Origin of the sequence: Bacillus sp. PDNC022 (assembly GCF_016919285.1) — a bacterium.
GTDB classification, from domain to species: domain Bacteria; phylum Bacillota; class Bacilli; order Bacillales; family Bacillaceae; genus Bacillus; species Bacillus safensis.
This window is the reverse complement of record NZ_CP070345.1, coordinates 2,014,296-2,071,966: the sequence shown is the minus strand read 5'-3', so window position 1 is coordinate 2,071,966 and position 57,671 is coordinate 2,014,296. Positions and strand designations below refer to the sequence as shown.

At 40.8% G+C, this 57,671-nt stretch carries 54 protein-coding genes and 2 other annotated features (2 of these 56 cut by a window edge); of the genes, 38 read left to right on the top strand and 16 right to left on the bottom strand.

Annotation, left to right across the window (positions count from 1 at the left end):
• The 7 genes from JVX94_RS10795 to JVX94_RS10765 all read left to right on the top strand — a co-directional run.
• Positions 1-3: the final stretch of a pyridoxal phosphate-dependent decarboxylase family protein gene (locus JVX94_RS10795; RefSeq protein ID WP_144485748.1), read on the top strand. It extends 1,656 nt beyond the left edge of the window; the window shows 3 of its 1,659 coding nt (coding positions 1,657-1,659); its start codon lies beyond the left edge, outside the window; it ends in the stop codon at positions 1-3.
• 31 nt (positions 4-34) lie between these two features.
• Positions 35-1,762, top strand: coding sequence for a methyl-accepting chemotaxis protein (locus JVX94_RS10790; protein ID WP_095407967.1), 1,728 nt, complete (start codon positions 35-37; stop codon positions 1,760-1,762).
• A gap of 185 nt (positions 1,763-1,947) precedes the next feature.
• Positions 1,948-2,334 carry a DnaJ family domain-containing protein gene (locus JVX94_RS10785; RefSeq protein ID WP_024425857.1) on the top strand — a complete coding sequence of 129 codons (387 nt, stop codon included), beginning with the start codon at positions 1,948-1,950 and terminating at the stop codon, positions 2,332-2,334.
• 168 nt (positions 2,335-2,502) lie between these two features.
• Positions 2,503-3,939: a PTS system trehalose-specific EIIBC component gene (treP, locus tag JVX94_RS10780; protein WP_205183041.1), complete on the top strand. Its 1,437-nt coding sequence runs from the start codon at positions 2,503-2,505 to the stop codon at positions 3,937-3,939.
• Between the two features lie 15 nt (positions 3,940-3,954).
• Positions 3,955-5,655, top strand: coding sequence for an alpha,alpha-phosphotrehalase (gene treC / locus JVX94_RS10775; RefSeq protein WP_205183039.1), 1,701 nt, complete (start codon positions 3,955-3,957; stop codon positions 5,653-5,655).
• Between the two features lie 19 nt (positions 5,656-5,674).
• Entirely contained in the window at positions 5,675-6,403 is a 729-nt protein-coding gene (treR, locus tag JVX94_RS10770; RefSeq protein WP_095407970.1) for a trehalose operon repressor, read from the top strand.
• A 71-nt stretch (positions 6,404-6,474) separates the two neighbouring features.
• Entirely contained in the window at positions 6,475-6,909 is a 435-nt protein-coding gene (locus JVX94_RS10765; protein ID WP_095407971.1) for a terpene synthase, read from the top strand.
• Between the two features lie 39 nt (positions 6,910-6,948).
• Here JVX94_RS10765 and JVX94_RS10760 read toward each other — a convergent pair whose 3' ends face one another.
• On the bottom strand, positions 6,949-11,241 hold the full coding sequence (locus JVX94_RS10760) for a multifunctional 2',3'-cyclic-nucleotide 2'-phosphodiesterase/3'-nucleotidase/5'-nucleotidase (protein WP_205183036.1): 4,293 nt from the start codon (positions 11,239-11,241) through the stop codon (positions 6,949-6,951).
• Positions 11,242-11,495: 254 nt separating this feature from the next.
• On the opposite strand from JVX94_RS10760, the gene JVX94_RS10755 reads away from it, so the two are divergent.
• On the top strand, positions 11,496-12,014 hold the full coding sequence (locus JVX94_RS10755; RefSeq protein WP_095407973.1) for a type 1 glutamine amidotransferase domain-containing protein: 519 nt from the start codon (positions 11,496-11,498) through the stop codon (positions 12,012-12,014).
• A gap of 108 nt (positions 12,015-12,122) precedes the next feature.
• Here JVX94_RS10755 and JVX94_RS10750 read toward each other — a convergent pair whose 3' ends face one another.
• Positions 12,123-12,338, bottom strand: a complete 216-nt coding sequence (locus JVX94_RS10750; protein ID WP_003214000.1) for a DUF1128 domain-containing protein — start codon at positions 12,336-12,338, stop codon at positions 12,123-12,125.
• 77 nt (positions 12,339-12,415) lie between these two features.
• The gene (locus tag JVX94_RS10745) at positions 12,416-13,771 is read right to left on the bottom strand and encodes an alanine/glycine:cation symporter family protein (protein ID WP_073204292.1); all 1,356 of its coding nucleotides are present in this window, start codon (positions 13,769-13,771) and stop codon (positions 12,416-12,418) included.
• 174 nt (positions 13,772-13,945) lie between these two features.
• On the opposite strand from JVX94_RS10745, the gene JVX94_RS10740 reads away from it, so the two are divergent.
• From JVX94_RS10740 to JVX94_RS10730, 3 genes are read left to right on the top strand one after another with little or no spacing between them, the layout of a single operon-like run.
• The gene (locus JVX94_RS10740) at positions 13,946-14,416 is read left to right on the top strand and encodes a low molecular weight protein-tyrosine-phosphatase (RefSeq protein ID WP_024425850.1); all 471 of its coding nucleotides are present in this window, start codon (positions 13,946-13,948) and stop codon (positions 14,414-14,416) included.
• A 20-nt stretch (positions 14,417-14,436) separates the two neighbouring features.
• On the top strand, positions 14,437-14,760 hold the full coding sequence (locus tag JVX94_RS10735) for a YtxH domain-containing protein (RefSeq protein WP_039177147.1): 324 nt from the start codon (positions 14,437-14,439) through the stop codon (positions 14,758-14,760).
• Between the two features lie 27 nt (positions 14,761-14,787).
• Positions 14,788-15,606, top strand: coding sequence for a YihY/virulence factor BrkB family protein (locus JVX94_RS10730; protein WP_095407974.1), 819 nt, complete (start codon positions 14,788-14,790; stop codon positions 15,604-15,606).
• A gap of 208 nt (positions 15,607-15,814) precedes the next feature.
• On the opposite strand, the gene JVX94_RS10725 is transcribed toward JVX94_RS10730, so the two are convergent.
• Positions 15,815-16,321, bottom strand: coding sequence for a GNAT family N-acetyltransferase (locus JVX94_RS10725; protein WP_205183033.1), 507 nt, complete (start codon positions 16,319-16,321; stop codon positions 15,815-15,817).
• Positions 16,322-16,337: 16 nt separating this feature from the next.
• On the bottom strand, positions 16,338-17,501 hold the full coding sequence (locus JVX94_RS10720) for an MFS transporter (RefSeq protein ID WP_041087254.1): 1,164 nt from the start codon (positions 17,499-17,501) through the stop codon (positions 16,338-16,340).
• Between the two features lie 75 nt (positions 17,502-17,576).
• On the opposite strand from JVX94_RS10720, the gene JVX94_RS10715 reads away from it, so the two are divergent.
• The 3 genes from JVX94_RS10715 to JVX94_RS10705 all read left to right on the top strand — a co-directional run bounded on the left by JVX94_RS10715 (position 17,577) and on the right by JVX94_RS10705 (position 19,937).
• Entirely contained in the window at positions 17,577-17,954 is a 378-nt protein-coding gene (locus JVX94_RS10715; protein WP_056767703.1) for an OsmC family protein, read from the top strand.
• Positions 17,955-18,019: 65 nt separating this feature from the next.
• Positions 18,020-19,087 (top strand): calcium/proton exchanger, encoded by a 1,068-nt coding sequence (cax, locus tag JVX94_RS10710; protein ID WP_087977867.1) that lies wholly within the window; start codon positions 18,020-18,022, stop codon positions 19,085-19,087.
• Positions 19,088-19,154: 67 nt separating this feature from the next.
• The gene (locus JVX94_RS10705) at positions 19,155-19,937 is read left to right on the top strand and encodes a YfkD famly protein (protein WP_087977868.1); all 783 of its coding nucleotides are present in this window, start codon (positions 19,155-19,157) and stop codon (positions 19,935-19,937) included.
• 355 nt (positions 19,938-20,292) lie between these two features.
• Here the strand turns inward: JVX94_RS10705 and JVX94_RS10700 are convergent, their stop codons facing one another.
• The 3 genes from JVX94_RS10700 to yfkAB form a co-directional block, all read right to left on the bottom strand.
• Positions 20,293-21,012, bottom strand: a complete 720-nt coding sequence (locus JVX94_RS10700) for a YebC/PmpR family DNA-binding transcriptional regulator (protein ID WP_024425262.1) — start codon at positions 21,010-21,012, stop codon at positions 20,293-20,295.
• Between the two features lie 221 nt (positions 21,013-21,233).
• Positions 21,234-22,070, bottom strand: coding sequence for a mechanosensitive ion channel family protein (locus JVX94_RS10695; RefSeq protein WP_205183031.1), 837 nt, complete (start codon positions 22,068-22,070; stop codon positions 21,234-21,236).
• 7 nt (positions 22,071-22,077) lie between these two features.
• On the bottom strand, positions 22,078-23,199 hold the full coding sequence (gene yfkAB, locus JVX94_RS10690; RefSeq protein ID WP_203129441.1) for a radical SAM/CxCxxxxC motif protein YfkAB: 1,122 nt from the start codon (positions 23,197-23,199) through the stop codon (positions 22,078-22,080).
• A 146-nt stretch (positions 23,200-23,345) separates the two neighbouring features.
• Between yfkAB and JVX94_RS10685 the strand changes: the two genes are divergently transcribed.
• Together JVX94_RS10685 and pdaA are read left to right on the top strand one after the other, a co-directional pair.
• Positions 23,346-23,537 (top strand): SE1561 family protein, encoded by a 192-nt coding sequence (locus tag JVX94_RS10685; RefSeq protein WP_003218031.1) that lies wholly within the window; start codon positions 23,346-23,348, stop codon positions 23,535-23,537.
• Positions 23,538-23,638: 101 nt separating this feature from the next.
• The gene (gene pdaA / locus JVX94_RS10680; protein ID WP_095407981.1) at positions 23,639-24,430 is read left to right on the top strand and encodes a delta-lactam-biosynthetic de-N-acetylase; all 792 of its coding nucleotides are present in this window, start codon (positions 23,639-23,641) and stop codon (positions 24,428-24,430) included.
• A 34-nt stretch (positions 24,431-24,464) separates the two neighbouring features.
• On the opposite strand, the gene JVX94_RS10675 is transcribed toward pdaA, so the two are convergent.
• The 3 genes from JVX94_RS10675 to JVX94_RS10665 form a co-directional block, all read right to left on the bottom strand.
• The gene (locus tag JVX94_RS10675; protein WP_205183029.1) at positions 24,465-24,959 is read right to left on the bottom strand and encodes a DUF2716 domain-containing protein; all 495 of its coding nucleotides are present in this window, start codon (positions 24,957-24,959) and stop codon (positions 24,465-24,467) included.
• Positions 24,960-24,992: 33 nt separating this feature from the next.
• Positions 24,993-25,952, bottom strand: a complete 960-nt coding sequence (gene corA / locus JVX94_RS10670; RefSeq protein ID WP_144472456.1) for a magnesium/cobalt transporter CorA — start codon at positions 25,950-25,952, stop codon at positions 24,993-24,995.
• A gap of 133 nt (positions 25,953-26,085) precedes the next feature.
• Complete coding sequence (locus JVX94_RS10665) at positions 26,086-26,598, bottom strand: stress protein (RefSeq protein WP_111291933.1); 513 nt, start codon at positions 26,596-26,598, stop codon at positions 26,086-26,088.
• A 434-nt stretch (positions 26,599-27,032) separates the two neighbouring features.
• Between JVX94_RS10665 and JVX94_RS10660 the strand changes: the two genes are divergently transcribed.
• The 4 genes from JVX94_RS10660 (at position 27,033) to JVX94_RS10645 (ending at position 31,120) form a co-directional block, all read left to right on the top strand.
• The gene (locus tag JVX94_RS10660; RefSeq protein WP_205183027.1) at positions 27,033-27,902 is read left to right on the top strand and encodes a DNA-3-methyladenine glycosylase family protein; all 870 of its coding nucleotides are present in this window, start codon (positions 27,033-27,035) and stop codon (positions 27,900-27,902) included.
• Between the two features lie 102 nt (positions 27,903-28,004).
• Entirely contained in the window at positions 28,005-29,390 is a 1,386-nt protein-coding gene (rlmD, locus tag JVX94_RS10655) for a 23S rRNA (uracil(1939)-C(5))-methyltransferase RlmD (RefSeq protein WP_205183025.1), read from the top strand.
• A gap of 386 nt (positions 29,391-29,776) precedes the next feature.
• Positions 29,777-30,538 (top strand): methyltransferase domain-containing protein, encoded by a 762-nt coding sequence (locus JVX94_RS10650; RefSeq protein WP_425389257.1) that lies wholly within the window; start codon positions 29,777-29,779, stop codon positions 30,536-30,538.
• Between the two features lie 168 nt (positions 30,539-30,706).
• Positions 30,707-31,120 (top strand): DUF6508 domain-containing protein, encoded by a 414-nt coding sequence (locus JVX94_RS10645; RefSeq protein WP_205183021.1) that lies wholly within the window; start codon positions 30,707-30,709, stop codon positions 31,118-31,120.
• 29 nt (positions 31,121-31,149) lie between these two features.
• On the opposite strand, the gene JVX94_RS10640 is transcribed toward JVX94_RS10645, so the two are convergent.
• Entirely contained in the window at positions 31,150-32,034 is an 885-nt protein-coding gene (locus tag JVX94_RS10640; RefSeq protein WP_205183019.1) for a LysR family transcriptional regulator, read from the bottom strand.
• Positions 32,035-32,145: 111 nt separating this feature from the next.
• On the opposite strand from JVX94_RS10640, the gene JVX94_RS10635 reads away from it, so the two are divergent.
• The 9 genes from JVX94_RS10635 (at position 32,146) to JVX94_RS10595 (ending at position 41,676) form a co-directional block, all read left to right on the top strand.
• Positions 32,146-32,535, top strand: a complete 390-nt coding sequence (locus JVX94_RS10635; RefSeq protein ID WP_095407989.1) for a tautomerase family protein — start codon at positions 32,146-32,148, stop codon at positions 32,533-32,535.
• Positions 32,536-32,561: 26 nt separating this feature from the next.
• On the top strand, positions 32,562-32,909 hold the full coding sequence (locus JVX94_RS10630) for a carboxymuconolactone decarboxylase family protein (RefSeq protein ID WP_205183017.1): 348 nt from the start codon (positions 32,562-32,564) through the stop codon (positions 32,907-32,909).
• 105 nt (positions 32,910-33,014) lie between these two features.
• Positions 33,015-33,830 (top strand): MerR family transcriptional regulator, encoded by an 816-nt coding sequence (locus tag JVX94_RS10625; protein WP_205183014.1) that lies wholly within the window; start codon positions 33,015-33,017, stop codon positions 33,828-33,830.
• 48 nt (positions 33,831-33,878) lie between these two features.
• The gene (locus tag JVX94_RS10620; protein ID WP_205183012.1) at positions 33,879-35,066 is read left to right on the top strand and encodes an MFS transporter; all 1,188 of its coding nucleotides are present in this window, start codon (positions 33,879-33,881) and stop codon (positions 35,064-35,066) included.
• Between the two features lie 229 nt (positions 35,067-35,295).
• Entirely contained in the window at positions 35,296-36,477 is a 1,182-nt protein-coding gene (locus tag JVX94_RS10615; protein WP_205183010.1) for a DUF1835 domain-containing protein, read from the top strand.
• Between the two features lie 74 nt (positions 36,478-36,551).
• Positions 36,552-36,775 (top strand) — a binding site (T-box leader).
• 37 nt (positions 36,776-36,812) lie between these two features.
• Positions 36,813-37,036: a binding site (T-box leader), on the top strand.
• 52 nt (positions 37,037-37,088) lie between these two features.
• Positions 37,089-39,017 carry a threonine--tRNA ligase gene (gene thrS, locus JVX94_RS10610; RefSeq protein WP_205183008.1) on the top strand — a complete coding sequence of 643 codons (1,929 nt, stop codon included), beginning with the start codon at positions 37,089-37,091 and terminating at the stop codon, positions 39,015-39,017.
• A 158-nt stretch (positions 39,018-39,175) separates the two neighbouring features.
• Positions 39,176-39,742 (top strand): hypothetical protein, encoded by a 567-nt coding sequence (locus JVX94_RS10605; protein WP_197198067.1) that lies wholly within the window; start codon positions 39,176-39,178, stop codon positions 39,740-39,742.
• Between the two features lie 26 nt (positions 39,743-39,768).
• Positions 39,769-41,052 (top strand): hypothetical protein, encoded by a 1,284-nt coding sequence (locus JVX94_RS10600; RefSeq protein ID WP_205183006.1) that lies wholly within the window; start codon positions 39,769-39,771, stop codon positions 41,050-41,052.
• Positions 41,053-41,394: 342 nt separating this feature from the next.
• Complete coding sequence (locus JVX94_RS10595; RefSeq protein WP_024425245.1) at positions 41,395-41,676, top strand: hypothetical protein; 282 nt, start codon at positions 41,395-41,397, stop codon at positions 41,674-41,676.
• A 53-nt stretch (positions 41,677-41,729) separates the two neighbouring features.
• Here the strand turns inward: JVX94_RS10595 and JVX94_RS10590 are convergent, their stop codons facing one another.
• A complete protein-coding gene (locus JVX94_RS10590; protein ID WP_205183004.1) occupies positions 41,730-43,238 on the bottom strand; it encodes an AcpB/EbpR/MafR family transcriptional regulator in 1,509 nt (502 codons plus the stop codon).
• 720 nt (positions 43,239-43,958) lie between these two features.
• On the opposite strand from JVX94_RS10590, the gene JVX94_RS10585 reads away from it, so the two are divergent.
• The 3 genes from JVX94_RS10585 to JVX94_RS10575 are packed head-to-tail and all read left to right on the top strand — an operon-like array spanning position 43,959 to position 51,045.
• Positions 43,959-50,102, top strand: coding sequence for a SpaA isopeptide-forming pilin-related protein (locus JVX94_RS10585; protein WP_205183002.1), 6,144 nt, complete (start codon positions 43,959-43,961; stop codon positions 50,100-50,102).
• A 21-nt stretch (positions 50,103-50,123) separates the two neighbouring features.
• Complete coding sequence (locus JVX94_RS10580) at positions 50,124-50,726, top strand: class D sortase (RefSeq protein ID WP_205183000.1); 603 nt, start codon at positions 50,124-50,126, stop codon at positions 50,724-50,726.
• Positions 50,719-51,045: a hypothetical protein gene (locus tag JVX94_RS10575; protein WP_205185547.1), complete on the top strand. Its 327-nt coding sequence runs from the start codon at positions 50,719-50,721 to the stop codon at positions 51,043-51,045. The genes JVX94_RS10580 and JVX94_RS10575 overlap by 8 nt, the downstream gene beginning before the upstream one ends.
• 52 nt (positions 51,046-51,097) lie before the next feature.
• Here JVX94_RS10575 and JVX94_RS10570 read toward each other — a convergent pair whose 3' ends face one another.
• The 3 genes from JVX94_RS10570 to JVX94_RS10560 form a co-directional block, all read right to left on the bottom strand.
• Positions 51,098-51,412: a DMT family transporter gene (locus JVX94_RS10570; RefSeq protein ID WP_003217878.1), complete on the bottom strand. Its 315-nt coding sequence runs from the start codon at positions 51,410-51,412 to the stop codon at positions 51,098-51,100.
• The gene (locus tag JVX94_RS10565) at positions 51,413-51,757 is read right to left on the bottom strand and encodes a DMT family transporter (protein ID WP_003217798.1); all 345 of its coding nucleotides are present in this window, start codon (positions 51,755-51,757) and stop codon (positions 51,413-51,415) included.
• 273 nt (positions 51,758-52,030) lie between these two features.
• Entirely contained in the window at positions 52,031-52,609 is a 579-nt protein-coding gene (locus JVX94_RS10560; RefSeq protein ID WP_024425822.1) for a TetR/AcrR family transcriptional regulator, read from the bottom strand.
• A gap of 176 nt (positions 52,610-52,785) precedes the next feature.
• On the opposite strand from JVX94_RS10560, the gene JVX94_RS10555 reads away from it, so the two are divergent.
• From JVX94_RS10555 to JVX94_RS10530, 6 genes are all read left to right on the top strand, one after another.
• The gene (locus JVX94_RS10555) at positions 52,786-53,331 is read left to right on the top strand and encodes a VanZ family protein (protein ID WP_205182998.1); all 546 of its coding nucleotides are present in this window, start codon (positions 52,786-52,788) and stop codon (positions 53,329-53,331) included.
• On the top strand, positions 53,332-53,796 hold the full coding sequence (locus JVX94_RS10550) for a DUF6884 domain-containing protein (protein ID WP_144472419.1): 465 nt from the start codon (positions 53,332-53,334) through the stop codon (positions 53,794-53,796). It begins immediately after the preceding gene.
• Between the two features lie 151 nt (positions 53,797-53,947).
• Positions 53,948-54,577, top strand: a complete 630-nt coding sequence (locus JVX94_RS10545; protein WP_144472417.1) for a rhamnogalacturonan acetylesterase — start codon at positions 53,948-53,950, stop codon at positions 54,575-54,577.
• Between the two features lie 153 nt (positions 54,578-54,730).
• The gene (locus tag JVX94_RS10540; RefSeq protein WP_111291953.1) at positions 54,731-55,771 is read left to right on the top strand and encodes an NAD(P)/FAD-dependent oxidoreductase; all 1,041 of its coding nucleotides are present in this window, start codon (positions 54,731-54,733) and stop codon (positions 55,769-55,771) included.
• Positions 55,772-55,840: 69 nt separating this feature from the next.
• Positions 55,841-57,445 (top strand): helix-turn-helix domain-containing protein, encoded by a 1,605-nt coding sequence (locus tag JVX94_RS10535; protein WP_111291954.1) that lies wholly within the window; start codon positions 55,841-55,843, stop codon positions 57,443-57,445.
• 110 nt (positions 57,446-57,555) lie between these two features.
• On the top strand, positions 57,556-57,671 hold the 5' end (the start) of the coding sequence (locus JVX94_RS10530; RefSeq protein WP_095408007.1) for an ABC transporter substrate-binding protein. It continues 811 nt past the right edge of the window; the window shows 116 of its 927 coding nt (coding positions 1-116); it begins with the start codon at positions 57,556-57,558; its stop codon lies off the right edge, out of view.

Genomic DNA, 57,671 nt, shown 5'->3' with positions numbered 1-57,671 from the left:
TAAATCAAATCTGAGAGTGGAGATGTAGGAAAAAATGGCGAAACAAAGGAAATTTGGAGGATACACGATATCCTCTAAAATCATGTCAGTCGTTACCGTAACATTACTCGCAACCGTTGCATTATTCGTTTTAACTTTTTATCTAGTGAGCCAGGATTTATCATCCCAGTTATTAAAGCAATTTGATTATCGATTAACAACAGATATTGATACAGCGAAGAAAGAGATCGATAATATGGATGGAAACGTCCTTGGTATTAGCGGGAAAGATGATCCCCTTTATGTGGAGGTCAAAAAGAAATTCACAGAGCTTCAAGAAGATCATACGCTTGAGAACTTATACGTGCTATCTAATAAAGGCGGAAAAGAAAGAATTATTATACTAACCGGTGAAGAAAATGACTTTGATCAAGATTATGTTTTTTCAGAAGAGATGAAACAAGCGCTCTCTGAAGATAAAATGGTCAAAAGTGATATTTACAAAGATTCATTTGGTACACATAAATCAGTCTTTTTGCCAATCAAGGATTCAGGCGGTGAGCTGACAGGGATTCTAGGAATTGATTTAGATGCATCAATTGTTCCAGCTACAACGAAGAAGCTGACAATCTACATTACGGTTGCATCTGCTATTGTGCTCATCGGTGGATTGCTCTTCTCCTTTATCATGGGAAGAAGGATTGCAAAACCAGCACGTTCCTTAATGGAATCAGCGAACCGAATTGCTGACGGTGATTTAACTGGAATGGTAGAGGTTCAAAGTAAAGACGAGATCGGCCAGCTTGCCGCATCCTTCCAAAAGATGCAGGGACGGATTAAAGAGCTCATTTCGAAAATCTCAAACTCATCTAGTGAAGTGTCGAAAATGTCTTCACAGCTTCGTACGGTGACGACCGAATCAAGTCAAAGTGCGCAGCAAGTGTCAGAAGCCATGACGAATATGAGTGAAGGAATCAATGATTCTGTCGCAAATATTACGGATTGTACGACATCCGTTGCAGAGATCGATACTCAAATCGAAGGCGTCACAAAAGAAGTCGACGAAATGAAATCTGTTTCATCTGACGTACAAGAGCAATCAGAATCTGGTCAAAAATTAGTGAACCATGTGCTTGATCATCTGAATATGCTACATGACAAGATGACCAACTCAAAGCAGGCAGCAGAAGAATTACAATCTCATTCAACGGAGATTGAAAGTGTCATCTCAATTATTACGGACATTTCAGCCCAAACGAATCTGCTTGCACTGAATGCTTCAATTGAAGCGGCACGTGTTGGAGAAGAAGGAAAAGGGTTTGCTGTTGTGGCAGATGAGGTGCGCAAGTTAGCTGAGCAATCAGCGGATGCGGCTAAAACCGTTTCAGACCTTGTCATCGGCACACAGGAAAACAGTCAGCGCGTTCTTGAAAGTGTAGAGGAAAGTAGTAAAGCAGTGGAAGAAGGACGTGAGCAAATGGAAGGCACGTCACAAAATTTCGCTTTGATTTACGACGGTGTATCTCAGTTTTCAAGAAGAACGAACAATTTGCTTGCTTCTATTAAGCAAGTTGAGCAAGCATATCAAACGATTTCTACATCGATTGAGCAAATTTCTGTTGTATCGGAAGAACATGCAGCCAGCTCTCAAGAAGTAGCGGCAGCAACAGAACAGCAAAGTGCTGGCATGCAGCAAATTTCAAGTGCGATTGAACAGCTCTCTGACATGTCAGAGGACTTAGCACAAATGGTCTCAACCTTCAAAGTCGACGACAATAAATAACGAAAAAGGGCTAAAATATTTTAGCCCTTTTTCTCTTTTCAGAGAAGGAGGGACGAGTACCGAAGCGCAGGACTGATACCGATTGCGAAGGCGAAGGCTTGTCTAGACGCTGAAGCTGGCTCTTGTGAGAGAGCCAGCTTTTTTGCTATGCTTAATCAAATACTTGCTGCGAAAGGAGAAACGCTATGGATTTCGCGCAGAGATTATCAGAAGAACGGATCAAAAAAGCGATGGATAACGGGGCTTTTGAAGGATTATCTGGCTTTGGGAAGCCTCTGCCAAAAGATGACGCTGCTCATGTACCAGAAGAACTTAGAATGGGCTACCGCATCATGAAAAATGCCGGATTTGCTGGGGAAGAAACAGCGCTGAAAAAAGAACTCATGACTGTCAAAGAATTACTTCAATCAAGCATAGATGGAGAGGAAAGAAAGAAACTGTCTCTCATCTGTGAAGAAAAACAAAAACGTTTGGATGAACTTACATCTAAGCGCCAAACTTTTGCCCGCCCAGCCTCCTCCTTTTACAAAAACAAGGTATACGAGAAATTAACAGAGCATAAAAAAAGATGATGACACACTGACTCTCCCTGAGCACATTGAGGGAGCTTTTTTTATGTAAGCGCTGCAATTTGTTGTTGACTACATGTATATACAAATATAAAATATGAAGTAACATGTATATACAAGTTTTTTTGGTTCTTTTTTCTTATATAAAAAAACGATCTCGGAGGGGATAGTATGGCTGATTATCAGGCAGCAGCAGATCAGATTGTGAAAGCCATCGGCGGCAAAGAAAATATTGATCAAGCGACACATTGTGTAACAAGGCTGCGCTTTGTGCTGAAAGATGAAGACAAGGTTGATGAGAAAGCACTTGAACAAATTGAAGAAGTGAAGGGATCTTTCTCAGCGAACGGTCAATACCAAGTTGTCATCGGTCAAGGGGTCGTCAATCGAGTATATGCCGAAATGGTCAAAAGGACAGGAATTGGGGAAGCCACAAAAGAGGATGTCAAGCGTGCCTCTGATCAGAAATTGAATCCATTGCAGCGTTCTGTGAAAACGCTTGCGGACATCTTTATACCGATTCTTCCTGCCATCGTCACAGCCGGTTTATTAATGGGCATTAATAATATTTTAACAGCTCCTGATATTTTCTTCGATCAAAAGTCGATTGTGGATGTGTATCCGGCATGGGCTGACTTAGCGAATATGATCAATTTAATTGCAGGCACTGCCTTCACGTTCCTGCCAGCATTAATTGGCTGGTCAGCTGTGAAGCGATTTGGGGGAAATCCGCTTTTAGGGATGGTCCTTGGTCTAATGCTCGTACACCCGGACTTGTTAAACGCATGGGGCTATGGAGCGGCTGAGAAGACCGGTGACATTCCTGTTTGGAACTTGTTTGGACTTGAAGTGCAGAAGGTAGGCTATCAAGGACAGGTTCTTCCGATACTCGTTGCTTCCTATTTACTTGCAAAACTCGAATTATTTATCACAAAACGGACACCTGAAAGTATTCAGCTGTTAGTTGTTGCACCGATTACGTTATTAGTCATTGGATTTTTATCATTTATCGTCATTGGACCTGTTACATTTGCAATCGGTAACGTTCTAACATCTGGACTTGTAGCTGTATTCCAGCAATTCGCAGCACTTGGCGGTCTATTATACGGCGGTCTGTATGCAGCATTAGTCATTACAGGAATGCACCATACGTTCCTCGCTGTGGATATTCAATTGATTAACTCAAAGCTGCACGGCACGTTCCTATGGCCAATGCTTGCACTGTCTAATATCGCTCAAGGATCAGCTGCACTGGCAATGATGTTTGTCTTAAAAGATGAAAAGCAAAAAGGACTTTCACTGACATCAAGCATTTCTGCTTATTTAGGAATTACCGAACCGGCCATGTTTGGGGTCAACCTGCGTTATCGATTCCCATTTATTTTTGCACTGATCAGTTCAGGATTAGCCGGCATGTTTATCGCCTCTCAAGGGGTACTGGCAAGTTCAGTTGGTGTTGGAGGCATTCCAGGAATCTTCTCCATTATCCCGAAATATTGGGGTGCATTTGCAATTGGAATGGTGATTGTCCTCATCCTCCCATTCATCGGTACTCTTTTATATGCAAAACTAAAAAAGAAGAAGGATTTTTCAGAAGAACTTAACTAGTGGTGGTGAAGGAAATTGAATCAGCAGACAAATGAACCATGGTGGAAAAAAGCGGTGGTCTATCAAATTTATCCGAAGAGCTTTTTAGATACAACGGGCTCTGGTACAGGTGATATCAATGGCGTGACGAAAAAGCTTGATTACATTAAAGAGCTTGGGGCGGATTGTATTTGGCTCACGCCAATGTATGATTCCCCGCAGCATGACAACGGCTATGATATTAGTGATTATACAAAAATCCATGACATGTACGGCACAATGACAGATTTTGAACGCATGCTGAAAGAAGCGCATGAGAGAGGAATAAGGGTCATTATGGATCTAGCCGTTAACCATACATCCATTTTCCATGAGTGGTTTCAAGCCTCGCGTGAGTCAAAGGATAACCCTTACCGAGATTATTATATTTGGAAGGAGCCAAAAGCGGACGGATCTCCTCCGAATGATTGGCAGTCGAAATTTGGCGGTCCAGCCTGGGAGCTAGACGAAGTAACAGGAGATTATTATCTTCATTTATATGATGTCACTCAGGCAGATCTCAATTGGGAGAAGGAAGAGGTGCGCGGGCAAGTATATGACATCATGCACTTTTGGTTTGAAAAAGGAATTGATGGGTTCAGGCTGGATGTCATCAACAACATCTCAAAGGATCAGCGTTTCTTAGATGACGCCGGACAATCTGTGCAAGGCGACGGCCGCATGTACTATACGGACGGGCCGAGAATTCATGAATTTCTGCATGAAATGAACCAGGAGGTTTTTTCGAAATACGATAGCATGACAGTTGGAGAAATGTCTTCAACGAATATCGCAGACTGCATTCGGTATACAAGACCTGATCGGCAGGAGCTGGATATGACGTTCAATTTCCATCATTTAAAGGTGGATTATCCAAACGGCGAAAAGTGGGCGATCGCACCATTTGATTTTCTAGAATTGAAGTCGATACTGTCTGAATGGCAGACAAAAATGCATGAGGGCGGCGGCTGGAATGCGCTGTTCTGGTGCAATCATGATCAGCCGCGTATCGTCTCAAGGTATGGTGATGATGACACGTATCATCAGCAGTCAGCGAAGATGCTGGCGACCACGATTCATCTGATGCAGGGAACTCCGTATATTTATCAAGGTGAGGAAATTGGCATGAAGAATCCTCGCTTTGAGGACATTTCGTCTTACCGTGATATCGAATCACTCAATATGTACGAAGTGATGCTAGAAAAGGGAAAATCAAAGGAAGAAGCACTTGCCATTTTACAGGTCAAGTCAAGAGATAATGCGAGAACACCAATGCAGTGGACCTCAGAGAAGAATGCAGGTTTCTCAACAGGAACGCCTTGGATTGAACCAGCCCATAACGACATTTCGGTCGAAGCTTCATTAAAGGACCGGACGTCTATTTTCTATCATTACCAAGCCCTTTGCAGACTGCGTAAAGAACTTGACGTGATCACATATGGCAGCTTCTCCTTACTCTTAGCAGAAGATCCAAAGATTTTTGCTTATGTTAGAGAAAGCAAGGATGAGAAGCTCCTCGTGATTAATCACTTTTATCCAGGGGAGGCGGACTTTACGCTTCCTGATGAGCTTGTGCAGGCTGTAGATGAGATGGAGGGTCAAGTCCTGTTATCCAATTATGAGGATGTGCCGGCACATATCAAGGGATTTACGTTGCGCCCATATGAGTCAATCGTTTATCATTTAACCAAACGCTAGAAAATGGGGCGGAGGGAAAATGAAAGAGAATAAGTTTCGAGTGATTTATGATCAGCTCGCAAGACGAATTGAGCAAGGTGAATGGCAGGATAAAGGCACCCTTCCATCAGAGCATGAGCTTTCTATTATGTACGACACGTCCCGGGAGACGGTGAGAAAGGCATTAAATATTCTTGTGCAAAATGGCTATATCCAAAAAATCCGCGGGAAAGGCTCTGTATTGCTGAATCGGGAGAAAATGCAGTTTCCTGTATCAGGTCTTGTCAGCTTTAAAGAGCTTTCCCAAACGCTTGGCCGAAAGACAGTCACAACGGTTCATGAATTTGGCTTAATTAAACCGGATCAGTATATTCAGTCTCAGCTGAAAATTGATGAACAGACAGACGTTTGGAAAGTCATTCGATCTCGTAATATTAGCGGGGAAGAAGTGATTTTAGACAAGGACTACTTTTTGCAAAAGCATGTCGAAGTATTGTCTAAAGACATATGCGAAGGATCAATCTACGAGTATATTGAGGGAGAACTCGGTGTATCGATCAGCTATGCTCAAAAGGAATTTGTGGTAGAGCCATGTACAGAAGAGGACGCCAAGTACCTTGATTTGAAGGGATTTGACCATGTCGTCGTGGTAAAGAATTATGTGTTCTTAGAGGATACGAGTCTATTTCAATACACAGAAAGCCGTCACCGATTAGACCGCTTCAGATTCGTCGATTTTGCTAGAAGAGAAAAAATGGACAGAGCATAGGCTCTGTCCATTTCAGGTTTTGGAGAAGCGGGGATATACACAACGCAAAATCTTGATTTACAGGAGGAAAAATGATTAGACTGAATCGACCACTAAAATTAAGGGATTTAGAAATTTTTAGCGTGATGAAAGATCACCGAATATTATGTTACGTCATCATTGAAGATACTCGAAAACCGTTTACAGAAGAAGATCGAAAACTAGATCCATTATGTTATATGGATGAAGAAGATATACAATCGATTTTGAATGTGTTTCATATTTCAATTATTAATGATGAAAAGTTAAGTGAAGAGGATTTAACTCTTGTCCAATCGTATTTTGCTGATTTTGTGAATAATACGAACTTAACGAATTTTATTACGAGAGATTATGTTCAAAAGGATTTATATGCCATCGATGATGAAGATGATATCACGTTCTTCAATAGAATGCTGCGTCATATAGGATCAGATGATGTGAAAGAATTTGATAAGCGCAATTGGATTTATTTATCCCAAGATTGAGATGAAAAAAGGACAGAGCATAGGCTCTGTCCTTTTCTTTTAGGATGAAACATTTTTTCTTGTACGCTTGCGCTGGTAGTAATATAGGATAGCTCCTGAGGCAAGCATGAGTACGCCAATCAATACAGCTGTATACATCATCGTTGCTGTATTCGGCAGTGTGCCGCCTGGGAGTTCGGTTCCATCTTGGTTTGGATCTGTACCTGTACCTCCGCCTGGCGCTGAAGTTCCGCCGTCTCCGCCAGTTTGATCTGGCGTTGTTCCAGCTGCCCCGCTTTGGTTGAGCACAGTATATTCGCTGAAATGTTCAGTTTGACCTGATACGACCCCATTTTCGAACGATCCGTTACTTGTTTTGGCATAACGGTTTTTCTTGCGGTCTACATAGTACACACCAGGTTTCTTCGCCTTTTGAGGCTCATCTATTGTAAAGGATAGTGTGACAGGATCTTTAAAGGTAGAAACCTTTTTCTGATCTTGTTTGATTTGGAAATCATACGTATTCGTTAATGCATTTTTCACCTTATCCGTCTTTGTCATCCATATATCTGCGCTTTTCTCGGACAAGTTGGAGAGCGGTAATGCGAGTCCCACTTTGTCATGATAGATGGTGACGTTTGGATCTTGCTCTCTTTTCTTCAGCTCGGCTACCTGCGCTTTTGATAGAGACAATTGAACACTTTTCGCTTCGCTCGCTTTGTCTAAATAGAGCAATGCTTTGTTTGTATGCTGCACATACGTTTGGAATTTCTCATCATCTTGAATGTCATAGGCGCCTTTTCCTTTCGCACGCGGAAGGAACACTTCTTTCACTCGATGATCGATGACAGGAGAAATGTGCCCGCCGTCTGCCTGTTCAATTTGCTCTTTGAAGATTTCATAGTCAACATAGCCTAAGTCTTCACCGTGAGAGGCTTCTGTAAAGACGCTGTAGCCATCGCCGCCTGTCCCGACAAATGCGTTTGTTGCCACGCGGTATGTTTTCTTATCATCAATGTCTGTTAGTTTGCCGTTTTGGTCTTTCAGTTTGACATCAATGAGTCTGCTGCCAGCTGGTTTACTCAGCGTAAACGTATATTCAATGCCGGCTACATGAGGGAATGCGCCTCCGCCTTCCTCAATGCCTGAAAGCCCTTGTTCGAGTGCTTTTTTAATTTGGCTGCCTTTTAGATCTGCGACATATAGTGTGTTTCCGAATGGCATGACCGTTAAAATGTCACCTAAAGTGATATCTCCTTTTTCAATGCTGCCTCGAATACCGCCGCCGTTTGTGATGGCAAGATCAGCACCGGCAGATTCTTGTGCTTTTTTCAGCATGCCGTCAGCAATAAAGTTCCCAAGGTTCGTTTCCTTCGCACGGACATGCTCGCGTTGTCCATCTAAGAGGACATCGGTAGACCCGACTTTTTCCGTTTTTAAATCTTGAATATCTGCCTTGTACTGATCGAGGATCGCTTTTGCATCGGCATCTTCTTTGACAGAGTCATCGATGGTGATGAGGTCAAAAGAAGATTCCTTTGGCTGTACGACTCCCTTTTGATTAAAGGCCACGTCTACTTTTCCTAAGAATTGTCCGTAGTCTTTCACCTGTGCGACAATCGTTGGTTCTTTCTTATTGACGACCTTTAATTTTTCAACAAGGGTGTGCGTGTGACCGCCAATGATTAAATCAATCCCGTCTACTTTTTGAGCAAGCTCAAGATCACGGTTATAGCCAATGTGTGTTAAAGCAATGATTTTGTTGATTTTTTCTTTTGTTTGAATGGTGTTGACTGTTTCTTTTGCTTTCTTGTACGCATCCTTGAATTGAATGTTAGGACCGCTGCTGGACGTAATGGCCGTGTCTTCAGTAGTTAAGCCGAATACAGCCACTTTCTCACCGTTTACATCAAGCAGGATGTATGGGTAAATCCCAGCTTCTTTTTTCTCACCAGCTTTAAATGTGGCTGGCTTTTTCACTAAGCCGCTCAATTGTTTTTCCTTAGAGACATCAACGTTTGATGACACAATCGGGAATGCAGGCTTTTCAAATTGGTGACGATTTTTCGCATCTACATCTGAAGCATCACCTGTCAGGAATTGACGAAGAACAGAAGGTCCTTTGTCAAATTCATGATTACCAAACGTCATGGCATCATATTTCATTAAGTTCATCAGTTTTAGGTCGGCAAGTCCTTGCCATTTTGTAAAATATAGGTCACCAGAGAAGACATCTCCAGCATCTAATAAAATGTTGTTCTTGCTTTCGGCTCGAACTTCTTTAATCTTTGTTGCACGTCTTGCCGCATCATCAAGGTGTGCGTGTGTATCGTTTGTATGCATCACCGTTAAGTTCCAGTTGTCTGATGCAGGCGGTTCTGTTGTGCCATCCTCTTTAAAGGCTAGCTTGTACACGCCAAGACCATCTGTGCTGGCGTTACGAACAAAGTCTACGCTGCTTGATTTTTCAGCAAACGGCTTAGCCAAAAGAGAAGATTCGAATGTGACGGTTGCGCCCTTGACTGGTGCAATGGACCAGTTTTGATCCGCACTTGGGTTGATGGTTTTTTGTTCAATAATATAATCCATCAGCACTTGGCGGTTCTCATCAGCTGAGGCAAGCACCACTTTATCTTGCGTCAGATGCGGGAAGCCACCACCGCCAGAAGCTCGATAGTTGTTCGTTACGACTAAAAATTCTTGATTGTCAGAGACTGGTTTCCCGTTGTAGGACAGATTTTTGATGCGGTTTGCATTCGCATTAACAAGAGTGCCTGTTGTGCTGTACTTAGCAGGCTGTGTCACATCGACTTGATAGGTGACACCATCAATCACATCAAAGTTATACGAGCGGTATTCTTCGTTTAAAATAGGCTGTTCATTTGAATCGTTTGGTTTGATTTGATTAAACTGTCCGGCAGACATCTCGAGCCAGTCTTTTACTTCACTGCCTTTCAGTTTGACAATCTGCACGGTGTTGTCGTAAAGGTAGAGATCGCCGATATTTTTAATCGCTAAATCTCCTTTTGCGATATTCGTATAATAATTCACACCGTTTCGGCCGCCGGCTTTAAACGGAGCGCCTGCAGATAAAATCGGTAAGTTTTTGTATGACGTATCCTTCATTTTTTCTTGTGCATACCATTTTTGTGCATCTGTCACAATTTGAATAGAAGGGTCATCCATCACTTGAGCAAAAAAGCTGTTAATATCTGCTTCTGTTTTACCGACAGGTTTTCTCACATAATCAAGTGTGTTTTGATGCGTCGTTTGAATGGCATCTTTCACAGTGCTGTTTTGAGAGGTGACTCCTGCAACAGATTCAATTTTTCCTGTTCCGTCTGTGACCTTCCATTTGCTGCCGTCAGGCTCTAATGTTAAATCAATGACTCCGAGGTAGCTTCCCCAGTTTTTTGACATGACGACTGGAATGCCGTTGATCGTTCCTTTTGAGACATCGAATTTGTCGACGCCGCTATATTCAGCGCTTGGGAATGTGCCGTGCTGGTGGCCGGACACGATCGCATCGATGCCTTTCGTTTTTGTGGCAAGGTCAAAGATCATATTTTCTGATCCTTTAGGCGAAGCGGTTTTTTCAATTCCTGTATGGGCAAGAGCGACGATGATATCTGCGCCTTTTTCCTTCATTTCAGGAATGGTTTCATTGGCAGATTCGACGATATCCTGCACTTGAACTTGTCCATCTAAATTCTTCTTATCCCACGTCATAATTTGTGGTGGAACGAATCCTATGTAACCGACTTTCACAGTTTGAGAAGCTCCGTTTGCATCTTTAAAGGTCTTATCTTGAATCACATAAGGCGTAAAACGGTGTTCTCCATTTAACTTTTTGACGTTCGCATTGACAATCGGGAAGTTAGCCCCGGCAATGGTACCGTCAAGAAATGATAATCCGTAGTTAAATTCATGATTGCCAAGTGTTCCTGCATCGTACTTTAGTTTGTTGAGTGTATGAATAATGGGGTGAACCTTTGTTTGATTGATGATACTGTCTTTTTCATTTTTGTAAACGTATTCTCCAAGAGGGGTTCCTTGAATCAGGTCTCCGTTATCAACAAGGAGTGTATTTGGATTTTGTGAACGGTGCTTTTCAATCAACTCGGCTGTTTTTGCCAAACCAAATTCATTTGTTTCTTTGTCGCTGTAATAATCGTAATTCATCATGTTCGCATGAACATCCGTTGTGGCTAAGATGCTTACTTTTACGGCATCGCCGTTTTCTATTGCTGCATGAGTAGGTACTGCTGGGAGAATGAGACTAATCATCATAATGGAAGTGAGCAGAATAGACAGGTTTTTCCTTCGTTTAGACCTATGTGCTTGCTTCTTCACCTGATCTCCGCCTTTCTAATTTTTTTGACCACAATACCTATTGTAGAAATGTTTCGTTAACTTTTGTAGTTATTTTTTGCAGATTATTGTAAAGATAACATAAATCATACGAATTACCTTGTTGAGGGAATATAAATAAGTCTAAATGCTTATTTTCATCATAAGGGGTTTTCTGATCGGGATAGGATGTTTGATTTCAATGTACCCGGGTATAGTGTGTAGTGTAAACGATAATCAAGCAGGAGGGTTTCTACATGGGTAAGAAAATTGCAGTTGTATTAACAGATTACTTTGAGGATGTTGAATTCACCGAGCCTGCAAAAGCCTTTAAAGATGCAGGCCATGAGATCACAGTAATTGAAAACGAAAAAGGAAAAACAGTGAAAGGGAAGCAAGGAGAAGCAGAAGTGAGAGTGGATGCGTCCATTGATAACGTGAAGCCTGAAGACTTCGATGCACTGCTGATTCCTGGCGGGTTCTCACCAGACATTCTGCGTGCAGATGATCGCTATGTAAAGTTCACAAGAGCATTTATGGACGAGAAAAAACCAGTATTTGCGATCTGTCATGGACCGCAATTGCTTATTACAGCGAAGACGCTGGAAGGCAGAGGCGCGACTGGCTATACATCCATTCAAGTAGATATGGAAAACGCAGGCGCAAAATTCAAAGATGAAGAAGTTGTCGTTTGTCAGGATCAGCTTGTGACAAGCCGTACACCTGATGACATTCCAGCATTTAACCGTGAATCATTAAAACTGCTCGCAAAATAAGCAGTTTTGACAGGATAAACAAAGCCAGCACCTTGCGGGGTGCTGGCTTTTTCTGTGCATGGATGTAAGAGAGCGGCGAAAACCGCAATCTTAGTTTCCTTTGCACGATTATTTTCTTAAGTTTTTTAACTCGCTTGCGATGGCTTGCATTTCACTTGGGCTGAATGAAGATTTTTTCATCACCATTTGGTGTAGAAATTCAATATCTTCGTACTTGTCTGGACTGAAGTCCTCGGCTTTGATGACTCCAATGTTCAGCATATTTAACTTTTGCGAAATGTCTTCAATCAGCTGATTGACTTCAGCCGCTTTTTGCTCTGACAAGGGCGGCACGTCCTTTCCTGCATATGTGTTGAATAATATGTCTATTTTAACAGAAAAGCAAAAGAATAAAAGGGCTATTAAGACGACACCGAGATGTTTTTCTCTTTTTTCTCCTGTTTAATTTTTTCAATGATTCGTTTTGATTCAAATACGACAACGCCCGATAAACCAATAAGGCCAATTAAGTTTGGAATGGCCATCAGACCATTCAACATATCTGCTACGCCCCATACGAAGTCATTCTTAAACACGGCGCCAAAAAAGACAGCCATCACAAAGACGATGCGATAATACATGACGTACGAATCCTTCGCCAAATATGTAAAGCATTTCTCTCCATAATAGGACCAGCCAATGATGGTTGAATAGGCAAACAAGAGCAGTCCGATTGCCACAATGGTTGAGCCAGCTGGACCGAGGAAGTGAGCAAAGGATAACGAAGTCAGCGCATCGCTTTTCACTGTTAAATACATATCTGCCATGACAATGGTAATGCCAGTGATAGAACAAACAATGATGGTATCAATAAACACTTGCGTCATAGAGACGAGAGCCTGGCGTGCAGGCATATCCGTTTTCGCAGCTGCAGCAGCAATTGGTGCTGACCCAAGACCTGCTTCATTGGAAAAAACTCCTCGTGCGACACCCCAGCGAATGACAGTCCCAATTGCACCCCCTGCTACGGCTTGACCAGTAAAGGCATCTGAGAAAATAAGACTGACTGCGCCTGGAACAAGATCAGCATTCATAACAAGAATGATTAGACCGCAAATGACGTAAAATAAAGCCATGACGGGTACAAAGATAGATGTGACCCGGCCAATGCTTTTGATTCCGCCTAAAATCACAAGTGCTGTAAAAGCCGTAATGATGATACCTGTTACCCATGTTGGAATTTGAAAAGTAGAATTCATGACGCCTGAAATGGAATTAGACTGGACCAGGTTGCCGATCCCAAAGGCAGCACTGGCGCCGAAAACAGCAAATAGCACCCCTAGCCATTTCTGTTTTAATCCATGCTCTAAATAATACATAGGTCCGCCAGACATTTCGCCTTTTTCATTTTTGACCCTGTATTTTACAGCTAGAACAGCTTCTGCAAACTTGGTTGCCATCCCGAAAAATGCAGCAAACCACATCCAGAAAACTGCACCAGGACCACCGGCTATAACAGCGGAGGCCACACCGACGATATTCCCTGTACCGACAGTTGCAGCAAGAGCCGTCATTAACGCTTGGAAATGTGAAATATCTCCTTCTGACATTTTGTCTTGTTTTGAAAAAGCGAGCTTTAAAGAATAAGGAAGTAATCTAATTTGAATGAAGAGAATGCGAAAGGTGAGGTATATTCCAGTACCAACAATTAAAATCAACAGGGGAGGCCCCCACAAAAAATTGTTCATCGTCGTGACAAACTGCTCAATTATTCCCATCTAATATCCCCCTTTGTTTGTGTAATTCTCCTAAAGTTTCTCCTGTTTTTGTGTATTTTGTCAATGGCGATGAGAGCTTTTCTTGCAAAGTTTCCAAAAGAAAAAGGACTTGATATGATAAAGTCAAGGTTTTCAAAAGGGAGTCTTAGGGAAAAGATAGGAGGAGAATGAAGGATGATTCATGTATTATTCGTATGTCTTGGCAATATTTGCAGATCACCGATGGCAGAGGCCATGTTTAGAAAACGAGTAGAAGATGAGGGACTAAGCGAGCACTTTGTCATTGATTCAGCAGGCATTGGCGGCTGGCATCAAGGCAGTCCTCCGCATGAAGGAACACGAAAGCTGCTTGATGAAAAAGGGATCAGCTATGAAGGGATGTCCGCAAGACAAATCATAGATGAGGACATCACAGCATACGACTATATCATTGCGATGGATGCTGAAAATGTAGGGGCACTTCGCAGTATAGCCGGCTATGGGAAACATCACTTTATTGGCCGTCTTCTTGACTTTGTTGAAGACGATGATCGAGATGATGTGCCAGACCCTTATTACACTGGAAACTTCGAGGAAGTACATGATTTAATTGAAACAGGAATTGATCGTTTTTTGACGTATGTAAAGAAAGAGAAACACCTTTAACTGAAAGGAGATCAGACGAGATGGAAGAAAAAAATCAAATCATGCTTCGAGGAGCTGTGATAGGAGCAGCTTGCGGCGCACTGCTGACATTATTTCATCGGCCAACGAGAATCGCGCTCAAAGACAAATGGGATGACTGTCAGGAAAAGCTGGCGGAATACCGTCAGGAGCCAGCCAGAATTTCTGCTTGCGTGAAAGAAAAAATGGAAGAAACGAAGCAGCTGATGCGAACAGTCTCAGATGATTTGTCATTTTTAAATGAACAAGTCAATCAGTTAAAGGAAACTACCCCAAAAGTATTAGAGATTATTGAAGAAACAAAAGATCACTTTCGATCGAAATAGAAAGATTGATCATTGGAGATGAGGCGTATGGGTTTTGTTAAAGCGTTAATTGGACGCTTTTTGCTGCATGAAGGACCGGCAAAATCTGCTGAGCTTGCTTACTTCTTTTTGCTTTCATTATTTCCGTTTCTCATCTTCGTGCTGACGCTCGTTGGATATTTGCCGCTGACGTCGAAGGATGTCCTGAGCGTCATCTCTGGTTATGCGCCAGATGGAGCGCTTTCCATGATTGAATCTATTGCTGAAGAGACACTGAACAGCCGTAACGGCGGATTGCTGTCATTCGGGATTATTGCCGCCCTTTGGTCTGCATCTAACGGCATTAATGCCGTCGTCAGAGCATTTAACCATGCTTACGAAGTTGAGGAAAATCGTTCCTTCGTTCTCGTACGTTTAACATCAATCATCTTAACCATCGCAATGGTTCTTACCATTATTTTTGCCTTAATGCTGCCTGTCTTTGGAAAAGAACTTGGCTTATTTCTCGCTAAATTAGTCGGGCAGTCAGATGCCTTTCTCACCATTTGGACGGCCATGAGGTGGATCATTAGCCCGTTGATTTTATTGATTGTGTTTACATCCTTATACTATTTCGCTCCAAACATCAGGCTGAAATTGAAATTTGTTCTGCCAGGCGCTATTTTTGCATCGATTGGATGGATCTTGGTAAGCATGCTGTTCTCATTTTACGTAGGCGAGTTTGCTAATTACAGCGCGATGTACGGAAGTATTGGGGGAATCATCATTTTAATGATCTGGTTTTACTTAACCGGCATCATGATTATTCTTGGCGGCGAGCTCAATGCGCTTTTACATAAGCGTAAAATCGTACCAGGCAAGGTGTGAAGAAATTCGGGCATCCTAAAGAAGAACGAACATGTTCAATCTTGATGGATGGGGGAATCACATATGTCCAAACAATCGAAAAAAGGCGGAAGCAATACGAAACAAAACAAAGGCCATCAGCCAAAGCACAAAACAAGCGGAAGTGCGAACGGGCAAAATGGTTATCATTAAATGAAAAAACTCCTCTGCATAGGTGCAGGGGAGTTTTTTATTTCGACATTCGTATATATCGCTTAAGGATAAATGCTGTATCAGGTTTTGGCTGGTAGTGAGGATCGAGATGAAACCCTGCGTTTATTGCTACACGTTCACTTCTGACATGGTCAATAGGGCAAAAAATTTCAAATCCATCGACTTTAGGAGCAAAGGTATCTGTCATATATTTCACGATGGTTGTCACAATGCCTTGTCCTTGCGCATCTTCATCAATCCAATAACCGATATTGCCTAATTGTTGATCAAATGTCAGACGGAACACACCGATTAATTGCTCGTTCAGCTGAATGCCAGCTTCCAACCCTTTTTGCTCATTGTAGGTGGTTTGAGTTGATTGAATAAACGTTTTGACAGCTTCTACGCTTTTGCAGTGATGGACCCAAGGGAGCCATTCTCCTAAATGGGTCTTATTTTTTTGAATAAGGCTAAATAGTGTGTCCGCATCATCTAATTGTAGAGATGCCAAAGTCACCTCATTTGTGATGTGATATGTAAACAACGATTGACCCTCCATTTTAGTGACTTTCCACCACTGCCGTCGTTCTCCCAAATCGAACGCAGCAAAACACAAATAATATCACGATGCTGACAAGGTAAAGTAAATTCATTCCTTCAAACGTTTGCACAAAGAATCCTCCGAGTACCGGCCCGAGAATACTGCCTGCACTAAACGCCATTCCGCACATTAAATTCCCGGCGGGAAGCAGATGCTTTGGCAATAAGTCGGTCATATAACTGATGCCAAGTGAGAAGGTAGAGCCTACAGCCATTCCGGCAATAAAGAAACAGATGGCAACAGCCAAAACGGATTGAATGAAAATCCCTGCCAAAAGGAAAAAGAATGATCCAGCGAGTGTCACACATAAAATGATGCGGCGCCTGCCAAACCGGTCACTGAGCATCCCAAGAGGAAGCTGAAAGACAATGCTCCCTATGGCAAACGCAGGTAAAATAAATGCAACCGCATCTACTGTCACACCGCTTCTTAGCGCATATACAGGAAAGTTACTATTGAGCGTTGTTTCTAAAAAGCCATAGCAAAATGGCATCATAAAGGCGACCCAGCCAAATTGAAAGGCCTTTTTAAAGCGCTTTAAACTGTTTGTCTGCTCTGACGTTTGCACTTCGCCTGTATCTGGATATGTATTCTTTAAAACAAACACAAGCAGCCAAATACATAAACTAACGGCACCAGAAACAATAAAAGGCAAGGCTGGATTGATCTCAATGAGCGGTGTTAAAAAAGGGCCGGCGGCAAAACCGAGTCCAAACGATAATCCATACAGTGAAATATTTCGTCCGCGATTTCTCGAGGATGAAGCATAGGTCACCCACGTCTGTGTAGAGAAATGCAGCATATGGTCACCAATCCCGATCATGAGCCGGAGGAAGAACCAGACGACATAAGATTCAAAAAACACAAAGCTAAACAAACTTAAAAAGACAGCAGCGCCTCCAATGACGATTAACGGCTTAAATCCAAACCGGCGAAGCGGTGCTTCCATAAAAGGAGACGCAAGCAGCACACCGAGATATAAGCCTGTGGCATGTAGGCCGTTTAACGTAGGAGAAGTGCCGGCATGTTCAAAAATAATGGAAATAACAGGAAGTAATGCACCCTGTGAAAAACCAGATACAGATACAAGTAAAATTAAAATCATAAAGTGAATTCTCGACATAAGATGCTCCTTACAAGTTCATGCTTTCATCGTACAATGTAACCATAGGGGTTTCAATAGAAAGGTGGAAAAGGAATGACGCTGACATACAAAAAGGATCATTGGATCGCACATATTGAGGACAGGCAGCTGCCTATTTCAGGAACAGAAGAACTGGGGTTCCGCCCATCTCAATTGTTCACCTCAGCCATTGCAGGCTGCTTTGGAGAAATGCTTATTCATGTATGCCGTAAAAAGCGAATATCCTATGAAGGGCTGACGATCACACCTGAAACGACAAGGGCAGGAGCTGTAAACAAAATTTCCTGCATTCATTTACATATCTTATTTGAAGACATCAAGACATCTGATGAACAAATCGATAAAGTGATCACCCTTGCATTGAAGCATTGCTCTATGGTGCAGTCAGTGAAAGGAAGTATTGATATCACCTTCTCACACGCGCGAATCTAAAATGTATATGATGCCGGCACTCACGAAAGAATAACAGTCAGACATATGTAAAGGAGAATGGCTGTATGAATCGTTTGTTTCTTGTAATTGTCGCAATCGGTGTTCCGCTATCGGTGATTGGCAGTTTTCTTCATTTCCCGCAGGTCATCATGTTTGCCGTTTATTGTATCGCCATTATTGGTCTTGCTAGTTTTATGGGAAGAGCCACAGAAAGTCTTGCCATCATTGCGGGACCTAGAATTGGCGGACTTTTAAACGCCACATTCGGAAATGCAGTGGAATTAATCATATCGTTTTTTGCTTTAAAGCAAGGACTGACGGCCATCGTACTTGCTTCATTAACAGGGTCGGTCATCGGAAATTTACTGCTTGTGGCTGGGCTGTCTTTTTTCGTTGGTGGATTAAAATATAAGCGCCAAGTGTTCAATGTCCATGATGCAAGACACAACTCCGGCTTGCTCATGTTTGCCATTATTGTAGCGTTTGTCGTTCCAGAAGTGTTTTCGATGGAGATGGCAGAGAATAAACAGTTTGTTTTAAGCATTGGGATCAGCATTGTCATGATTTTGCTTTATGTCGCGGCGCTCTATTTCAAACTGGTCAGCCACCGCGGTGTCTATGTTGCCAAGCAGGAGAGCATGGAAGGTGAAGCGGAGACGGAAGAAGAAACACCTGAATGGTCTGGGAAGTTTGCCACCGTGATTTTGCTGCTTTCGACGATCGCAGTTGCGTACATTTCAGAGCGCCTTGTTCATACATTTGATACGGTAGGAGAACAGTTTGGCTGGAGTGAGCTGTTTATCGGTGTCATTATTGTGGCCATTGTCGGCAACGCCGCAGAACATGCCTCAGCTGTCATCATGGCGTATAAAAACAAAATGGATGTAGCCGTGGAAATTGCCTTTGGCTCCACACTTCAGGTTGCCATGATGGTCGCACCAATCCTTGTCATCAGCTCGCTATTTTTTGATAAGCAGATGCCGCTCATTTTCTCCTTGCCAGAGCTCATTGCGATGGCATCCTCTGTGCTGCTCACGGTGATTTTATCAAATGATGGGGATACAAACTGGTTTGAAGGCGCCACTTTACTCGCTGCCTATTTTATTATGGCGATTGGATTTTTCCTTTTATAATCTTTTGTGGATAAGGGACGTCTTTGCGGAAAATACTATGGAAAAATGAATGAGAAAGAGTGATGATATGAAAAAGATGCCCCGCATCATGTTTGTTGTTCTCTTATCCTTAAGTTTTCTATACAGCTTTCCAGCAGAGGCGGCAAAGCCATTTAAAGTGCCATCCTCTGTCGCCAGTATCTCGAAGGAGAATACGTATCCGAACGCGTCACAGGATCAGCCGCTGCTCCAGCCGAGCGAGCTGACTGCTGAATTGTTCAAAACAACAAGTGTACCGATTGAGAATACGCATTTGATTAAAATGTTGAATGAATCCAGCATTTCAGGGACGCCATTAGCTGTTGGGTACCGTGCGACCATTTTCCTTGGGAGATGGGCGCTCAGCTACGATTCAAATGAAACGGTCGCCAACTGGGAATACAAAAAAGTGAATACAAACCACATTGATAACAGAGGCGGCAACAAAACAGCCATTGGAAAATACGTTCAAAAGCAGCAAGTAAAAGTAAGCGGCGGGCTCACAGCAAAAGTGCCGAACCCAGAAGATGTGAAAACATTGATGATGCAAAAAGCGATTCAAAAAACAAAGCTGCCCCTCGCTTTTGATACCGTGATTGGTGCAGGAACAAAACGAGATCAGTCATACCACGTCTCACCGAAAAAAGCAGCAGCGCTACATGCCTATGCACCAGCGATTAACGAAAAAGGAAAGGTCACATACGGAGAAGTGTACCTTGTGCTAAAAGGAAATAAACGAAAACTCGTCGTGAAAAACGTAACTTCGCAAGGAATCGGCGCTTGGATTCCTGTTCAGGATCACCTGACGTTTGGGTTTCAAGGGATGAATTAAAACAGTCATCTCCTCTTATCAATAGGGGAGATGACTGTTTTTTTCTAAGAGGTTTTCTCTTTTTTTCTTTTTAGTTCATTTTTGTAAAAGTCAAAGGCGTTATATAAATACCATATGATAAAAAGAAAGAAGATAACTTTAGTCAATATCGGTAAGTTGTTGAAAATAAGACATAGGCCAAGATAAGGGATGATCATAAATCCATAATAAGAAAACCACCATGTTTTAAAAATGAAACTCATCTCCTTGAAAATTGTAGATATTAACACCTTATACATATATTACGTTTTTTAAGGAAAATAAAAAAGCCTTAGTAGAAGTTGAAAGAACTAACGACTACTTTGGCTTAAGTTTTTTATTCCCCTAAATCCACATTATGATAAACCTGCTGCACGTCTTCAAGCTCTTCTAAAACATCGATCAGCTTTTCAAATTGTGCTTTTGATTCATCATCTAATGTCACTTCGTTTTGCGGAAGCATTGTGATTTCAGCGACAGTGAATTCTTCTACGCCGGCTTGTTTGAATGCTTCTTGTACTTGATGGAATTGATCTGGTTCAGCGTACACAATCACCGTTTCATCTTCTTCCATGATGTCACGTACATCAACGTCTGCTTCCATTAAAAGCTCAAGCGTTTCTTCTTCACTTTTTCCTTCGACACCGATGACAGCTGTTTCGTCAAACATGTAGGCAACAGAGCCGCTTACGCCCATGTTCCCGCCGTTTTTCCCAAATGCTGCTCGAACATCTGAAGCTGTACGGTTCACGTTATTGGTGAGGGCATCAACGATCACCATTGAACCGTTTGGACCAAATCCTTCGTAGCGCAGCTCATCGAAGTTCTCTTCCGCACCGCCTTTGGCTTTTTCAATGGCACGGTCCACAATGTGTTTTGGGACACTATATGTTTTTGCACGTTCTAGGACAAAACGAAGTGCTTGGTTTGATTCTGGGTTTGGCTCACCTTGTTTGGCAGCCACATAGATTTCACGCCCGAATTTTGCGTAAATACGACTTGTACTGGCATCCTTTGATGCTTTCTTTTCTTTAATGTTGTTCCACTTACGACCCATCTTATTCACTCTCTTTCACTTAGAAAATACACAGTATGAGGGTCCCCATGCTGCATGAAATCATTCTGCTATCTATTATACATGAATCAGTCAAGAGGATAGAAGTAAGAGGGCTGGAATGAAGAGAATTGTTAGCGAATGTTCAAGTGTTCCATGTTTCTCGCAAGCCCGAGTCAGCCCGGCAACATGTATATAAAAAAATAACCCCATCATAAATGAGGTTATTTTGCAGGCTGGGGATAAGCGAGATCCTCAAGCAATTTGACATCATGCTGATGAAGTTGTTTGATCATTTCTTTTCGCACAGCGAGTGCGGCTTCGAAGTATTTTTCGTCTTCGACCATTCCCTTTACTGTGATTTCAATCCCGCGATTCAGTTTATTCAAGCCCATAATTCCATGAACCTGAAAGGGTTCAATTGCGTTTTGGAATTCATCTTTTTTAAGAAAATCATGATGCATTTGATTTAAATTGTCACATGCTGATTCAAGTGCTTGGAAGGCGATATCTGGGTTTTGATTCGCGCTAATTAACACAGATTCCGTAATCCGCATGTAGTGCATGTTATAGTTTTGGATTTGCCGGATATCTCCGTTAGAAATGGTTAACAGCTTGCCGCTCCATTCTCTAATTTGCAGAGAGCGGAGACCAATCTCTTCAATGGTTCCATTAAAGAGGTTATTCATCGTCACATAATCCCCTTTATGAATCTGACGTTCATAGATGAGAAAAACGCCTGCTAAAATATCACGAATCAGCGTCTGTGCACCAAAACCGATGACGATCCCAGCAACACCAGCACCCGCAAGAATTTTCCCAAAGTCATGAAAGAAAAGAGAAATGACATAGAGCACAAAGCAAATCGAAGCGGTATACTGCGTGACTGATTTGACCAAGCTCTCGATCGTTTTCTTCTTTTTGTCCTCTATAAACTCAGTTCGTTTAAAGAAAATTTGAAGGGCTTTGTTAATCATAAAGACGGCAAGCCAAAGAACGAGTCCAACAAGGAGAATTTCAATATATTTATTTTTGACCACTGTCAGAAATGTATCATCCATCTATCGGTTACCCCCTGGCTGTTCGAGAAGTAAAATCAACATCTTGATAATAGCTGTTTTTCACTAGAACATTCGGACCGAGACATTGCACGCTTGGGCAATGGCAATTCAGTTCTTTTGCTAATTTCGTGTCCATCCAGCGTGTATAGGCTGATTGCAATGTATCAGTTGCAATATTTCCCAGCGGCGGTGTATCGCCAAAGTCTGTCACAATAATATTCCCATCAAAAATATTCACATTCAACCGTGAGCGTCCATCAGGGTCATTTCGTACTGTGACATTTTTCTCCTGGCGCAATCGGTTAAGGAGACGCTGGTCTTCTTTATCTGTACTGCATGAATAAAATGGCAGGGTGCCAAACAGCATCCATGTGTTTTGATCACGAATATCAAGCAGCTGATGAATCGCATCCCTCATTTGCGGAAGCGTCAAAGATTCAAGGGCGCTGGCGAAATCACTTGGATACATCGGGTGAACTTCGTGGCGCTGGCATTTCATTTCTTCGACGATTTGCCGGTGGATGTGTTCGATATATGGAAGCGTGCGCTTATTCAGCATGGTTTCAGCGGATACGGTTACGCCCGCTTTGACAAGTGCCTGACTATTTTCAATCATGCGGTTAAATAATTTCTCGCGCTGCTCAAAGGTTGGTTTTCGATCCATCATGGCAAAACCGACTGTTGCAAACTCTTCGACAGTGCCCCAGTTATGTGAAATGTGAAGGACATCTAAGTATGGAATAATTTCTTCATACCGCGCCAAATTAAGGGTTAAATTTGAATTGATTTGTGTACGGACGCCGCGTTCATGGGCATACTTTAATAAAGGGACGACATATTCCCGTACAGATTTAAGAGAAAGCATGGGCTCTCCGCCTGTAATACTAAGTGAGCGCAGAAGCGGAACTTCATCTAAACGGCGAAGTAACAAATCAATCGGCAGTGCATTCGGGTCTTTAGGCTGTAAGGTATAGCCGACCGCACAATGCTCGCATCTCATGTTACACAATGTTGTTGTCGTAAATTCAATATTTGTCAGCTTCATTTCTCCGTAATCCTGCACATCGAGATAGGCTTCCCAAGGGTCGTATGCAGGTGTGATCGGACGAAGTGCTGTTTTTTGGTTCATGGTATCTATCTCCTTTTCATTCGGGCAAACGTAGACCCGCCAACAGTTAATTTTAAGCCTCATCACGGTTATACGCAAGGGGGACACAATTGATTTGCAATGGAAAAAAAGATAAGCTATAAACAAATGTTAAAGGGAGTGTATCGATGGGTAAGGCAGCAGACAGCAAAGAGCAGCAGGTTGATTATTTAAAGAACCGATTAGATATGTTTATGAATGTGATTGATTCATTAGATCCCGAATCAACAGACGTTGAGGATATAGACAGACTGATCCAGATGATTGATGACCTGGAAGCGAAATATGAACGGTTTAAAACCGATTGGAAGGAAGAATAGCTCGCGCGATGCGGGCTTTTTTCTTTAAATTGGCAGGTGAATCTGTGTATGAGTCTCGGTCTTATTCTGCACAATAGAAGAAAAACCGGGAAGTGACGTAAATGAAAAAATACATGCTGATCTGTTTATGTGCGCTTTTTGTTTCCATGCCTCTCTCAGAAGCAGGAGCCGTGTCCAATAAGCCTATCAACTGGGGATTTGCGAAAAGTAAAGAGCACAGGCCGCCGGATGCAGGCAAAGAATTGACGGCACTCTTAAAAAAGTATGATGCGTTCTATTTAGGCAACACGAAAAAGAAAGAGATTTATTTTACATTCGACAATGGCTATGAAAATGGGTACACGCCCAAGATATTAGACGTGCTGAAAAAACATCAAGTACCAGGCACCTTTTTTGTGACAGGTCACTTTGTAAAGGATCAGCCCGGGCTTGTCAAACGTATGGCACAGGAAGGTCATATCATTGGCAACCATTCCTATCACCATCCTGATTTAACAACAAAAAGTACGAAAGAAATCAAAGAAGAATTGGACCGTGTCAATGAAGCTGTGTACAAAATCACAGGAAAACAAGATAACCTCTATCTTCGTCCGCCGCGCGGTGTGTTCAGTGAACGGGTATTAAAAGAAACAAAACAGCTCGGCTACCAAACCGTTTTCTGGTCAGTGGCGTTTGTGGACTGGCATATCCATCATCAAAAAGGAAAACAGTATGCATACGATCAAATGATGAAACAGGCGCACCCAGGCGCCATTTACTTACTTCATACCGTCTCAAGAGACAATGCCGAAGCGCTGGATGATGCCATCACCGCTCTGAAAAAACAAGGATATTCCTTTAAAAGTCTAGACGATCTCATGCTTGAAAAAGTATGGCATTTGCCTCAGCTATAGTAATAAGCCTGCAGAAAACCTGCAGGCTTTTTGATTATCCCTCTCTGATTTTACGCTGAAACAAAAGAGGATGATGTCGTGAAAAAGAGTCAATCATGCCCTCACCGAAAATGGTGATGCTTTGCTCCCAAGGATGTCCTAGCAGTCCCCAATCCATTTCTTTTGATAAAAAGAAATAATAATCTCCGTTCGGAAGCACAGGCACTGTCCATTCTCCGAATTCATCTTTTTCAAATGAGCCGTATGGTGTGATCCAGTAGCATTCGTGCTGCCAATCAAGTGCCAGCATATATTCGTCCGTGCCGGTGATATTCTCCTGAAAAGAGAGCAGTGCCTTTTTTTCAAGATCTTCATCTGTATGTAGAAGAGAAGAGTCCTCAAAATAAGCAGAGATATCATATGTGATGTAAGGAGAAGGTGCTTGAAAAGCGGGAAAGCTAGAGATGCTTGGTTTAAATTTGAACTCTCGATCAAATGTCTTCCAGGCGAATTTTAATTCTTTGTCTTTCAGTGGAATCCAGTTTTCCATATGATCTTCCTCCCAAGCACTTCTCTCAAAACATTATTTAAAAATCCTAAACCATCCTTTATGTTTAAACCACAAAAGCATACCCGAGACGAGGAGACCCATGAAAATCAACACGCCAAAATAGCCGTACTTCCAGTGTAATTCAGGCATGTTGTCAAAGTTCATTCCGTACACCCCAACAATAAAGGTCAGTGGAATAAAAATGGTCGACACAATGGTCAATGTCATCATGATCGCATTCATCCGGTTGGAATTCAGCGTCTGATAGCTGTCTCGTAAATCGGCTGTCATATCACGGTTTGACTCAACGATCTCTGTGAGCTTCAAAAGATGATCATAAATATCATTAAAATACGCTTGACGGTTTGTATCGCTTTTCATCATATTTGTGTTCACAATACGATATAAAAGGTCCCTCATCGGGATAATCGTTCTTCGCAGTTTGAGTAAATCTGAGCGAATACCAAATACTTCGTTCATCAGCGTGCCATACGTTTTATGCCCTTCTTCATCCTCAATTTCATTCAGCCTGTCTTCAATCTGATAAATAATAGGGAAATAATCATCAACGAGCTGATCAATCAGCATGTAGGCGATATGCTCAGGTCCGCTGTTTTTCGCTTTATCAGATCCTTTGAGCTTTCGAATCACACGTTCAACGTACGGCGCTTCCTTCAAATGAAAGGTCACGATATAGTTTTCACCAACAAACAGATCGACTTCTTCAGAACGAAGCGTTTTTTGATTAAGGGCATGCAGCACGAAAAACAAATACCCTTCATAAAAATCAAGCTTGGGACGCTGTAAATAATGAAAACAATCTTCAATTGCAAGCGGATGGAAATGAAAATATTCCTTCAAAAGCGCCGCTTCCTTCTCCGTTGGCGCATAAAAATCAATCCAATACCAGGCGATATCGGGGCTTGAAAGCTGCTGCAATGTTGCATGTTCAATCAAGTCGCCGTTTTTTGTCACTGCAAGTTTTCTCAGCATGTGCACCCCTCCAGACTTGCATTATATCATGAAGCAGCGCCGGTGAACTTATACGTTTTCTTCATAAAAAAAGCCGATCTCATTTTTGAGATCGGTTCAATGTGCGTGTATGATTGATGGATAAAACCGAAAATTAAGGACGATGGAACGTAACGAATTTATCTTGACGGTCAAACCAGCCTCTAAACGCCCAGTTATCCCAGCCGCCATCGCCGTTGTTTTTAAATGTACCGCTTTCGAATACCCAAATACCGTAAACAACATTACCAAGATTAGCAGTAGCGAAAGTTTTTACGCCGTTAAAACGATCTTCGTAGTTCTGGCTTAGGTTAAAGACCATGACGTTATATCTGCCGCCAGCAGCGTAGAATGTGCTTTCCATGACGCTTTTAACGAATCCAGAGCGGTTCGCATTTGCGTTTACTGCGTTTACAATCGCATTGGCAATCCCAAGAACATCAAAGTTTACGTTAACATTAGGGCTAGCCGTAGTGCCAGCTTTACCTTCAGCAGCTTTGTTTAAGACAGTTTGCTGAAGTGTAGTAGAAACAGGTGCTGAAGTTTTTGGCTCAGCAGCGTCAGCGAATACTGGTAGTGTCGAAGAAACAGCAGTGGCAAGGGCAACAGAAAGAATTGTTTTTTTCATTGGTCGAATCTCCTTTGTTTTTAAATTTTGGGTCTTCTTTTTCGTAAAATGTGAAACTAAGTGAAGCCGGTCATCAATGAGGTAAAAATGTTCCTGCAAGATAAAACAAATGATTGCCTAATCCGCTAATTTCTTTGTTCACCTCCTTGATATGTCATAATTATACAAATATTTTCGGAATGGAAGATATCACCCAGAGGTTCTATTTCTAATTTAAGGAAAATGAGCCTAGAATGTTGAAGGATGCTGTCGAATTTTAGCTGAATTCGACTAAAATCTTTCGTCTATCCAAAAGGAGAATGACCACAAATAAGGAAGATATAACTGATAAATTCTTGTACTCTTTATGTTTAAAAGTATTCAATCTAGAGAATCATTCATGCAAAATGAAACAATCACATCTGCGTATATTTGCAGAAAGGAAGAGGACATGTATGTGGGAAAAACAGCTTGCAGTAGAGCCGCCGTATCATTTCGATCAAGTGCTTAGACGCTTATCAAGTGATCCATTAAAAGCAGTCGATTTAAGTCAAAGAGAAATCAAAGTGCCGATCAGATTAGAGCAAAAACCGTACGTGGTCATCGTTCAAGCTACTGGAACAAAAGATGCGCCTATGTTTCGGGTGCGAGCAAACGGTCCCGAGGAACCCCTTCTTTCTGAGGTGAAACGGATATTTGGCATGGAGCATCAATTACACATGATTCAAGACCATTTTTCTCAAACCAATCTAGCGCCCATTTTTGAGCAGCATATCGGAACGCCGCTCATGCTGGATTTTCATTTATATCATTGTTTAATGAAATGTATCATTCATCAGCAGCTTAATCTTTCGTTTGCTTACGAGCTCACGAAACGATTTGTCCATACGTACGGCGAGCAAATAGAAGGTGTATGGTTTGATCCTTTACCAGAAATGATTGCCTCTCTTGAAACAGATGATTTGAGAAAGCTTCAATTTAGTCAGCGAAAAGCAGAATATGTCATCGATGTATCGAAACGAATTGTGAGCGGCTCACTTTGTTTAGAGGAATTACACGATTTATCTGATTTGGAGGTGGAAGAGCGATTGCTTCCGATTAGAGGGATTGGGCCATGGACGGTTCAAAATGTGCTCATGAATGGGCTTGGAAGACCAAATCTTTTTCCAATGGCAGATATCGGCATTCAAAACGCAATCAAACGGCACTTCGACCTGCCTGAAAAACCGACAAAAGAAGAGATGGCAGCGCTAAGCAAGGAATGGACACCATATTTAAGCTACGCTTCTTTATATTTATGGAGAAGCATTGAGACAGATAAATAACGGAAAGGAATTTTCTCTCTTTGTCTAAGACGTGATATACTAATGAGATGGAATAAAATGAAGACAACCTATCAAGGTTTCAAATAGAACGGAGAGAATAAAGTGAAAGAAAAACAGCAAGGTGCCCTTTTGCAAAAGGGACAGCAGTTCCCGCTTACCATTAAACGCCTTGGCATTAATGGTGAAGGGGTCGGTTATTTTAAAAAGCAAGTGGTCTTTGTCCCAGGCGCACTTCCAGGTGAGGAAGTGGTGGTTGAAGCAACGAATGTCCAAGCAAAATATGCAGAAGGTACAGTGAGGAAAGTGCGAAAGCGCTCCGAGCATCGAGTCAAACCGCCTTGCCCAGTATACGAAGAGTGCGGAGGCTGTCAGCTTCAGCATTTAGCGTATGAGCAGCAGCTAAATGAAAAACGTGATATTGTCATTCAATCAATGGAGCGCCATACAAAGCTAGCGGTTGAAAAGCTTGATATCAGGCCAACGATCGGTATGGAAGATCCGTGGCATTACCGAAACAAAAGTCAGTTCCAAGTAGGTCGTTCTCATAGCGGAGACATTATTGCAGGACTTTACGGACTGAATTCTCATAAGCTTGTTCCGATCAAGGAATGTATCGTGCAGCATCCAAAAGCGAACAAAACAACAGGCGTTGTCCGCAAAATTTTAGAGAAATTCGGCGTATCGGTCTACAATGAACGGACAAGAAAAGGCGACGTACGCTCAATTGTCGTGCGTGTCGGCTTTGAAACAGGTGAAGTACAAGTCGTTCTTGTCACATCAAAACCTGAATTTCCAAAGAAAAAAGAAATCGCAGAAGCCATTCAAAAACGTCTGCCTGAAGTGACGTCCATTATGCACAATATCAATGGAGAAAAAACATCAGTCATCTTCGGCCATAAAACATCTCACCTAGCCGGCAATATGGTCATTCAAGAATTTTTAGGAGACGTCTCCTTTGAATTGAGTGCTCGTGCTTTCTTCCAATTGAATCCAAAGCAGACGCTAAAGCTTTACGATGAAGCGAAAAAAGCGGCCAAACTGACTGGCAAAGAAAAGGTTGTCGATGCGTATTGCGGCGTTGGGACCATTGGGATGTGGCTTTCAGATGGCGCCAAAGAAGTACGAGGAATGGATGTCATCAAAGAATCAATTGATGATGCCAAGAAAAATGCCAAAAAACACGGCATGAAAAACGCGACCTATGTGACAGGAACAGCTGAACATTGGCTGCCAAAATGGGTCAAAGAAGGCTTCCGTCCTGACGTCATCGTCGTCGACCCGCCAAGAACCGGCTGCGAGCGCACCTTCTTAGACACCGTCAAACAAGTCAAACCAAAACGCTTTGTCTACGTCTCTTGCAACCCATCCACACTAGCAAAAGACCTTGAATACATGTCAAAAGACTACAAGATCGAATACATGCAGCCAGTTGATATGTTTCCGCATACGGCGCATGTTGAGTGTGTGGTGTCTTTATCTCTTAAATAAAAAGGAAATGACAGCTATGATGGACCGAAACCAGCAATAGAAAAGGCAGTATCTAAATGATAAAAACCCTTCCAACAGGAGGGGTTTTACTTTAACTAACAATCTATTTTTCCTATTCGGATTCTTATTGTACTTAGTCCTCTATAATGAGACACCCATCATGTACTCTCGATTCTCAAAACAACTCATGTCTCACTCAATTATCAGCTGGATGAATATAAAATCAAGGTCTTCGGCAAGGTGCTCTTTAAATATAATTTTAAGTATTTTTAATGGGAGTGATTCAATATGAGACTGAAAGAACATGAAATATAACAACTTTATACATTCGTAAGAGGCCCGCCAAATATTTAATCATTAAACTCAAAATGATAATTGGAGGGATTATGATGAATGACAAACAGTTTTCTTCATTTATAAAACAAGCAGATGAACCTTTTGTTGGGTGGGATTTCTCATTCATATCTGAAACTGGAAGAATGAAAAGTGAGCTGCTTTCATGGTCATATGGTAGTATAGCTACTTCTCTTGTTCAAAATGCAAAATCAATGCTGGACATGGGAACAGGTGGTGGAGAGTTTTTATCAAAATTAAGACCTTTTCCAACGTCAGTTTATGCTACAGAAGGTTACTTGCCTAATGTACCTATCGCAAAAGAACGATTAACACCCTTAGGAGTGAAGGTAGTTCAAATTTCTAATGATGGAAATCTTCCGTTTGAGACTGGAAAATTTGATCTTATCATCAATCAACATGAGTCATTTTCATCTAAAGAAGTGAGAAGAATTATCTCTAAAGAAGGTATTTTTCTAACTCAACAAGTCGGTGGACTCGATTGCATAGAGATTAATGAGAATCTAAGGGTACCAATAAATAAAGAATTTATTGATTGGAACTTAAAGAAAGCTTTAAACGAAATACAGGAGAATCATTTTGAGGTGTTGAAAAGTGCAGAAGAGTTCCCTATTCAAAGATTTTATGATATCGGAGCATTGGTGTATTATCTGAAAGCAATTTCTTGGCAAGTGCCAGGTTTTGAAATAAGTAATTTCAAGGATGAATTATACACCATTCATAAAATCATTGAACAAAAGGGTTATTTTGACGCAAAACAACACAGATTTATTATTTTAGCTAAAGCAGTTTAGTTGGAAATGGAGCCTTTGATATATTTGAAGGCTCCAGCCTAATTTTGAATAGATGCCACCACGAAACAAAAGATGAAAAATAATAAAACGTACGATTCAGTTGATCATATGTTTCCTTTTATTATTGTCGGGCTTGAAAGCATTCTAAAAAAATAGAGGAGGATAACAATGAGCCAATTTGAGATTCTAACAAAATACATACCGATGCTTCAGGAGGATCGTATAGGAGAATGGGTGATCGATCAAGAGAATGATGGAACAGCTGAACGCCCAATCCAGATGCCTTTTGTGCATTATTCCGAAACAGTCCGTCACTTTATCGAAGATGTCTATTCCTTTGCAGAACAACATCAAGAAATGGAGCTTCTCCGCTACAGAGAGATCCTCAAAGAAAATGGCATTGAAGGTGGATTGAATGATATCGAGAATGTGGACCTCTCAAATTTAAATGCGCAGTGTGTACTTGCTCTCATCATGGGGGTTGTGAGAGCTGAGCGATTTAGTGAGGGAGCCATATTCAATTTCTTTAAAAGTAGAGCGATCTTGAAATGGCTTGAAAGATTAAAAAACCTAGATGTATGAAATCTAGGTTTTTTGTTTTTGATACGAGATTACGAGCATGTGAATTGCTCCGCTTCTTGACGAAATAGATTAAGCAGCAGCTGCTTCGTGTTTTCCAGAGAGAGATGGGGGTCCTTATGAGTTAAGATTCCTATCGGGATAAAAGGGTCCTCCATTTCAATTGGAACTTTCACAAACTCGTCTGACAATGGGGTAGAGGAAAGGACGACGCCGACAGAGGGAAATCCCTTTAGAAATGATGGAATGGCTGAAATTTGGCTGACGGTATAAGTGAAGGGCTCCACATTTATTCTTGAAAGTTCCTTTTGTAACTTCATGTGATATAAACAACTTTCCCCGCCTATGATCAGAGGCTGTTCATAAAGTTCCTTGATCAATGAGATCGTTCCAACTTGATCTGCCTGCTGTTTTGCAATAATAAAAGACATTTCCTCCTTGTACAACTCCTCAAACGGAAGTGTGTTCATCACAGGTTCCCCTGCAATAGCAAAATCGATCTCCCCCTTGAGGAGCTGCTTGTGAAGGAAATCTGTATTACCAATGATAAAGTGGCATGTGATATTCGGTTTTTGCTTTCTGAATGATTGAAGGACGGAAGGAAGAATAGAGACAGCAATTGGTTCTATGACGCCTATATTCAAGGTTCCGATTTCTTCTTTTTGGAGTTTTTGTGATTGCTCTAATACAAAATGCCAATGGAGTATCAACTGATCAATCTCTTTGGCAAACAATTGTCCTGAAGGGGTTAATTCAGCCTCCCATCCTCTTACAAACAATTGAAATCCTAACTCCTTTTCTAATCGTTTGATCTGATTCGTTATGGTCGACTGTGCATAATTCAATTTTTGAGCGGCTTTTGAGAAGGTCCCTTCCTGAATCACGGCTTGAAATGCTTTTAACTCTTTTAGGTCCATTTCTAATATTCTCCATTCTATATATGAATACATTTTTATATATTATTCAATTATATAAAACGAGTATTGGGATGTAAAATGAATGTAGACAGAAAAAAGGAGATGACATTCATGCCATTTGTAAAAGTCAGCTATATGGAAAATGCGTACGATACAGAAAGCTTAGCTTCTGTTAGCCAAACGATCATGAAGGCTCTGATGAAAGAATTTCAAGTTCCTAAAAAAGACTACTTTCAGGTATTCAGTTCACATAAGAAAGAAGAATTTTTTTATGATCCCCATTATCTTCTTCGTCATGAAAGAGATCATCGTCTTTTATATATCCAAATTACATGTGGTGCAGGAAGAACCGAGGAGCAGAAGCAGTCTTTATATAAGGAAATAGCTGACCAGTTGTATTGCCAGCTTCATATCCCGAAAGAAAATGTATTCATTATGCTGATCGAGACAGGCTTGGAGAATTGGTCCTTTGGAGAAGGACTTGCGCAGATGATCAAGTAACAGAACGAATGAAAGGGGAAATAGCTATGCATCAACCAATCAAGCCAACTGTAAAATTCACTCTCGGAGATTTTGCCCCAGCATTTGTTGAGTACTCAGAAAAAGTTCTCTTTGGAGATTTGTGGAGAAGAGAGGAACTTTCTCTTAGAGATCGCAGTATGATTACAGTCTCAGCCTTAGTAAGTACGGGCAGCCTGAATCAGCTGGAATACCATTTACATCTTGCCAAAGAAAATGGTGTCACGAAGAACGAATTGATTGAAGTCATCACTCATCTTAGTTTTTATATCGGATGGCCTAAAGCAGCTTCAGCACTAGAGTCGGCTAAACAAATTCTTGAGGATAAAACAAACAACGAGCCCTATTTGAAATAGGGCTTTTTATATGCAATAAATTGTATTCTAAATTCTTCTGTTGACTTTCCCCTTTACTGAAAGGTTTATACTTTGATCAGATCAACAAAACGGAGGAGATGCAGGATGTTCAAAATCGGTGATTTTTCTATGTTAAGTAAAGTCCCTGTCAAAACCTTAAGGTATTATGACCAGATTGATTTATTAAAGCCTAAGCAGATCGATCAAGATTCCGGATACCGGTATTACTCAGCTGAACAGCTGCTTGAGGTTAATCGAATTTTTCTGTACAAGGAATTAGGTTTTACGTTAAAGCAAATGGGGCAGCTTCTTCGTGAAGATATTTCTGTCGACCAGATTCAGGGCATGTTTCTCTTGAAAGAGAGTGAGATTCAGCAATTGATCGAGAGAGAACAACAGAAATTAGCGCGTATTAAGGAGCGGATGCACCTCATCAAACGAGAGGGGTGTGTTGAAAAAGAGCAGGAGGTCATCATCAAATCGGTTGAAAGCAAACGCATCATGTCTTTTCAATCCCATGGAACTGTTGACGAAATTCCAACATTCTTTCAAACGTTTCATCATTTGTTACATAAACATCCGCAAGAATTGAACTCTGAGCCGCAAATCGTGCTGTGGAGGGAATCACTTGCTCAAGAAAGTGAGTTCGAATTTGAGGTTGGGTATTCCGCGAAAGCGCTAAGGGGCTCTCTGCCTCAGGGTATCACGATGCGTACGTTACCAGCTGAAGAAACCATGGCGACGCTCTTATTTCATTCAGATTCTCCATTTGCACAAACTGCTTGTGTTGATCTGGCGACATGGATCGAAAATAACGGATACCACGTGAAAGAAGATCAGCCGGGCCGAGAGATTTATTACCCGTTGGCTGAAAATGAAGATGGCAGACTCATTGAAATTCAAATTCCCATTCAAGAATAATTTTTCAAAGTCTAAAACGTAAACATTGTCCAAAGGAGAAAAGCCACGATGAAAAATAAAGCCGTTGTCTATTTACTTGCTTTAGCAGCCTTTTTAATCGGAACAATCGAATATATCATTACAGGAATTATTCAAATGGTCGCAGATGATTTACAGGTCACGACGTCAGCTGCTGGTTTATTGGTCACATCATTAGCGCTCTCAGCAGCAATCGGCGCGCCGATTGTCATTGCACTGACCATCAATATCGACCGCAGAAAAATATTGTCATGGATGCTGATCATTTTTACTTTAAGTAATATCATCACAAGTTTCAGCCATTCGTTTGAAATGGTGCTGATGACTAGGGTTTTACAAGGAATTAGTGGGGGGACGGCCATTGTGGTGGCAATGGCAGTGGCCACTCGTCTTGTCGAACGAGAAAAAAGAGGAACAGCGATTGGCATCATTTTAATGGGATTAAGCAGTTCCTTAGTTTTAGGTGTGCCAATCGGGACATTTCTAAGCAGCATGATTGGATGGAAAGCATTATTTGCAGCCATTGGAGTGATCACGCTCATTCCGCTGATAGTTGTGTATAGGCGCATACCTTCTATGAAAGAACAAGAACCGGTGACGCTAGGTATGCAATTATCGATATTAAAAGATAAGAGAATTTTGCTTGCAGTGGCAGTTACACTCTTTTATGTAGGCGGATATTCCACTTTATTTACCTATTTAACGCCCTTCCTGCAAGAATCAGCAAACCTTAGCATCACAGAAATCAGTGGCATTTTATTACTAGCGGGAATATGCAGCTTTTTGGGCTCCAGTCTTGGAGGGGTTGCAGCAGATAAAAAAGGCCCAACATTCACGATTTTCTCCGGAATTATTCTACAAATCATCATGCTGATGCTGCTAGCATTTGTGACAGGAAATCTCGTGGTCATGGTGGCGGTTATCATGATATGGATGATTGCTACATGGAGCACATCGCCAGCTCAGCAGCTGTATCTCGTCACACTTGTACCCAAATCTCCTGATATCGCATTAAGTGTCAATACTTCGTTTATTCAATTCGGATTTGCTTTAGGCTCGGGGTTAGGAGGGCTTGTATTGAGCAGGACATCTATACTGCACCTGAGCTGGATCAGCGCTGGAACGGTTCTTCTTGCTTTACTCATGACCATCTTGATGGTCGCGTTTGACCGAATCTCTCAGCAGAAGAGTTTGAAGGTGATGGGGCAAGGAAGGTAACATATTCAGTTTTTTATTGTGGGAACTACTTATTTCGGGTAGTTCCTTGGCCCAGTTTCGTAGGGTTTTTTTATAAAAATTCTTATCTCTTTAGTTCTGCTTTATTACTTCTGTAAATACCTGATCATCTTATTGTCATACTTTTGAATGAAATTGACTCAATAGAATTGACGCAACAACCATGAATAGGTGAAGATGAAATAAACTGTAAGATAAAGGGAGACGGATGATGATACATATCATATTTGGGGCGGCAGCTGCCGGTAGTTTAAAACAAGCAATACGTGAAATGAAGCAAAATCAAATAGATGATATCATCGCTTTTAATGATATTTATTCAATTGGGCCACTTCTACAATTACACGAACATAAAGGACAAGCGAACCGTATAGAGTGGCTGCGTAACGTGATGTCAAACGAATTTGGCCATTTTGATGACATGGTCAACGATCAGCACAAAATGCTTCAACAAATAAAAGAGATAAAAGCAGGCAGTCGTATTCTCATCTGGGCAGGCAGTAATGCACATGAGCAAATTGGCTTACGATATGCCGTCTATTTATTAAAAGAGAAAAGCATAGAATTGTCTGTAATCAATACAACGACAGCATTTGACCAGCTGTTCAATACAAATACAAGACGAATGGATATTCGACATTCCGGGGAAATCACATCAGAAAAATTGAAGGTTTTGTACAGAAGTAAACAGCACATTCACACAGTGTCAACAGAAGAAAGAGAAAGATTACAAAACGAATGGCTTTCATTTGCTAAAAAAAATCATACGCTGCGGATATGGAAAAAAGGACAAGCGATCAGCGTACCAGAAGATGAATTTGATGCTTATTTAGTGAAAATGGCTAAGCGGCTTCATCAGTCCGCGCCAGAAGACGAGTACATTGTAACTCCACGTTTAATAGGAGAAGTCATTGGTCATTTAGATCAGTATATCGGCGATGATTTTATTGAATATCGAATCAAGAAATTAATTGATCAAGAGATTTTTAATATGAAAGGTAAACTAACTTCCATGCGTTATTACTCAATTAAATTGACAGAGTTTGGTCAGCACTTAAAGAAATGGGTGTGCTGTCGAGAGTATAAGGATCATCCCTTTGTGAAAATTGAAGGAGATTACGGTGAACCTTTTCAGTGTGGGTATTGCGAATGTCATTTAGAAAGAGATGATGTACCAATGAGTGATCCTCTTTTCTCAAAGATATGGAATTGGAACATACAGTATGGCCGCTGGTTTGACGAAGAAACCGATGATTTGCTGCCAAATGGTGTAGACATGGAAAGGAAGTTCAATCAAGAAGGAGAGCGTATCACTGAAGAAGTGAAACGAGCCTTATCTCCTGCGTTTCAAATTGAATACAGCCCAAGTGAATACGCGCAATATTACATTTAAAGAATGAATTTTCTTATCACTGCACAAAATAATCCTTTACACAATCCATCATCATCATGTAAGATATGGAGAAATTAAAAGCAAAGAAAAGGACATGAGCAATTTTTACTGGTTACCAGAGAGGGAAGTCACGCTGAAATCTTCCTAACACAGAAAAGTTGTCTTACCACCTTTGAGCTGTATTGGGGAAATCACAGTATCCAATATCGTCTACGCCACGTTACGGCACCAGAGCCATAAAGCGAATACGCGTTATGGGAATTTGGGTGGAACCACGGATATCACATTCGTCCCTTTATGAGGGATGGGTGTGTTTTTTTGTACACTCATATAGGATTATTGCTTTGAAAAGGACATGAGCAGCTTTTATCGGTTACCAGAGAGGGAAGTCACGCTGAAATCTTCCTAACGCAGAAATGCTGTCTTACCACCTTTGAGCTGTATTGGGGAAATCACAGTATCCAATACCGTCAATGCCACGTTACGGCACCAGAGCCATAAAGCGAATACGCGTTATGGGAATTTGGGTGGAACCACGGATTACACATTCGTCCCTTTACGCGGGATGGGTGTGTTTTTTTATTTCAAAAAATAGGAAAGGTGTGTCGGTTATGAGAGAAAACATGGTGAAGATTCAATTTCCCGATGGAAAGATAAAGGAGTTTCCCGCATGTACGACTGTCGCAGATGTTGCCTCCCATATTAGTCCGAGCTTAAGAAAAAAAGCAGTGGCGGGTAAGATCAATGATCAAATGGTTGATTTAAGTGAAAAGCTAAACAGCGATGCTCGGCTGTCTATTGTCACACTAGATTCAAAAGAAGGGCTTGAAGTGATGCGCCATACAGCTGCACACGTATTAGCCCAGGCTGTGAAAAGGTTATATGACAATGTCACACTGGGGATCGGACCGGTCATTGAAAATGGATTTTACTATGATATGAAGCTCAATCAATCATTAAGCGTAGAGGATTTAGCAGAAATTGAAAAAGAGATGAAAAACATCATAAATGAGAATCATCCTATCCAAAGAAAAGAGGTCCCTTACAAAGAAGCTGAAGCGCTGTTTGCACATGATCCATATAAGCTGGATATTTTAAAAGGTTTACCCTCTCAAGAAGCCATCACGGTTTATCAGCAAGGAGAATTTGTAGATTTATGCCGCGGGCCGCATGTACCTTCTACAGGGTACGTAAAGTCATTTAAACTAACACGTGTTGCAGGGGCTTATTGGCGGGGAGACAGCAATCAGGATGTATTGCAGCGAGTGTATGGTGTGGCGTTTCAACATCCAAATCATCTCGCTGAGTATCTTCATTTCATGGAAGAAGCGAATAAACGTGATCACCGGAAATTAGGGAAACAGTTATCTCTCTTTATGTTTTCAGAAGAAGCGCCAGGTATGCCGTTTTATTTACCAAAAGGTCAGATTGTCAGAAATGAATTAATGGCCTTTTCAAGAGAAGTGCGAGGCAAAGCGCAATACGAAGAAGTGAGTACACCGTTTATGATGAACCAAGAGCTTTGGGAAAAGTCAGGGCACTGGGATCATTATCATGAAAATATGTATTTCTCAGAAGTAGACCATACAAGCTTTGCTTTAAAACCGATGAACTGTCCAGGGCACATGCTTATGTTCAAAAACAACTTATATTCATACAGAGACCTTCCGATTAGAATGGCTGAGTTTGGTCAGGTGCATCGTCATGAATTTAGCGGAGCGTTAAACGGATTGTTCAGGGTCAGAACATTTTGCCAAGATGATGCCCATATTTTTTTAAGAGAAGATCAAATCGAATCTGAAATCAAACGGATTTTTCAATTAGTTGATCATGTGTATCGGACATTTGGATTTGAGTATTCAGTCGAGCTATCCACTCGTCCAGAAAAAGCCTTAGGGGATGACGCTATTTGGGATATATCCGAAACAGCGCTAAAAAATGTGCTTGATCGTCTAAAGGTCGACTACCAGCTAAATGAAGGAGATGGCGCATTTTATGGTCCAAAGATCGATTTTCATATTAAAGATGCCTTGCAGCGGAGCCATCAGTGCGCCACAATTCAGCTGGATTTCCAAATGCCAGAGAAATTTGATTTAACATATATCAACGAAAAAAATGAAAAGATACGGCCAGTTGTGATTCACAGTGCCATTTTTGGTTCTCTAGATCGTTTCCTAGGTATTCTCATCGAGCATTTTGCGGGCGCTTTCCCATTATGGCTAGCACCAGTACAAGTACAAATCATCCCTGTCTCAACTGTTCACCTTGATTACTGCTTAGAGGTGCAGCAGCAATTAAGAAGTATCGAAATTAGGGTCACAATTGATGAGCGGGATGAAAAGCTCGGCTATAAAATGAGAGAAGCACAAATGCAAAAAATCCCTTATATCGCGGTCATCGGTGATAAAGAAAGGCAAGAAAAATCACTAAATATTAGACAGCACGGAGAAAAGACGTCAAAGGAGCTGTCTATTGAGAACTTTAAACACATGGCAGCTCAGCAAATAAAAGACAGATCGGCAGCTCAAGAAATGATGTAAGGATTTCATTACGAAGTATGAGACGTCCATTGAATGATGGGTGTCTTTCCCTTTCCATTTCTGCAATGGAAAGGGAAAATATTGAAACATTTTTTCGTTAAAACCGTAATAGAGATAGAGCGTTCAACAGAAATCTTCGAAACGGAGAGGAGTATTACATGGAACAAGCTGCACTGAAAAAGATGAGGACAAAACAAATAGCTGTCTCTAATTTAATAGTCTGCATCATGATCGTCGCTTTTTTTATCTTGTTTCAAATGTTTGACATTCGATTTACACATTTCTTTCTTTGTTTAGGAATTATCATGCTCTTTCTAAGTATTTATGGTTTTATTAAAAAAGGATCAACAAAGTCTTTTATTCCTATTTTTGAGCAGATAGCCATTTATGAAAAAGAAAAATTGGGGAAAGAGTGGGAGAAAGAAAAAAGGTCAGAAAATATTTCGAGAGTGGTATTGAGTGGTCTGATGTTTCTCCAGTCATTTAGTTTCCAAGATGTAACGAATCCATTCTTAAACATACAACCTATACTTTTACTTTTCTTATTATTTGTAACTCTAGCCCTTATTAATTTAAGCATGCTTTATCGCTTTAGAAAAATCGACCGATCGACTGAAGGTGAATTAAAAGGCTTCACAAAGGAATCAAACATGATGTCATTGGTTTTAGGATTATTATCAGCGATCATCATAGTCGGCTTTATTGTCACCTTTCTTCTTCCATAAAACAAAACCATTTTGAGGTGAAACAAATGAATGCAAACATTCAACAACTGATCGATCAGACAAAGGCGAAATTTGGCTTAGATCTTTACTATTTAAAAAGACACAGTTTTCATCGCTACGTCAATATGTTCAATGAAACGGTTTATACATTGAATATGGAATGGTTTCCCTCTCATGAAACTGAACCCGAGGACGATGATCTAAACCCGGACGGCACAGCTGTGATTGACGTGAACTTGAATACAGGCCAGGTTGAAACGGTCATTTTTGTCATGGACAAAACCTTCGCGAAGAATGGTGTCACATTTAAGAGGCCTTATCCAGCTCATGTCATTCAATGGATCGAACAAGAAACAGGGTTGGTCTATGGCGAGCACTTTCACATGCATCAAAAGGAGAAAGGGGAACTTTTTTTCGAAGAAGCAATAGATGGTATGAAGGTGACGCCTTCAGGCAGAATCGAAGTGAAATGGGATGAACATGGGCAGCTCATTCACTATATACATCGAGGGCCATTTATGGCAAAAAAACTACTAAAAACTGAAGAATATGTGCTTTCCATTGATAGGATCGAGGATTTAGCCCAGCAGCAAGTGCAGCGGTTTGATTGGCCATTCTTCGAGCAGAATCGAATCCGCCCTATATATGCGTTAGAAGAAATTTATGTCAAGAACGATGGAACAGGAACGATACCATTTGAAATTGGGCGTGAAGAAACGAATAGTATACATATGCATCAGGTCATGAAGTGGAATGAACCGTTAAACAAAGCCTTTGAAAAAAAGGAAATCGATATAAACGAGGACATTACTGCTGAACAAGCCTTCTCACTGGAGCCTTCGCCAGATACATTCCCGATCTCAAAAGAAGAGCAAGCTGCGTGTATCAAAGCGGTTCGAACCTTTTTGGCGCAAAAATATTCAAAGGATACAGGGAAGTGGGTGCTAAAAACACTCCACCGCGACCATGGCTACATCGAAGCGATATTAAAAACGAATGAGCAAGAAGGCTGTGATTTTATGGATAAGATCAAAGTCTTTATTGATGCCAGCACTTTTGAAGCCGTTAATTACATAGATAAAAAAGAGATGTTTCAAGTATGCGGGATACTCAATCCATCTCAAACAACTAGTAAAATCACCATACCTCAGAAAGAAGCCTATGAAACATTGAGAGAACGCCTCGAACTTACACCCATCTACGTCTATGACGATGTGCAAAAACAATATGTTTTATGCGGCAAGCTCGATTGTCATGATGGCGTTGATGCAGTAAGCGGCGAAGTTTTCTCTTTGAAAGACCTTTCATAACTTCTAAAAGAACAGTGAGCAGCTGTTCTTTTTTATCTCATCTTCCTCTTTTTTGAATAAAAATGGAATTTTGTAGAAGGAAGTTGTCATTTCATCACGAAAGAAACAGATAAGAATATGATCATAGGTCCATCGGTTGGAATTCGTATTTCATATAGTAAACGTCATACATATTGAAAACCCATTGCAGTAAAGTTGATCTACAATCCTTTTAGAATAAAAATGACATTGTGTCTCTAGTAGTATGCGAAAATAGGCGGACTGAGATCATAGGATGAGTTGAACATGTTTGTTTTTAGGTAAGCTTAAAGCCATAAATAGAAGAAAGTGAGGATATCTACCTTGAGTACATTGGAAGTGTTTCGTCAGTTTTTGGTTGACCATTATCCTGCGTTACAAGATGAGCTTTGGCTAAAAGATGTTGATACCCTTCGAATCTCTCCTATTCTTCATCCTTTTCTGAAAAGCAAGCTGCCAGAAGGAATCGAAAAATTCACTTGTGTCCTATTCACGCAGCAGACAGATCAAACCGCTGCACCGCTCAAAGTCTATCTTCTATTAGATGAATATGAGCAATCGCTTTACGCCATTGATTTGATGAATGAACAAATAGCACTTCATTAATACAGAAGCAAAAAAGCTGCTTGAGAGCTCCTCAGCAGCTTTTCTTATGAATATTAGTTTGTCATATCAACCAATCTTGAGTGCAAGTTGTCCACTTCTTTCTTTGTTGGAAAAGAGCTGATCAGCAGCGTAGACCGTCCTAATTGATTAGGAAGTTCAGTATCGGTCACAATCATATCAATCCCAAGTCGATCCATTGTCAGTTCATTTAATGTATTTTCTGGACTTGTGAAAATATGAATGAGAGGAGGCAATCTTAATTTAATTAAATCCGCAATAAACAAACTATGATTATAACCTAATGTTGAAATGACAAAAATGTTCAACACGTTTCTCCGATCCATTTCCAAATGAACAAGCCCCCTCCAGTTAGAAGTAATGATACGAATCAATTCTCGTTCATTTTTCACAAAAGAAGCAAGTATATCGTCTGTTTTTAACTCTTGGATGATATGAGTAATCCTCGAATAGAAGTACGGAAGCTGTTTTTTTACCTCTGATAAATACCTCGATTTCTTTTTGAAAAGGAATCCATCTCTTACGGTAATTTCCCTAGAATACACATAATATTGGAGAAGAATCAGTGTCATCACCTTGCGATTAGCCACCTCTTGATGAAAAATCAACTCCAATTGATTGATAAAGGAATGAATGGCTTCGAAGAGGTGTGGTGTATGCGATTGAAAGAACGTCAATTTTTCTTCGACAGTTTCAATTGATTTATAATGGCCAATAGCTGGTTCAATCAATAGTAAAAAGACAAATTCGTGACGATCCAACGTAACACCAAAAGTGTCCTTTGTCATTTGGCAAACGTGTTCTTCCAAGTTTTTGATTTGTTTATAGATACCTTTAGCTGTAGCTGTTTGTTTTTCCTTATCCATTGAGTACCTATAATTGCGTCGTATTGTAAAATTTTTCCTCACTCGATGTATGGAAACGGCGAGCCATAGGCAAAATTTATCTATAGCCACATCAGGTAGATTGACTTCGAGCACCTGAAATAGCTTTTGTAAAAAATCAACTGCATCTTGCTTTTGAATATCATCGAATGGCCAAAGCCTGCTTCCATACACTTCAAACAAAAATTCCACAAGAAATTGACGAATCTCCTTCTCATTTCCATGGAACTGCATACTATCTGGTCGTAACTCAATGTCATACGAGATAAGAAGCGAATTGATTTTATGAATGGTGTTATACAATGTGGATCTACTGATATTAAGCGTTTCCATCCATTCATAGAAAGACCTGTTTTCTTCAAGAAAAATGCCATCAATCAATCGAATTTCAATCGTATTTTTTAGAATTTCCTTGATATAGTAGTCCACTCGAATCGTCTCCGTATAACAAATGGATATGCCTTGTCTTGGCTTTATGTGGATTAACGGCTCTCCATTCTCTGTTTGGAACGATTTCATTTGTTCTAAATCGCTTTGAATCGCACGAACCGAGCCGATATTTTCATTCGATATCTCTTGAAGGCTCCACCACTTATTTTTTGATACAAGCAGTTTTAAAATTTTTATCCATCTCTTTGATTTATTATCAATGAGCTCCATTAAACAACTAACTCCTTCCCTTGGCTTGCCTCTATATGATGAAGTTCACTTAAAGAACATTTGATTTTCTAAATAGGCATAAAATGATTTTAATGTTTAGGCTAAATCGTTTTGTCTTCACTTTTCATGATAAAAGAGAAAAAAATTAGACGAAAACAAATGTTATTCCCTGATTCTCCATATATTTCTTTTAAAAGGTGATAAGTAAGCCATGAATCCTATAAAAATGGATCATTTTAGATATTTAAGTTTATTTTTTTGCTGTTGAAACGGTAAATGTAAGAATAAAAAGCAGCAGCTTTTTGATTACCATATGAAAGGGAGTAGAAAGGAATGCGATTTATATAATGCTGAACTGACTCACCTTACATACGATATGATACAAGCTTGTTTCATATGAACGAACCATATGTGAATACATGCTTATATATGCATGTACACATCGTTTATTATTAATTCCAGTATAAATATAAAAATTCACATTTAATCTTTTCACGATCCTCTCACTATTCCCCATTTCTATAGACCCCAATCCAGTTACTCAATCCACTACTCATGAAGACCTTTCAAGCTCATGATTGATCAACTCATTTTATTCATAGGGTCTTAAGGTGCAATTTTTTAAAAAAATATTTGATCAGAAGCGGAGTGATTGATCGGACAGTAAATAAATGATTTTTTTATCGTGTTGAAAATTAATTTAAGAAAAGGGTGGATGTATTGAAAAGAATATTGTCGCTGGCACTCATCACCGTGCTAGTCATACAGTCTAGTATATTAGGAGTCTTGCCTTTAGCAGGGGCACAAGCAAAAGACATTCAAGAAAACATTTATGGGGATATTGAGTTCGCTGATAGCGAAGGCAATAAGTTATCAAGCATGGAAGATCAGCAAGTAAGAAAGGCCACTGTGCATTGGTCTATAAAAGGAATTGATCTAAAAAAGCAATACCCGTATGTACTTTCTCTTCCTTCAGCCATCCAGGTAGAGAAGGAGCAGAAGGAACCCATTACTGTGGGTGACATACCTGTTGGCGAGTATACTGTTTCAAAACAAAATGAAGTGACGGTGAAATTTAAAGAAGATGTTGAGATCGATCCAAATTTAGAAGGATCAATTGACATCGATGTCACCAGTATAGCTGAGCAAGAAGAGAAAACAAAGCAAAATGAGGGTGAAGAAAGTCTCCCAAAAGATGACTCAACCTCATCTGAGAAAGATAAAGCTTCTAACAATCAAGAAGCCGCTCAAACGAAACAAAATGATGAAGAAGAATTACTAAAGAACAAAGTGAGCGTGTCTAAGCGTGCAGGCCTGCAAAGTGTTTCAAAACAAATGCAGATACAAGAAAATCTCCTCACTGATGCGAAATTAATATTTGAAGATCAGGAAGGAAATTCAGTTGAGAAACCTGATATCAACTCGCTTATTTCCATTAACTATGAGTGGGCGATTCCAAATGGTCATAGCTATAATGGCGGGGATGAATTCCATTTCAAGGTTCCAGAGGAATTAGTGATTTACGAAAAAATCGATCGTCTCGAGATGAAATTTAATCAGGCAACCATTGGTTATTTTTCTGTAGATGAAAGCGGAAATGCCTCCATCGAATTCACTGATTTTATTAAACAATATTCAAATATTCATGGAACACTTCAAGTGTGGACGCAATTAGATAAAAAAACTGTCATTACTGAAGAAAAAGAAGTGGTCATTACCCCGATTGAAGGCAAGGATACGGTATCAATTCCGATTCAATACATTCCAAATGGTCCAAATGTCTCTAAAAAGGGAGAACCAAATCGATCTTACAATGCTGAAACCATTCAATGGACAGTAGATTTTAATATGGACTTAGAAGATATCAAACAAGCGAAGCTATTAGATCCGATTCAAGAAGGTCAAGCGTTGAAAAAAGATTCAATTAAGCTTTATCGTATTGATACAAAGCTAAATGGTGAAACATCGATTGGTCAGCAGCTTGACGAAAACCACTACACAATTGGCCAAACAGCAGATGGTCAAGATTTCACGATTGAATTTAAAGATGATGTGCATCTAGCTTACCGTTTAATGTATGAAACGGACATTACGAATCAAGATCAGTCTGCGTTTCGTAATAAAGCGTCCCTTGTCTCTGCTGATAAAGTGATTAGTTCAGCAGAAGGAACAGTGAATGTGACAAGAGGCAGTCCATTAAATAAAAAAGCCGCCCACTACGATCCAGTCACACAAACGATCACTTGGGAAATTCGTTATAACTATAACGAAAAAAAGATTGCCGAAAAGGATGCTTTATTAGAAGACTTCTTTAATGGCACACAGGCGCTGATATCTGATTCCATTCAAGTTAAAGAAGTCACAATCGATCAAAATGGCAAAGAATCAGGAACAAAAGCGTTTGAAAATTATTTGGTTCAACCTCAAAAAAAGGATGAACAAAACGGGTTTACCTTGCAATTCAATCAAGATATTCAATCAGCTTATCTCATCACCTATCAAACAAAAGCAACCGAGCGGATTTTTGAAGCTGAAGAGATTATCAATACGGTAACAGCTGGCAAAGAGAGCAAACAAGGGAAGCAAAGAATTGACCAGCAAATCCTAACGAAAAATCATGGAACACCGAATTACAAGAACAAGACCATTCCATGGCGTATCATCTTCAACAAAGATCAACAAACCATGAACAATGTGATATTAAAAGATACGTTTACAAACGAAGGATTGACGCTGCAAAAAGATAGTTTAAAAGTGACGACAGGTAATACAGTGCTTGAAGAAGGCACAGATTATCAAATCGTTGAACATGCAAATGGATTTGATATTCAATTTACGAAAGAAATAAAGACAGAACATACCGTCACATATACAACGTCTTTTGATTATGAAAAAAGAGCAGATAAAGACCAAAAAAATCTGCGTAATCATGTAAAGCTTGAATGGGTAAATGAAGATGGCAAGGATTTGACGAAGGAAAATCAATCTGTCTTCACGCCTGACACATATACGCAGTCAAATGGTTTTAAGAACGGAACTTATGATGCAAAGAAAAAAGAGATCACATGGAATATCGGTGTGAACTATAACTTGAAACATTTAGAAGAGGCGAAAATCGAGGATTTCATTCAAGGAAATCAGCGTTTGCTTAAAGATTCAATCACCGTCTACTCGCTTGATTTACAAGGCGGGGAAAATGGTGCGGAAGAAAAAGAGGTATTAGCGAAAGAACATTATGACATCAAATTCCTTGAAAATGAAAAGGGAGAAACAGGCTTCGAAGTGACTTTCAAAAAAGCCATTGATTCCCCATACAAAATCACGTATCAAACAAGTGTTGAAGGAATGGATTTAGTACAGAAAACCTACGAAAATAAAGCGACCCTTTATGATGGACAGACAAAAGAATCTGATGTGAATGCAGTGGTGTCCATTCCAAATGGGGGGAAATACACGAGTAAATCAGGAAATCAGCAAGGAAAAGTCATTGATTGGAAACTGAATATCAATTTTGGTCAATCAACAGTCCAAGATGCGACGATTATAGACCATCCGAGCAGTAACCAAGCCATAATAGAAAACTCATTTCATCTCTATTCGACGACAATAGATGAAAAGGGGCAAGTGACCAAAAAGGATGAGCTTGAAAAAGGGAAAGATTATGAGCTAGACCTTGAATTCGATCCAGATTCTTTTCAAATCAAATTTAAAGAAGAAATCACAAGACCATATATTTTAGAATACCAATCTCTCATTTTAGATAAGGTGGGAAGTACACTTCAAAACGAAGTAACGTTTAGAGGTGAAAATGTAAAAGAAATCAAAAAGGAATCTGAAGCCTCCGTTATTGTAAAACGCACCGCTGGTATGGGAGATGGCACGGGATCGATTGGTGCTTTAACCGTTAAAAAGGTAGATGCGAGTACTGGAAAAGCGCTAAAAGGAGCAAGCTTTTCTCTGACAGATGCTGCGAGCGGTATCGTCATTGGAACAAAGGCAACAGATGAAGAAGGAGCTCTTCGATTTGATCGTCTTCTGTATGGTGACTATATCGTGACAGAAGAGAAAGCACCTGATGGTTATATTAAAACGAAGGAACCGATCCATGTCACGATTGATCAGCCTTACGAATCAGGAGATCAAGCGAAAACAGGAAATAGCATGACGGTGCAGAACCAAGAAATCCGCCAGCATGTCAAGTTCACGAAAAAAGACAAAGAGACAGGTGCGGCATTAGAGAATGCAGAATTTGAACTGAAAAATGAATCTGGAGAGACCGTTCAAACTCACTTGAAAACGGACGAAAAAGGAGAAATTCTTTTCAAACATCTTGAGCCAGGTTCCTATTATTTTGTGGAGACAAACGCACCGAAAGGCTATCAATTAAATCAGCAAAAATGGCCGTTCACCATTAAAGAGAATCAAACAGAAACAACGACTGTCACTGCAGTAAATGACATCATCAAAGGCTCTGCTGAATTGAGCAAAATAGGTGAAGGCGGAGAGAGACTAGAAGGTGCACAATTCAAGCTCTTAGATAAAGATGGGCAAGAGCTGCAAAACTCGCTTGTCACAGGAGAAAATGGCAAGATCACGATAAATGAACTAAGACCGGGTACGTATCAGCTCGTTGAAACAAAAGCACCAGATGGTTATGTGTTAGATGAAACGCCAATCCAATTTGAAGTACCACTTGATCCAAAGGAACCGGTCATCATTTCGAAAAAGAATCTATATGAAACAAATGCATTAGAAGTGATGAAAGAAGGGGAAGATGGCAAGAAACTTCAAGGGGTTCGATTTGAAATCCTGAATCAAAATGACGAAGTTGTGCGTAAAGATTTGACAACAGATGAAGATGGGAAGATTTTGGTCGACAACCTCAAACCGGGCAAATATCAGCTCGTGGAGACAGAGAGTATTGATGGTTACCAAAAGAAAAATAAACCTTATCCTTTTACCATTGAAATCGCACAAAAAACACCAGCAGAGATCAAAGTGATCAATGATCTCAAAACTGGATCTGTCCAACTCACGAAGCTCGGTGAAAAGGATGATGTGCTTGAAGGAGCAGAATTTAAGCTTGTAGATGCAAATGGAAAAGAGATAAAAACAGGTCTCGTCACTGATCAGAACGGGAAGATCATCGTCAACGATCTGAAACCTGGAACGTATCAGTTTGTTGAAACGAAGGCTCCATTCGGTCATGAGCTTGACGAAACACCTGTCACTTTTGCTATTCCATTTAACCCTGAGAAGCTGGTCAGTGTGACAAAAGAAAACAGCCGCACTACAGGCGGAGTGCTGTTACACAAAAAAGGCGAAGATGGGAAATCATTAGAAGGAGTTGTCTTTGACCTATCTGATGCCAAAGGAAAGATAGTGGCAGGAGGAGAAGGGATTACAACCAATCAGGATGGAAAGATCACCTTCACAGGTTTAAAACCTGGAACCTATCAATTTGTTGAAAGAAAGAGTCTTGAAGGCTATGAATTGAGTACGAAACCACTTGTCTTTGAAGTTGAATTAGGTCAAAAAGAGTTGATTCAAGTGGAGGTAATCAATCAGCTCAAGAAAGGTTCTGTAGAACTCACAAAAATAGGGGAAGAAAAGGAAAGATTGAAAGGCGCAGAATTTACCCTTTTCAATGAAGATGGAAAAGAATTGATGTCAGGTTTAACAACCAACGAGAAAGGCATTATCACTGTCAACGATTTGAAACCAGGCGCTTACCAATTGGTTGAAACGAAGGCTCCTTTTGGACATAAACTTGATGCAGAACCAGTAGACTTTAAGATTGATTTCAATCCAAAACAACTGGTGAAAGTGACAAAAGAAAATATTCGGACGACAAGTGCTGTACAGCTTCAGAAAAAAGGCGAAGATGGTCAGTTGCTCAAAGGAGTGACCTTCGATCTGTTTGATGAGCACGATCAACGTATAAAGAAAGACTTAAAGACAGATAAAAACGGTCAACTAACAGTCGATCAACTGAAGCCAGGAACCTATCAATTTGTCGAAACAGCAAGCATTGCCGGCTATGAACTGGATCAGACACCTGTCACCTTTACGATTCGATTGGGTCAAGACAAACCAGCCAAAGTAGAAATGATTAATAAGCTGACGCCGGGAGCAGTGGAACTGACCAAAGTGGATGATGAAGGACATACGCTGGAAAATGCAGAGTTTGCTCTTCTAAGTAAAGAAGGGAAAACGTTGAAGAAATCACTTGTAACGAATCAAAAAGGAAAGCTTCTCATCAACGATCTAAAACCGGGAGAATATCAATTCGTTGAAACGAAAGCACCTCATGGCTATCAATTGGATCATCAGCCGATCCTGTTTACGATTGAGAAAAATCAGCAGAAGCCGCTTCAATTAACAGCGAAGAATCATTTGATCTTAGGAAGTCTGCGTATCATAAAGGTAGACCAGCAGACAGATAGAACCTTAAAAGGGGCAGCCTTTGACATTCGTACAAAAGCCGGGAAAACCATAAAATCTGTGACAACAGGAAAAGACGGAGAAGCCATTGTCAAAGGGCTTAAACCTGGAGAGTATCTACTCACAGAGACGAAAGCTCCAGATGGTTATGTAGCGTTAAAGAAACCTCTCGCTTTTACAATTCAAATGGGCGAAGAGGACATCAAGACAATGATTGTAAAAAATGCACCAGTGAAGAATGAAGAGGACCACACGAATCCTCCAGCTTCAGATAAAGGGGATCAACATCCGCCTCATGACTCAAACGGTGAGCTGCCAAAGACTGGAGAAGAATGGCTGCGTTACTTGATGTATGCAGGGATGTTACTAGCAGCTTCTGGAACTGTTCTTCTTGTTGTCAGAAGAAGAACCATTCAGTAAAAGGAAGGAACGAGTGTATAGATGAAAAAAAGAACCTTATTAGGCAGCTTTTTGGTGGTCGCAGGACTAATGCTCATATCTGTTCCTTTTATATATGAGTGGCGAACGTCTCAAGAGACAGCAGCATTGGAACAGGCATTAAAGATGATTGAAGAAAATGACAGTGATGCCCTTTCTTCTATTCCACATTTAACTGTGTCAGAAGAAGACCTGCGAGATGTGATGGAGCTAGAGATCCCGTCAATTGATTTAAACGAAAAAGTACTTCCTGTTACATCAAAAGAAAATTTAGGTATAGCACTGACTCAAATTAAATCTCATCAAATGCCAGGTGAAGGGAATTTCACGATTGCAGGGCATAGAGGGTATAGAGGCGACCGGCTTTTCCGGCAGCTGCCAGAGGTGCCTAAAGGAGAAAAAGTTGTCTTACATCATCAAGCAGAATCATACGAATATAAAATTGTCAGCTCAGCCACGATAGAACCGACGGATGTGGATGTACTAAAGGATCGCGGGGAAAATGAACTGACATTGATCACTTGTACACTTGATGGTCAGAAACGCTTTGTCTTAAAAGGAATACGAATCAATGCTTCAAAGGGTAAGCAACCGTCGGATGTATAACACCAACATAATAAATGATGGAGCCGATGGAAAAGCAGCGCTCACGACCGATATGTTACACCAATTGTTATCAGAGCAATATCCAACTTTAAAAAACGAACGTTGGGATGTTGATGTAGATACAATTCGGGCTTCGCCTATTCTTCATCCTATATTAAAAAGAAAGCTACCATTTGGTATCGAAAAATTCACCTGTGTCTTGTTCACGCAGCAAACAGCCGTTTTTGGAGAGCCTTTGATTGTGTACTTTTTATTAGATGAAAAAGGCGAATCGATTTACGCAATGGATCTCTTGCTCGAGCAGCAAGATACCCATTGAATGAGAAACAAAAAAGGAAGGGCTTTAACTCCCTTCCTTTTTTGTTATTTAATTATGCAAACAACTTCAGCCCAACCACACCAATCACAATCAGCAGCAAGCTGAGAATACGAATCATGTTTTTCGGCTCTTTAAATAGAATCATATTAAACAAGACAGAGCCCGCCGTTCCAAGTCCAATCCAGACCGTATAGGCGACGGATACTTGAACGGACGAGAACGAGGCGTATAAAAACAAAAAGGATAACGCAAACCCGCCGACAAATAAAATGCCTGTCGTGATTTGCTTTTTCTTACTAAACATATTGAGGCCAATGGTTCCGCCGATTTCGCAGGCAGAGGCCAACAGTACAAAAAACCAGCCCATTTATACCGCTTCTCCTTTCTGCTCATGTGCATCTCCATCAGACACTTTCAGTCCAATAATCCCGAGAATTAAAATTCCCATAAATAAGAGCTTTTCTAATGAAAACGAACCGCCGAACAGCGCATAATCCATCAAAGATGTACCTATCGTTCCAACTCCGGCAAACACGGCATACACGGTCCCTGTCGGCAGTTTCTCGCAGGCCTTCATTAAAAAATAAAAATCAACTGGGATCAGACAGATAATGATCGCCCATTCCCACACAGCATCAGCTCTATTTAAACCAAACACCCAAAGTAATTCGAATAAACAAGTGAGTGCAACATACATCCAGCTTTTTTTCATTGTATTTCCTCCTAAAACTCAAAACTGACGATTCGTCATTTTAAAGCCAAAAAAGAGCGTACAGCAAGTGCTGTACTAAGATTGTCGACAAAGGGCTAAAATGAACTTTATTTTAGCCCTTTGTCTTCTTTTCAGCGTGATAGAAAACCTTTGAAGTCTAGAAAGGACGGCTACTTTTGCGGAGCGAATTTGACATTCGTGAGCACCAGCGCGCAGAACTGACAAAGAATGCGAGGGTTTGTCTACACGCTGTGTACAGCAAGTGCTGTTAAGTTAAGGTGTCTCTATGCCAAGTGCGTAAAGAAGAAATTGCTTCACCTCTCGCTTTTGAATCAGAACCTCTTCTGTATCTGTTTCGGTAAACAAGTACATTTGCTCAGCAGACGATTCGAGTAAACCGATAATGAATTTGGCTGCATATTGACAGTTCAAATTCGCACGGACCCTTTTGTCCTGCTTTGCTTTTTCTAGAAAAGCAGCGACCCATTTGTAGATCGGCTCATAAATATCTTCCCATTCCTTTAAATGCTCGGTGGCGGCTAAGCCTGAGTAGGTCAGGGCAAGGACATCACGGTATTGTCTAGTAAAAGCAAAAATGAATTCAACAAGCGCATCTGCTTGATCGAGGACATCTGCATGCTGAGTTAATTCCTTTTCAATTGCAGGCACCATCTGTGCGATAAGATGTTCTGCGATAGCAGGCATGACGGAAAGCTTTGAAGGAAAATATAAATAAAATGTTCCTTGCGCTACTCCTGCTGCTTTCACAATATCCGAAATGGTCGTCTTTTCGATTCCTTTTTCTTTAAACGCATCAATCGCAGCAAGCATAATCTTTTCTCGTTTCGACATATCATCACCGACCTTAAATGACTGAATGTCATTCATTTTAGCGAGAAAATGACGATTTGTCAATATGGTTTTCTCTTCATTGAATGTGAGAATAAGTGATGAATAGATGCGGGCAAGCCTGAATAAGCTGTAAATATGGTCAAGCATCATCATGTGAGAAAGGGGCAGCTCTCTGTATGACATCCAGTGCTATGTTTTCCATTGCTTATTTTCTCCTGCTCGTCCCGCTCTATTTACATATGAGATACAAACAGGCAAAAAAGCACAATCGTTTTATTTATTTGCGGACAGAATTGGTCCTTGCCTGTCTGTTTATTTATACGAATGTTTTATTATATTTGACAGTCTTTCCAAATCGTTTTTCTGCCCCAAGAGATCAGGTGAGTGTCAACCTCATGCCTTTGCAGTCCATTTATCAAAATCTTCACGCCTACCATCATGGCTATCCAAATCTTGTCTTTTTAAATTTAGCAGGAAACATATTGTTATTTGTACCACTCGGTTTTTTTCTATATCAAGCCTTTAGAACTATGCGCTGGCAAAAGGCGGTTCTTGGGGGCTTTCTCTTGTCAACCATGATCGAATTGCTCCAATGGATGTTCTCGCAATCTGGTATCATTACAAGAAGCAGCGATATTGATGATATTCTCTTAAATACACTTGGCACAGCGCTAGGCTGTATTGTGTATCAGATCTATCGAAAAAGGAAGGAGAAAATCTGAGTGAAGCGAGTTTGTATCATTCCGTGTGGCGCGAAGAAAATTTGGGATGTCGATCCAGAAGCAGGGAGCCAGCCAGCGAACCATGTATATTTAAGTCCTCTGCATCAGCGTACGAAAAGCTATGCTCAAACGTTTTTTTCAGACTGGATGATCTTATCAGCGAAACATGGGTTCTTAAAGGCACAGGATATCATTCACGAAAATTATGATGTGGCTTTTGGTACACCGCATGCTGAACAGATCACACGAGAAGAACTGAGCCGGCAATTTCATCAAAAAAATCTTTTCGCATATGATGAACTGGTGGTACTAGGTGGAAAGAAATATCGAAAAGTGATCGATCCTTTATTACAGCCTCATCAAAAAGCAAATTATCCGCTGGCTCCATATAAAGGAATTGGCTACATGCTTCAGGCGTTACATCAAGCAGTGGAATCAAAAATAGAACTTCCGCCGCATATTTAACACATTCACATCTACGGTAAGCAGGGTTTTGATCATTAAAAAGAGAATAATTGAAATAGCGATGCTGATTGTTTCATATCTTTTCAGCAGCCACTAGCATGTCCATATCGCTCGGATGAAGTGGCTCAATGAAAAAGGGAGGCGTATGAACATGACAACCATCTATTTAGCTGGTGATTCGACCGTTTCATCTTATCCAGATCGTCCTGTTCAAGGAGGATGGGGAGAGTTTTTACACCGCTATACAGCACACGGGGTTAATGTCGAGAACCGTGCCATTGGTGGAAGAAGCTCAAAAACATTCATTGAAGAAGGACGCCTTGATGACATATTGGCTGACATTCAGCCAGGAGACTGGCTTTTCATACAAATGGGGCACAATGATGCTTCCAAGGAAAAGCCTGAGCGGCATACTGATCCTTTCACGACATATAAAAGCTACCTGTCTCAATATATTCATGGAGCAAGAGCAAAAGGGGCAACACCACTTTTATTAACGCCAGTCGGCCGTTTTCATGAAAAAGACGGAGAATTTATCAATGATTTTCCTGATTACTGTGCCGCTATGAAAGAATTAGCCGATGAAGAAGAAGTTCTTCTCGTCGATTTAAATACCGCAAGTCTTCAGTTTTATCAAATTTCCGGTATAGAGAAAACGACCTCTTACTTTATGCTGTCAACAGGAATTGAGGATCGCACGCACTTTACAAAAGAAGGAGCAGATGCGATTGCAAGACTTGTTTCTCTTGAATTAAAAGACCTTGGTTTAACCATTGTGTGATGGATGACAGGACGAGTGAGCGCTCGTCCTGTTCTTTTTTTGCAGAAAGCTATTGATTCCCTTCACTAGAGTAGACTACAATAGGTACATATGATAATGAGAATCAATATCACTGAAAAATAGATCATTCGATGGAAAACTGGAGGGACTCAAATGACAGATCAGCTTGAATTGTTTGACGTCACCATTATTGGCGGCGGTCCAGCAGGCATGTATACCGCCTTTTATAGTGGGATGCGGGACTTAAAGACGAAGGTACTTGAGTACAACGAAAGCCTTGGCGGAAAAATCCTTCTGTATCCTGAAAAGGTCATTTGGGATGTCGGCGGTTTGCCGCCAACAAGAGGAGAACAGCTGATACAGCAGCTGGAAACACAGGCGAAAACATTTGAACCAGAGATTGCACTGAATCAAAAAATCACGTCATTCGAGCGAGATGAACATAATCACATTATACTGACGGCTGAAAATGGTGATCGTCATTTAACAAAGACCCTCATATTAGCGATGGGTCACGGCATTCCAGTTCAGCGGAAACTTGAAATCGAGCATGCAGACCGCTATGAAGTGACAAACCTTTATTACACTGTCCAGGAGCTTAAGACATTTGCAGGGAAGCGGGTTGTTATTTCAGGAGGCGGCGACTCAGCGGTTGACTGGGCCAATGCCCTTGCACCGATTGCTGAAAGTGTCACCGTCGTGCATCGCCGTGACATGTTTGGCGGACATGAGAAAAACGTCGCCAACATGAAGGCAACTTGCAAACGAATTTTAACCCCGCATGAACTAACAGAGCTGCATGGTCAAGGTGACAAAATTGATGCCGTCACCATTCAAAACATAGAGACAGGTGAAAAAGAACGAATTGAAACAGATGCTGTGATCGTTAATCATGGGATGAAAGGCGATTTAAGCGTGCTATCAGAATGGGGCCTCAAGCAAGGTGAATGGGGACTGATCGAGGTCAATGAAAAAATGGAAACCAATTTACCGGGCGTCTATGCGGTAGGCGACTTGTGTACACATAAAAGCAAGGTCCGCTTAATTGCCGGCACGTTTGTTGATGGAGTCAATGCACTGAATAGCGCAAAACTTTACATCGAACCAGAAGCCGAAAAAGTGGCATACGTTTCCTCTCATAACGAACGCTTTAAAGAGAAAAACAAAGAATTACAAACAGCTGGAGCTCGTTAATGAATATCCAGTCAACCATTGAAGTGCTAAAATTTTAGCACTTTTTTTATATGGAAGGAGAAAGAGAAAATGACAACCCGTACTCATACCATTCTGCGCATGAAAGAAAGTAGAGAGCGTTCTCTTTCTGTCAAACAAGCAGTCTCCTGGCAGACATCTTTCCCTATGTTCTTGACATGCGATGGATCTGTGAGAATTGAAATGGAAGGATTGCAATATCAGCTAAACGCAAAAGACAGTATGTTGATCCGCTCAGGTATAAACGTAATGCTCCAATCTTTATCCAACGAACAGATGGCGATTTATACGATCACATTTGATCAGTTTACCCTGGCAAATGATGCGCAAAATGAATTGGTTTTTAAGATGAGTTATGATGATCTGCCGGATAATGGAGCAATGGTCAAAGGCTCTGCCATGCTTTTTTCCTACATCAAACAAATGGAGATGAGTCAGTGCATCCAAGAACAGGAGAAAAGGCTGGAGGACATCATGCACATTTTTCACCGTCAATCCAAGCCATACACTGAGAAAGTGCATTATTCTATTGAAATGATTTTGCAGTATATGGAGCAGCATTATGAAAAAAAACTAACGAGAAAAGACTTAGCCCATAAGATGGGTTTTCATGAGAGTTATTTTTCGACCTTTTTTAAACAAAGTATGGGACTGAGTGTGACTGACTATCTTGCACAAATTCGAATAGATGAAGCAAAAAAACGTCTTCTGCAAACAGATGATCAAATTCAAATGATTGCGCGGCAAGTGGGCTATACAGACAGTTTATATTTCAGCAGGATATTCAGGCAGAAGACAGGAAGGTCCCCTAGTCAGTTCAGAAACAATCGAAGACCAGAGCGAATTGCTGCTTTTCAATTCGTCGGGTCATTGGCCGCGCTAGGCATTCGGCCTGTCTGCATTGACAAAGAAACCTTTCTCCATTCAGATATACTCAAAGATCAGCTGGCCGGTGCGCTGGTCATAGATGAACACACACCTGATGACGTATTCAAATCACTTCAATTAGATATAATCATTATTCCTAACTATTTTTATTCGAAGCCTGCGTTGATCAAACGGTTGGAGCGGATTGCCCCTGTCCTTGTTCTGCCATATACCGGTGGTCATGTTGTACAAGAGGTCTTATCTACAGGTCGTCTGTTAGGAAGAGAGAAAGAGGCAGATGATTGGGTGAAACGCTTCGAACATCTGAGTCAAAAGGCAAGAAATGATCTATCTTCCTTTAGGGAAAAAGGAGAGACAGTGGCGATTTATGAAATGAGAGGACACGACAAAGTGTATATGTGGTCCTATAATGCTAGAGGCGCCTTCTACCTTTACGAAACGCTTGATTTAAAGCCTCCGAAGACGATTCTAGAAGAAGTTCTTCTCCCCAATCAACATACAGTCATTCCTTTAGAAAGGTTAAGAGAATACGAGGCGGATCACATGTTTTTTATTGTAGGTGTTGAACATGGGTGGTATGACCAAATGGAACAACGGATGGAGGAAAGCGATGTTCTCCGTCAATTGTCCGCTGTGAAAAACGGAACCTTCTATCCACTAAAGCTAGAGGAGTTTCGATTTGATGAGGGGGAGCGGGTGCTTCATTTAATGAACCGATTTGTCTCCCGATTGACTCAGGAACCCAATCCAACAATTGTCCATATGTAAGTTGCGAGAATCCTCCATAGACCACTTCGTATGAGGTTGATAGAATACATGAGACTAGTAATTGATAACTATTCTCATTTGTATCAGGAAAATGAAGGAGGAATACTCATATGAAAAAAACATATTGGATATGTGCTGTCATCTTCATGCTGGTATTGTCAGCCTGTGGCAATAAAGAACAAGCCAAAACGGCAGAAACAAAGCAGCAAACGAAAACTATTGAGAC

Bases quoted from the DNA above. Each gene is read 5' to 3' on its own strand.
- JVX94_RS10790 (WP_095407967.1), top strand. From the start codon at position 35: ATGGCGAAACAAAGGAAATTTGGAGGATACACGATATCCTCTAAAATC.
- JVX94_RS10785 (WP_024425857.1), top strand. From the start codon at position 1,948: ATGGATTTCGCGCAGAGATTATCAGAAGAACGGATCAAAAAAGCGATG.
- treP (WP_205183041.1), top strand. From the start codon at position 2,503: ATGGCTGATTATCAGGCAGCAGCAGATCAGATTGTGAAAGCCATCGGC.
- treR (WP_095407970.1), top strand. From the start codon at position 5,675: ATGAAAGAGAATAAGTTTCGAGTGATTTATGATCAGCTCGCAAGACGA.
- JVX94_RS10765 (WP_095407971.1), top strand. From the start codon at position 6,475: ATGATTAGACTGAATCGACCACTAAAATTAAGGGATTTAGAAATTTTT.
- JVX94_RS10755 (WP_095407973.1), top strand. From the start codon at position 11,496: ATGGGTAAGAAAATTGCAGTTGTATTAACAGATTACTTTGAGGATGTT.
- JVX94_RS10745 (WP_073204292.1), bottom strand. From the start codon at position 13,771: ATGGGAATAATTGAGCAGTTTGTCACGACGATGAACAATTTTTTGTGG.
- JVX94_RS10740 (WP_024425850.1), top strand. From the start codon at position 13,946: ATGATTCATGTATTATTCGTATGTCTTGGCAATATTTGCAGATCACCG.
- JVX94_RS10735 (WP_039177147.1), top strand. From the start codon at position 14,437: ATGGAAGAAAAAAATCAAATCATGCTTCGAGGAGCTGTGATAGGAGCA.
- JVX94_RS10730 (WP_095407974.1), top strand. From the start codon at position 14,788: ATGGGTTTTGTTAAAGCGTTAATTGGACGCTTTTTGCTGCATGAAGGA.
- JVX94_RS10720 (WP_041087254.1), bottom strand. From the start codon at position 17,501: ATGTCGAGAATTCACTTTATGATTTTAATTTTACTTGTATCTGTATCT.
- JVX94_RS10715 (WP_056767703.1), top strand. From the start codon at position 17,577: ATGACGCTGACATACAAAAAGGATCATTGGATCGCACATATTGAGGAC.
- cax (WP_087977867.1), top strand. From the start codon at position 18,020: ATGAATCGTTTGTTTCTTGTAATTGTCGCAATCGGTGTTCCGCTATCG.
- JVX94_RS10705 (WP_087977868.1), top strand. From the start codon at position 19,155: ATGAAAAAGATGCCCCGCATCATGTTTGTTGTTCTCTTATCCTTAAGT.
- JVX94_RS10700 (WP_024425262.1), bottom strand. From the start codon at position 21,012: ATGGGTCGTAAGTGGAACAACATTAAAGAAAAGAAAGCATCAAAGGAT.
- JVX94_RS10695 (WP_205183031.1), bottom strand. From the start codon at position 22,070: ATGGATGATACATTTCTGACAGTGGTCAAAAATAAATATATTGAAATT.
- yfkAB (WP_203129441.1), bottom strand. From the start codon at position 23,199: ATGAACCAAAAAACAGCACTTCGTCCGATCACACCTGCATACGACCCT.
- JVX94_RS10685 (WP_003218031.1), top strand. From the start codon at position 23,346: ATGGGTAAGGCAGCAGACAGCAAAGAGCAGCAGGTTGATTATTTAAAG.
- pdaA (WP_095407981.1), top strand. From the start codon at position 23,639: ATGAAAAAATACATGCTGATCTGTTTATGTGCGCTTTTTGTTTCCATG.
- JVX94_RS10675 (WP_205183029.1), bottom strand. From the start codon at position 24,959: ATGGAAAACTGGATTCCACTGAAAGACAAAGAATTAAAATTCGCCTGG.
- corA (WP_144472456.1), bottom strand. From the start codon at position 25,952: ATGCTGAGAAAACTTGCAGTGACAAAAAACGGCGACTTGATTGAACAT.
- JVX94_RS10665 (WP_111291933.1), bottom strand. From the start codon at position 26,598: ATGAAAAAAACAATTCTTTCTGTTGCCCTTGCCACTGCTGTTTCTTCG.
- JVX94_RS10660 (WP_205183027.1), top strand. From the start codon at position 27,033: ATGTGGGAAAAACAGCTTGCAGTAGAGCCGCCGTATCATTTCGATCAA.
- JVX94_RS10650 (WP_425389257.1), top strand. From the start codon at position 29,777: ATGATGAATGACAAACAGTTTTCTTCATTTATAAAACAAGCAGATGAA.
- JVX94_RS10645 (WP_205183021.1), top strand. From the start codon at position 30,707: ATGAGCCAATTTGAGATTCTAACAAAATACATACCGATGCTTCAGGAG.
- JVX94_RS10640 (WP_205183019.1), bottom strand. From the start codon at position 32,034: ATGGACCTAAAAGAGTTAAAAGCATTTCAAGCCGTGATTCAGGAAGGG.
- JVX94_RS10635 (WP_095407989.1), top strand. From the start codon at position 32,146: ATGCCATTTGTAAAAGTCAGCTATATGGAAAATGCGTACGATACAGAA.
- JVX94_RS10630 (WP_205183017.1), top strand. From the start codon at position 32,562: ATGCATCAACCAATCAAGCCAACTGTAAAATTCACTCTCGGAGATTTT.
- JVX94_RS10625 (WP_205183014.1), top strand. From the start codon at position 33,015: ATGTTCAAAATCGGTGATTTTTCTATGTTAAGTAAAGTCCCTGTCAAA.
- JVX94_RS10620 (WP_205183012.1), top strand. From the start codon at position 33,879: ATGAAAAATAAAGCCGTTGTCTATTTACTTGCTTTAGCAGCCTTTTTA.
- JVX94_RS10615 (WP_205183010.1), top strand. From the start codon at position 35,296: ATGATACATATCATATTTGGGGCGGCAGCTGCCGGTAGTTTAAAACAA.
- thrS (WP_205183008.1), top strand. From the start codon at position 37,089: ATGAGAGAAAACATGGTGAAGATTCAATTTCCCGATGGAAAGATAAAG.
- JVX94_RS10605 (WP_197198067.1), top strand. From the start codon at position 39,176: ATGGAACAAGCTGCACTGAAAAAGATGAGGACAAAACAAATAGCTGTC.
- JVX94_RS10600 (WP_205183006.1), top strand. From the start codon at position 39,769: ATGAATGCAAACATTCAACAACTGATCGATCAGACAAAGGCGAAATTT.
- JVX94_RS10590 (WP_205183004.1), bottom strand. From the start codon at position 43,238: ATGGAGCTCATTGATAATAAATCAAAGAGATGGATAAAAATTTTAAAA.
- JVX94_RS10580 (WP_205183000.1), top strand. From the start codon at position 50,124: ATGAAAAAAAGAACCTTATTAGGCAGCTTTTTGGTGGTCGCAGGACTA.
- JVX94_RS10575 (WP_205185547.1), top strand. From the start codon at position 50,719: ATGTATAACACCAACATAATAAATGATGGAGCCGATGGAAAAGCAGCG.
- JVX94_RS10570 (WP_003217878.1), bottom strand. From the start codon at position 51,412: ATGGGCTGGTTTTTTGTACTGTTGGCCTCTGCCTGCGAAATCGGCGGA.
- JVX94_RS10565 (WP_003217798.1), bottom strand. From the start codon at position 51,757: ATGAAAAAAAGCTGGATGTATGTTGCACTCACTTGTTTATTCGAATTA.
- JVX94_RS10560 (WP_024425822.1), bottom strand. From the start codon at position 52,609: ATGTCGAAACGAGAAAAGATTATGCTTGCTGCGATTGATGCGTTTAAA.
- JVX94_RS10555 (WP_205182998.1), top strand. From the start codon at position 52,786: ATGACATCCAGTGCTATGTTTTCCATTGCTTATTTTCTCCTGCTCGTC.
- JVX94_RS10545 (WP_144472417.1), top strand. From the start codon at position 53,948: ATGACAACCATCTATTTAGCTGGTGATTCGACCGTTTCATCTTATCCA.
- JVX94_RS10540 (WP_111291953.1), top strand. From the start codon at position 54,731: ATGACAGATCAGCTTGAATTGTTTGACGTCACCATTATTGGCGGCGGT.
- JVX94_RS10535 (WP_111291954.1), top strand. From the start codon at position 55,841: ATGACAACCCGTACTCATACCATTCTGCGCATGAAAGAAAGTAGAGAG.